Consider the following 57,671-nt stretch of genomic DNA (forward strand, 5'->3'; position numbering starts at 1 on the left):
GGAGCAGGTCCCAAGGGTTTGGCTGTTCGCCAATTAAAGTGGTACGCGAGCTGGGTTCAGAACGTCGTGAGACAGTTCGGTCCTTATCTTCTGTGGTCGTAGGTAATTTGAGGAGAGCTATTCCTAGTACGAGAGGACCGGAATGGACGAACCTCTGGTGTTCCAGTTGTCGCGCCAGCGGCAGTGCTGGGTAGCTATGTTCGGAACGGATAACCGCTGAAAGCATCTAAGCGGGAAGCCAACTCCAAGATTAGATTACCCTGGGCCTTCGGGCCCCTAAAGTCCCCTTATAGACTATGAGGTTGATAGGCCGGGTGTGTACGCGCCGTAAGGCGTTTAGCTAACCGGTACTAATAGGACGTGAGGCTTACCTTTATTTTCTTTTGAAATTCATCTCAAGAGACTGTCGTTTTGGTCATATATCAATTTTCAAAATTTTACGTTTTGACACTTTGCTGGTGTCTATAGCGACGAGGTCACACCTGATCCCTTTCCGAACTCAGAAGTTAAGCTCGTCAGCGGCGATGGTACTGCACGGGAAACCGTGTGTGAGAGTAGCACGATGCCAGCATTTTTTTTAAGCCCGTAAGAAATTACGGGCTTATTTTTTTGGGAAATAAATTTCATGGCAATTCGAATTACACGGTAATAATCTTTAACAATGACGATTCCATTTAATAAAATGTCTGTTGTTGGTAATGAAGAAAAGTATCTGCTTGAAGCACTACATTCTGGCAAATGGTGCGGTCGAGGACCCAAAACAATTGCACTTGAAAATCTGCTTAAAGAAATCTGTAAGGTTAAATATGTTTTTTTTGTCACCAGCTGCACTTCTGCTCTTGAGATTAGTTGTTTAATTTCAAATATTGGCCCTGGTGATGAAGTTATAATGCCGAGTTTTGGCTTTGTATCCGCGGCCAATGCTGTCGTGCTTAGAGGTGCTAAACCTATTTTTGCTGATGTCGAATTAGATTCATGGAATTTATCAGCGCGTACTGTTGCACCCTTATTAACCACAAAAACAAAGGCTATATTAACTGTCCACTATGCTGGTTCAAGTGCGGGTATTGAAGATTTGCGAGAATTGTGTAAGCAAAATAAATTATTTTTAATCGAAGATGCTGCGCAATCTTTGGGGGCAAAAAGATCTGGTAAATTCATCGGCCCGACACCGTGGACAACCTGCTTTAGTTTGCATGAGACAAAAAATATTTCCTCAGGTGAAGGTGGTTTACTCATGACAGATTCTGAAGAAATAGCCTCAAAAGTGGAAATTCAAATCGAAAAAGGTACAAATAGGCAGAAGTTTTTTAGAGGAGAAATCGACAAGTATACTTGGGTAGATCGCGGTTCAAGTTATATTGCATCGGATCTATTAGCTGCAGTAGCTCTTGGTCAAGTTGAAAAGCTTAAGGAAATTACGAGTAAACGAAAATCTTTTTATGAACGTTATAAAAATGGGCTCGCAGAGTTTGAAGGAAAAATCACTTGGCAAAAAACAACTTCAGATGTTGAAACTAACGGCCATGTTGCAGCATTTACAGTTGATCCCCAGGTAAGGGCAAAGCTTATTTCGCAATTAAAAGAAAAAGGTATTGGAGTTACTTTTCACTATGTGCCGCTTCATGACGCGCCGTTTGCCAAAGAGAATGGTTTTAGTCCAACTAAAGATCTTCCTAACACTCGTCTTATTTCTGAAGGGCTCATTCGATTGCCGATTTACTATTCTATGACTGAACATGATGTTGAACATGTACTTCAGACAGTTCGTTCTGTAATAAATAAAATTTAACCAGAGACATTTTTTTTTGAATATTTAGATAAAGATATTTTATTAATATTTAGACAATAGCACGGTTTCAATTTTGGTTGAGTGACTCAGTGGTTGTTTTTGGAATCAGCGGTTTTGGTATTGGGTATCATAGTATTTTTTGTATTCTCCTGTTTGAACATTATTGAGCCATTGGGTGTTTTCTAAATACCAATTAATTGTGCGTTGTAATCCTTCATCAAAAGATGTTTTTGGGCGCCATCCGAGTTCATTTTTAATTTTTGAACTATCAATTGCATAGCGCCTGTCGTGTCCAGGTCTGTCTTTAACATAAGTTATGAGAGAGTCTGGCTTCTTGAGTTGGGTTAGGATTCGTTTCACAATTTGAATATTAGGCCATTCATTATCTGATCCTACATTATATATTTCGCCAGCACGGCCTTTCTCTAATACGGCCAATATGGCTTCGCAGTGATCATCTACATAAATCCAATCGCGAACATTTAAGCCGTCGCCATATACTGGTAATTTTTTGTCCGATTTTGCATTCATGATCATCAATGGAATTAATTTTTCAGGAAATTGAAAGGGGCCATAATTATTACTGCACCTTGTTGTGACAATATCCATTTCGTAGGTGTGATGATAGGCTCGGCAAAGTAAATCGGCCGCTGTCTTGCTTGCGGAATAAGGGCTGTTGGGAGCCAAGGGAGTTTCTTCGGTGAACTGACCTGTATCACCTAGAGTTCCATACACTTCGTCTGTTGAAACCTGGAGAAATCGCTTGGTTTTTAGATTACGAGCCACATCTAGCAAACGTTGAGTGCCATTAATATTTGTTTGAATAAAAGCTTCGGGGCCAGTGATGCTTCTGTCAACATGGCTTTCAGCAGCAAAATTAACAATGGCATCACAGTCTTGGGCTAGATTAGTCACTAAGTTTGTGTCTAAGATATCGCCTTTTACAAATTCATGGCGGGGATTGTTTTTGAGGTCTACAAGATTTTCAAGGTTTCCAGCGTAAGTTAGCAAGTCTAGATTGATGATGTGAATTGATGGTCTGTTTTGAAGTACATAACGCACAAAGTGATTTCCGATAAATCCAGCGCCACCAGTAACTAATATTTTTTTCATTTATCCCCTTTAATATTTGTCAAATCAACAAATTATGGATTTTCATAAATAATAGATTTTCATTTTGTAAAAGCCAATTCATATTCAGGATTTACTGATTTTGAAAGTAAAATCTATAGGGATAAAACTAGGAGCAATTGAGTACGTAATACTCGGGAGCTGTCAGCATTTAAAACTCAAGGATTTTATTACTTGGTAGGTCTGGGGCTGTGGAGCAAAGTTACATTCCGCAATTCTGATAAAGCATCACAATACAGCTTAAACCTAATATAAAAAGAAATAATGTCTGGCGAGCCATACTACCTCACCTTCTTTTCGGTGCAAGGGCACCAAACTAAAGTGAGATCTAGTGGCGAATATGCGACATGTTTGAACTATATTGACTACAAGATGGGCATTTTATTTGGAATTATTTTATATCGAATTAATCGCAGGAGAGCGGGGAGATCTTTTTTAGATCCCTCGCTCGGAGGTGGGATGTTTGAATATTATTTGTTTTTGTGGGTGATCGGTATCGGTGTATTGGAACACCTCAGGTAACCGAAGCCCTATGCATGAGTACTAGAGCAAAGGGAGGGCCAATGATTCCGAACGCCAAATAGAATATAGGCTCAGATGCCGCCAATAAGTAGTGACATTATGGCGGGTTTTTAAAATTTGGAGTCAATCTGCCACCGTTGGAGAGATTATTTAAATCGAGCCTTTTTCGGACTCTTCAAATAACTCATTTAAAATTCTGCGAGAAACCTCTAGGTCTTCCCAGGTTCCATATTTATTTTGAAAGCTTTCATATTCTTTTTTGTGAACAGGATTGCCCTTAACTGTGTCTGTATAAACTTTTTCGATGAGATCATCAGATTGCATCGATTGAGCATGAATGCGTTTCATTGTCTTTAATATCAGGAGTCCATCAAGAACTGGTGGTGTTGCTGTCCAGGTTGGTTTGTCAGCTTGTAAAATTTTAGATTGTGGATCCAGGTGAGTCGTTATCGTTTTTGAAGATTGGAGTGAGGAGCAGTTTGTAATGACAAATTGAAATATAACCATGCTTATGATTTTAGTTTTGGAATTCATTTTCGCCGCCTCAATTTTAATTTTGGTACGATTGTTTCGTAAAACCAGCATTATTCTAATGATACAAATAGTAGAGCAATGCCTGTGCCATGGAATTTGATGTTAGGGTTAACTTACTGGAATTTGTGTCACGTAATTCGATGTGAGGATGACTTGCTTGGGGTTTGTGCCTTTTTTCGTTGTAAGTAGTGACTGATTTTTAGACACAGAATTTAACTCATAATTTTAGATATTTAGCGCATTATGAGGGGTTCTAGTATTTTCAAAATTCACTATATACCAAATGAGTCTTCTTTTATGTGTTTTTGCCTTTCAATAAATCTCTTAAAGAAATAAGGGGTTAGCTAGCTTTTTAGCTCTGGCATTTATTTCGCTCTAAGTGGCAGTAGGAAAGATTGCGGAGAGAAACTTTGAACAAAATCAATTGGATATTACTAGCAAGTCTTATAATCTTTGAGATTCAGTGTGCCAAAGGGCCATCTCCTCAGGCTGGTTGTGGTTTTGTGCTTAATAATGAAGCGCAAAGAGTAAGCTGGAAAAAACAAACTCCAATTAAAATGTATTTTGATGCAAGTGTTCCAACTCAATTTCACGACGGTATTAAAGCTTCTTTTGCAACTTGGGAAAAAGCCATTGGCCAACAGATTTTTGATTTTGCAGGTTCGCTCCCTTCTTCAGTTCCGACTCAAGATCGTAAGAGTGTAATTTATTGGGAACAAACATGGGAAACTCAGAACAACACTCAGCAGGCTAATACCACAATTTTTTGGGTCGATAATCAGATCACAGAAGCGGACATTCGCGTTAACGCGCAGAATTTTGCCTTCTCGACAAATCCTGGTAACAACGATGTCGATATTGAATCACTTTTTCTTCATGAGCTTGGCCATGTATTGGGCCTAGCTCATAGTGGTTCTGAGCAGTCAGTCATGGCCCTCTATCTTTCAAGCGGTACGAAGCGTCGTGATCTTACTCCAGAAGACATATCTAGCGTTAAATGTGAGTACTGACACATATACACACTTCCAAGCCTTCTAAAGCACGAAGACTCTTCTAAAACCACTAACACTCTTGAGCTTCATGTAAAAAATTCTAATATCTGCGGTAAGTCATTTGATTTTCAGTTGTTTTAAGAATTATTTTGTTGTGGGGTGACGATTAAGGTCAGTAAGCTCTCACATAGAATAACTGCAGTGAAGCAGCAGCATTGGTTTTTAAAGTAATTCCGGGAGTTTATGAATTTTATGAATAAGAGTTCGATGGCATCTAAGTTGCTTAATAATGAAGTATCAGTGCGTGAGCAAATACTTGCACGCATCAAGCATCTAGTGGAGGAAGTTGACATGGCTCTTTATGATAGAGGTTCTGGAATAGGCTTTGTGTACGGAAATCTTGGGGATCTCCTGCGTAAAGTTCAATCGGTAGGAGCGACAGCTAAACCTACTTTGTTTCAAAGCGCTATTGAACGAAAAGATTCGGTTATTCGTAAAGATTCAATGGATCAATTAAAAGATAATGTTACTCGTCTTCAAGAAATGCACAGTCGTTTACAGTTCATGCTTACCGAACTCGAAGGTCTCGTAAAAAAATCATAATTATTTATTAAGTTACTTTTGGAATGACAACAGTCAAAACACCATTGTCATATGTTTTGCTGATGTCGTCGATTTTTACCTTTTTGGGAATATCAAATCGCTCTTGAAATGTTTGAACGTTATGGGTGCTAACGGTTTTACCCTCTTCATTAATTTGGTCATTGAAAGTGCGATTTCCACTTAATGTGACTCGATCATTTTTTACTCGTACGTCAATATTGTTTTTTTCATGTTCAGGAACTTTTGCCTTTAAAACATAGGCGCCAGAAGTTTCATAAAAATTAGTTTTGTTATCACGGATTTGATAAAATGGGTCGGCTTCTTTGCCGGCGTACTTATCAGAGGCTTTTAAGAATTGCTTCTTTTGATTGATGAGTTCACGACCCAAGGTGAGACCTTGATTAGTAAATGCGTCCCGCGCAGATTTTTCATTTTTTTCAAACTTATCTGTAAAATTAACGTGTTGGGAGTCTAAATGATTTTTGTGATGGGTTTGAAGATCTGCAAATTCCTTTTGCTGCCTGTTGATTTGATTGGTTCGCTGGGTGTCTTGTCTTAGTTTAAGCTCCTCAGTATCTTTTTTAAATTCAAGTTTTTCAGTTTTTAAGTTTTGTTTATGAGTATTTTTTTGCTCCACAAACTTCATTTTAGAATCAGTCTCAAGTTTTTGAAGTTGTTTTTCGTGTTTTTGCTGTTGAGTTTCTTCTGTTGTTAGGTATCTCTGTCTTGATTTTTGTAATTGAGTGCTGTCAGATTTGATTTGATCATCAATGCGGATTTTTGCTGTTGTTCTTTGGTCATTGATTTGTTTTGTGGTCTTTTGACGAAGCTGTTCTTGTTCTGTAATATTATATTCGCGTGTTTGATTAAGAGTTTTTGAATGATTGTCTTTCTCTTTTACGATTGTTTGTTGGAAATTCTTAGATTCATCTTTAAATTTTTGCGCATGATTTTCTCTGACTTCTTGAAAGCGTTTTGATTCTCGGTTATCAACAGCAGTTAGTCTTTTTTGATAGTTTTCTTTGAGTTCATTGATTTGTTGGTTGCCTTTTTCATGAACACTATCTGACTTGCCTGCGACTTTTTTCTGAGCTTCTTCTAGGCGTTTGTTGCTTGTTTCATTAATTGCTTCTAACTGAGCTGAAGTCCGAATACTGAGGTGTTCTTTTTGTGTTTTTACTTGATCGTTTTGTGCTTTTGCCCAATCTGCATAATGCTGTTTTGTTTGTTCGATATGAGCACTTTGAGATTCTTGCTTTTTATTAAGGTTTTCAAGTTTTTGATTTGTCTGAGTATCAAGAGCTTGTTGACGCTCACTTGCTTCTTGTTCAGCAGCAGCTGTCTTATGTTTTACTTTTGTTTGGATGTGATTAACTACTGCTTGACCGGATTTCTCTTCTTCATGAATCTTTTTGTCATAGCGTTCACGGACATCCGTAAGCTCTTCTTGATATTTATCTTTGAGCTCTTCTTTTTGCTTTTCAAACCGATCGCGCATTTGTGTTAAGTCACGATTGGCGTCTGTTCGCGTAATGTCTGCCATTTATCTCCTCCATGAGATAAATTAGTATGAATTTAGTGTAACATGTTTTGCGAATTACTGTTGAGCGGGAGCTCTCTGCACTGGAGAACTTAGACCTTGGGCCTGTTGTATTTGAGGTCCGGGTTTTTGATTTGGCAAATCTAGTGGTTGAATCACGGGTTTGGCACAATACTTAGCAAAATCATTCGTGCGGCCACGGCACATCCAATGCTCAATGAGGCGTGTTTGTTGAGTTGGTGTGATCTTGTAGTAAGTTTCATATTGAAGGTGATCCAGTGAGGTTATTACTTCATTTTCATTCTTCTGATTAACATCGTATTTAATACCTAGGCGATAGACGCGATACTCTGCATGGCTTGTATGATTACAAGTTAAAATGAACAGAGATATGATTATAAAATGATTTGCCCAAGTATTCATTACTTGGCTTATCGTCGAGTTATTAAAATTTCTTTAGGATTTGTTGTTTTTGTGGATTTGTTGTTTTAGTGTTGTTTTAGTGTTTTAGATTATTTTGCTCAAAGATGCTGTTTTCAACGATATTAAAATACGTTCTAAGTAGAAGATCATATGTTTCTTGATCAAGCATTTCTAAAAAATCTTTTTTAGCGGTGAGTGAGTCTTTAGCTATGAAATCAGAGAGTAGTTTTTGAATGCGATTTACATTTTCAAAGGTGAAAAAATCCATTTCTTCAGTTGGCTTACTCAAAACACGCCTGATACTGGCATTGTCGAACAGGAGGTGGAGTCCTTGAGCGGATTGATTAAATAAATACTCAACTTGTTCCATTTGAGTTTTATCGATGTAAACCATAAAGGGATCTGCCTCCTTGCAGAAAACCTACTATATTCAGTTTAAGGAATGTTTACTCGAAGATGCAAGCACTGCTATGATGTAATCTGAATAATTATCAAGAGGAGCAGGGACGCTCATGAATAAATTTAATAGTCGTTTATCACCCATCTCGGCCTTGGTCTTGGTTTTAGGACTGATAATCAATACAGCAAATGCGCAAGAAACTAATACTCAAACATTTGATGTTGATGACTCTGGAACTTCGAGCCATCACGCTACGAGATTGAGTATGGATATTGTTTCAGCTACGGCTGCACCTCCAGAGAGTATTAGTTTTACAAGTTATGCCTTTGGTATCGAGCAAGATCTCGGTAAGCGCGTTACCCTCATGGGTAAACTCCCACTTATTTCTGGGAATGCAATTGTCAGAAATGAAATTGGTGAGAAAAAATTTAATGAGCTTGGAAACCCCTTTTTAGGAGCTTACCTACAATTACTTCAGCTTCAAGAGTACCACCCTTTATGGCTCTCGGTTCATGGAGGTGTGAGATTTTCTCGCCCAGAAAAAGAAACAATCGCTGCAGCTCGGTATCAAGAATATCACACGGGACTTTCGCTCACGAAATATTTTGACTCAGTCGCAGTTATTACACAGGCAACTTACATTCAAAAAGTTGATGAAGCAGAGGCTGGTTTAAATGTCGGTAACCAGTTAGATGGGTATGGTGGACTTCGAATTAATATCGATGAAGATTGGGTTGTTCAGGGTGGATATGTAGTGAAGCATGCAGATCCGTTACGCTACATGAACGAAGTGATTGTAAAAGATTGCCTTTACACTGCTGCGGATTTGCAAGTTACTTTTCATTTGAGTCCAATAATGGATTTAGTGGGCCGCTTTGCAATTCCACTAGCTTCACAGCAAAGCTATGGTGCTGCCCAAGCAGCATTTGGTGATCTTACAACTCAAGCCAGCCTTGGACGAAGTTGGTCACTGGGTGTCAACGTAGGTCTTTGAAAGTGAGTGGTAATTGGTTCGTCGCTTAATTTTTGAAACGTGTTCAAATTGCGGGAAGAAAATTACTGACGACGAACTAGCCATTCTCGTTGATGAACACAATGACCTTATTTTTTGTTCTGAGAAATGTATTCATGAAAACTTTGAAGAAGAAATTGAAGCGTTAGAAGATCAGTACATTGCGGCGCGTACACCTGATGATATCAAGTTTCCAGAGTTTAGAAAATATGAACACTTTCTGAAGATTTTACTCAATGAGCCAGACGAGGTCTGGGAGGTTGATACCAGTGAAGATGAACCTCCAATGTGTTTTCTCATCGGTGAATTTCTTCATGAAAAAGATCGTGTTTTTTATGTGGCTGCTGTTTACTATGATTTCAATAAGCCGGTTTTTGTCTACATGCATTTTCCAACGCGAGATGAAAAACTAATCGAAAAATATCGTAGAGATAATCTTGTTTTTGATGCAACAGAAAATGATGATTTGGATATTCTAGATGATGTTATCACTGAGGAGAATATTGCTTTTCAACTTTATGAAGAAATGCTTTTGCATCGGTCATCGACTGATATAGACACGGAAGATTTTAGTCAGTTTAATGATTTAAAACTATCTACTGTTGAAAAACCCTCAGAAGTCTGGCGACTTGTTGACGATGAAGGTGTAACGTTTTTGATCTATATGGCGAGTTATCAAAAGGATAATGAAAATGTAACCTATATCGTCGTTGCCATTGAAGATGAATTAACCCAAGCTACGTTTCCGATATTTGGGTTTCCGACGGTTGATCTAAAGCTTGTCGATAGATTTCGTAAAGGCGAAATGTTTGTCTTAAAATCTAGTGGGAGTGAATTTTAATTTTTTCCAGGCAAGAGATGGGGTGTAACCATTGTGCCTTGTTCGGTTGCGTCGGGAACAAGGTTTGTGCTTGTTTGTTTGTCTTGGTAAATTGCAAAATATTTGTCTGTTCCGTGAAATCTCACCTGAAAGCTTGAGCCTGTATTGTTAGCCACAACGGCCCTGAGTCTCATAGATGCAGCAAGATTAATATTAATGGGTGTGAGCTCAGTTTCTGTGATGGCTCCATAAACTGAATATGTACTCACAGGATTCGCCGCGGCGCAGAGTTCCATTGTGTAATCTTCGCTAGTGCTAAGTTTTTTCACTAAAAGTTGAAGTCCTCTGTCTACTACGTTTGCGCCACAAATACTTTTGTTGTAATTGTCGGTTGACGGCGCGCAAGCGGTGTTAAGTGACACAGTTGCGACTGTTAACAATAATATTTGTACCAATATTGTTCGTTTCAAAATTTAAGCTCCTATGCAATAGTTATTGTAATCTATAGGAGAGACAAAAGACATGCCACGAATATTTCTGACCACAAACTACTTAACGATTTATTCATTGTGCTTGATTGGATGTTTGTTTTTCAGCCAGGCTTGTAGTCATAAGCCAATACCTGAGGTGAAAACTCAATCCCCACAAATTCTTAGTGAGTCTTCTGTAGTAAAATTTCGTCCTCTGGAAGATCCTGTGACACTTAAAAATTCTGGTGAGCCAGGGCGTGTGGAGTTAGTAAATAATTGTTCACTAGCCATTACTCGCACTTTTGATAAAGAAGAAATTAGGCATAAAAAAATAGAAGCTGTAGATTTTAAAGTTCAAACAACGACTACAAAAGTATTAAAAAATTCTAATATTATTCAAAATATACAAACCATTTGGAAAGATGGATTTGTTAATCTCCATGATCTGGCGTATCCGGAGTTGGGTGAAATCATGGAGGTGGAAAGTACTCGAAGTGGAGAAATCAAGAAGGCGGGGAATTACCCGAAAACTTCTATCTTTTTTTTGCCACCACTTCCTTTACCTAAAAAACCCGTCAATGTAGGTGAAGAGTGGAAGTCAGAGCATTCATGGAAAAGTGAAGAAAATGGTTTACCATTGAAAGTGAGTATTGTTTCAAAATACTTGGGATCAAAACAATGTGGAGATTTTGCCTGTGCTGAAATAAGTGTTAAGGGTGAGGTCCATATGCCGGCGGCCATTGAAAAGAAAAATGGATTTATGCATAAACTTAGCGGTCGGTTCCTGTTCGAGCCAAAGAGGGGGCTTCTTGTGTGGGCAGAATTTGGTTCTGATGAGGCCATAAGTGCGGGGGGAGCACGAGCTGAAGTGCGCTCGACGCTGAGATCGGAGTTGATCTTACCACTTGGGTACCGCACAACAGATCGTGGAGAGCCAACTTGTCCGATCGAAACCAAGGAAGAATAAAACCAATCATATAAGTCCAACTACTCATGAGATAACCCATTGCGCGCCAATAAGCCTCGGGCATTGTAAGTGACTCTTGAGTTGATGACTTTACAACGCGTAAACCCATCACGCGTTTGCCAAGTGTGTTTCCAAATAATCCTAGACTAAGTGTAAAGTAGCCGAGGAAGAAAAAGCCTCCGCAAAACTGGCTTAAAAAAAGTTCCATATCATGGTCAGCGGGCACACCGTATTTAGCGCAAGTCGTATGATAGACCCACAGCGTGAAGTTGCCGAAAACAGCTTGTAAAACGATAATTACAAAGAGATCTATTCCAAAGGATGTAACTCGTTGATTTTGTGAGGCTGGTTTGTGTTGAATGTGCATACACACTTGTCGGCTGTTTAAAGATTTTCCACATATGACTTAGGTCTAAAGAAAAATTTATTGGGTTCTTTGTGGGTGGAGCGGTTGGTGGTAAAATGGTTTATGGTTAAAAAGATATTCATTTTAATACTTACATTGTCTGCGGTAAGTAATGCTGAAGTTAAACACCGAGGAGATGCCCCTCCACAAGATTTACCTGTGAGTGATCAAGGCTCATCAGCGCGTGACTATGCTAAGATTGCTAAGATTTATACCCAAGGCGAAGACTGTTCAAAAGTAGATAAAAATCGGGGCTATTTTTTAAGTAAGATTTCTGATTTGCCAGTTTGGCAACGAAGTGTGCTTGAAATAACAGCTTCGGATTTTAAGAACCAAGTGGTTCCTTTTGAATGTATTCAAAAAGCTCAGATGTTGCCAACTAAAGGTATTATTGATCTTCGACAATGCGACAAATGGAATAATAGAAAAAAAGTTCCGCAAGCTTGTGTTTCAACTCATTACAGTTCGGTGCTTTATAATACATATAATCGTGTCATGGATTGTTTTGGTATACCTCCGAAGGAATTATTTGCCCTCATTAATCATGAATCGCGTTTTCAAGTAAATGCGGTAAGTGGTAATAGTTGCGCGGGTGTTGGGCAAATCACTGGCGGTGCAGTTGAGACGCTTAATCGTCCAAAAAACTGGCAACAGTTTGGAGCTGAAGTAGTTGCGAAAAATCAAGCTGAACATTGTCAGCCCATAAAATACATTATGGAAAGACCTCAATTACAGATGAATTTTAAAGATAAAAATAATCGTTGTGAAGCGATAAGCATGCCTGAAAGTCCTCTTATGAATCTGGTTTACACGGCAATGAATCATACGATGAATAGAAAAGGTATTTTTGAATTAATCGAAGCACATTCTAAGAGACTTCCGAGAGGTTTTAGCCCTAAAGAAAAAGAACGATTGATCACGCAATTAACTTCACACGCTTATAATGTTGGATTGGGCGAAACCAAGCGCATTTATAGAACCTATATTACAAATAATACTATGACCCGTGATAAACTCGATTTGCTTAATCCTAATAGTGGATTTAACACTTTCTTGCGTAAAAAAACAAGAACAGGGCACGCTCCTGGTACAATTAAAGATAAGAGACGTCGTCATGAAGTTTCTCATTATATGGCAAGTGTAAGTAAGGATTTAAAATTAATTGAAGGTTCAGATATTGAGAAGGGTCAATGTTCAGACGCACAGTTATATTATTAATATTAGTACTTTGTTCCTTGGGAATGTCAGTTACAGCTGGTGCAGCTAGTAATGCTGTGGATACTTATGGTGAATTTATAAATAAGCTTGTGAGTGATACCAAAAAGAACATGTCATCTAAAGTGAGTTTGCCTGATAAGCGAAAAATATTTTCTTCATTTAAGAAAACCCTCATAGGTTTTGATCGGTTAAAACTGACAATTGATGAACAGTTAAATATTAATGGTCTTGAAGAATTTGTAGATATTATTGATGAAAAAAACTTTCAAACTCGTAATTGTATGTCAGATCGCACCGCAATTGTTTTTAATTTCAGCCCGCGTAACGATGAGCCTGAATATTTTCCGCTTTATATTAGAGATACATTAGCCTTTTTAGATTTATTTTGTGGGTCAGAAATTAAGTCTAATTAATCGCTTAATGTAACCCAGGTGACGCCATCACCACCGGTATTTTTGTCTCCTGCATTCCATTTTGCTACATAACGACTTTTTGATAGAAATTGACGAACTGCTTTTTTTAATTGTTCGGTTCCAAAGCCATGGATGATTTTAACAGAGTCTTTTTGTTCACGCATACAGTCATCTAGCCATTTTTCAAGCCGGGTGACAGCTTCGTCGATGCGCTGCCCTCGTAAATCAAGTTCTGAGGCGTTATCGTCAATGGGAATTGATTGAGCTGAAGAGGAGCGTCTGATTACCTGAACTGGTTGTTCTTCTTTTTGACCAAGGCCAATGAGTGTGTGCCAAGGGAGTTGAACGCGCATCATGTCGGCAAGTACTGGCACCTGACCTTTATGATCAGGTTCACCTTGAATAATCACTTGCCTGCTTAAGCGTGTGGAGTAGGCTGGGGTGCCTGGTTTAAAATCGCGCTTAAAGTCTTCAAGTGTTTGTGGTTTATTTTGTGAAGGTTTTGCTTTCACAATTTCTGGAAGTTCAGCTTTGATATCGTGAAGTGTTTTATTGCGAAGTCTATCTTGTCTTGCGTCTTCAATAAGATTTTCGATTTTTTTCTCAGCTTTTTGCAAGGCTTTCTCTAACCAGCGATCTCTTTGTTCTCGAAATTTTTTAACTAATTCTTGATATTGATTTTTCGCTTTCTTTGCTTCTTCACTATCAATAAGGGTTTGATTTTTTAATTCAATAATTTGTTCTTTAAAATCTTCAATTTCTTCTAATTCTTGTGAGCGCTCAAGCCCTACAGGTGAAAGATGGCTTTTTGCTCTTTTTATAATGTCTTGTAGCACCCCAAGTTTTTCTGCAACAGCAAGTGCTAAGCTTCGTCCTGGAAAACCAATGAGTAATTGATAAGTAGGTTTATTAGTCTTGAGATCAAATTCAAGGCTGCCGTGTTCAACGCCAGTTTCTTTTGACCAGTGCTCTTTGAGTGGACCCAAATGGCTTGTAATAACAGCAAATACTTTTTGCTGGCAAAAATGCTCAATAAAACTTCGTGCAAGAGCAGCGCCTTCTTCTGGATCTGTGGCTCCGCAAATTTCATCTACTAAAATAAGATTTCCTTCACCTTTAATACGACTTGCAAGGTTTAGTCTTGCGATGTGTGAGCTAAAGCTTGAGAGATTTTCACCCACACTTTGTAGGTCACCAATAATGGGGTCAATCTGTTTAAAAAATGGAAGTTCACTCCCATCATCGCAAGCCACAGGTAATCCACACCTAGCCATTTGCGCGGCAAGGCCAATTGCTTTAAGTAAAACTGTTTTACCACCAGCATTGGGGCCAGAGAGTAAAAGAATTTTTCTATTTTCTCCCATGGTAACTGTATTTGGAATTACTTTAATACCTTGTAGAACTAATAGTGGATGCCTGAGGTTAATTAAACCGAATCGATCTTGATTTGAAAATAACGGCAAAGTTCCTTTGATATTTTGATTCAGGTAAGCTTTGGCAAAAGTGACATCTGCTTCAATGAGTGAGTGATCGGCATTTATAAAAGAGGTTACAAAGCGTGTGAGATATTGGCTGAGCTCTTTTAAGATGCGGTATATTTCTTCGGCGATATGAATTTGAACTTCGCGTAGTCGATTGTTCATGGGGATAACTTCGTCGGGCTCCATGAAAACTGTTTGTTTGGTTTGGCTGGCGTCATGAATAAGGCCTTTGACGTCATGTTGGCTTCCACTTTTTACGGGAATAACCATGCGACCTTCGCGATTGGTCACGTATTTATCTTGAAGAATATTTTCCATCTGCCGACGAGCTACGATTTGATCAAGGGTTTTTGAAATTTCACGACCCAAACGTCTTCGCTCTTCACAAAGTGATGCAAGGGTTGGTGAAGCGTCTTCGTTGATTTCGCCACTAGGTGAGAGAACATGATTGATTGCAGAAATTTGTGATTTAAAATCAGCTATTCTTGCCGATTCAGAATTTGCCCATTTATTTTTTGGCTGTTTAAGAAGTGTTTTTAAATTTTGAGCAGTGTTTAAGAATTGCCTTAAAACGATGAGTTCTTTCACATCGAGCACTGCGTGCACATTAAGACGTTCAGAAATTGGTGAAATATGATCAATGACTGAGAGATCGGGTAACTCAGATTCTAAGATTATACTTTGTGCTTCTTTGATATTTTCAATAAGAAGTATTGCTTTCGCAGATGTATCTTGAGGGCTGAGATTTCGGCAAAGTTCTTTTGCGCGCTCAGAGTGAGCGTGTGCAGAAAGTTTATCTAATAAACTTGGCCAATCAAGTTCTCTGTGATTTGCCGACATAACGACCAATGAGTGTGATAAGAAAAGGTAAAATTAAGAAAATAAATGGAATAAAATCTAAAATTTTTGAAAAAAAAGTATTTTTAACTTGGCTAAAATATGGCACATCAACTGTTTGCGCCCACTCAGTATCTTGCGGGCCTTTAGCTAGTATGTGACCTCGCGCATCGGCAATGACGCTAAAGCCAGTATTTGTTGAACGAATCATGGGTCTACGAAATTCAATGGTGCGAGCAATAGTCATAATCATATGTTGATAGGGTTCAAAAGATTTTCCAAACCAGCTATCATTTGTGACGTTCACAAAAATCTGAACTCCAAGTTTAGCTGTTTTTCCTACGAATGAAACATCAAGCCCTTCATAGCAAATAAGTGGTGAAAAAGAAGTATTATTTAATTGAAAAACCATAGGCCCCGCACCTCGTCCGAAATCAGATATTTCAGGAATGAGATCTTTTAAAAAAGGAAAATATTGCGCACCTGGAAAATACTCACCAAATGCGAGAAGTATGTTTTTACGATACCCAGGCTTAGCTGTGCCTGTTTGATCAATGGCAAATACGGCATTATAAGATTTATTATTATTATCGCCGGGGTCTTCTGAATAAGCGCCAATGAGCATTGGAATTGCTTGGGCTTTGACAAAATCAAAAATTCTTCGCTGATAAAAACCGTCTTGCAAACCAGGATCAAGACTTGCTGGATAAGCAGTTTCAGGCCAAACAATGATATCGGGTTTTAAGGCTGACTTTGCTAAACCTTCGATTGTGAGATCAAAATATTTTCGAACAACGGGTTCTTGATACCCAGCACCTCGTTCGGCTAAAAATTTATCGTAGTTTCCGATATTGGGTTGAATGAGTAGGGCGTGTAATGTTTTATCTTCAAGGCCAAGATTTTTTTCTACATAAGTGCCTATTGATTCTGCACAAAAAAGTAGAAACACAAAAACAATAACAGATCGGCTCCAACCAGGTTTTGGGTATTTCACAAAAGCTGTTGCAAAAGCTGCATTAGAAAGTAAAACCAAAAAACTTAGGCCATTAAAACCGATAAATTCTGCGAGCTGACTTGATTTAAAATGACTAAATAAAAGCGGGTACCCAAAATTCCATGGAAATATCATTGGGAAAAACCATTCACCAGCAACTAAGAGTGACGCTAGAAGTGTGAAAAACCAACCTGGTGTGAGCGGCCATCGTCTATTAATTTTGTAGGCGATGTAGCCAGCGATAGGAACATGTAGTGAGGCTATACAACAAAAGCCTATCAAAACGAGAATGCTCAATGCCCATGGCAAGTGGCCATATTCTCTAGCTGTATGTGCTATCCAGTTAAAACCAATGAAGACAAAAACAAATTGGCAAACAAAGCCTGTGAGTAAAATCTGTTTAGCTGTTGGAGCTCTGTGCCAGCTGACCATGAGCGGAACAAGTGCAAAAAACAATGCCCATGCCGGAAATGGTGGGTAGCTGGTGGCGATGAGCACTGCTGAAAGAATCGCGCTGAAATATGCATTTTGTGAAAGCACCAAAAAGTTGCTCAGTTTTTTCATGATGTCCTCTGATCTTATTTATTATCATAAGTAAGATCAGAGGCCTAGAGACGTTTCTGTCAAAAATGCGGTGTATATTTGCCACCACCACCACCACCACCATCAGTTGGTGTTGGTGTAGGAGTTGGTGTCGGTGTCGGTGTTGATTCGGGTGTCGGTGTTGGTGTCGGTGTCGGTGTTGATTCGGGTGTCGGTGTTGGTGTTGAAGTACAATCCTTGGTTCCTTCACACGGCATACCGCATGTACCAGTGTATGGATCCCCGCTACATGCTTGTTCGGTGTCACCGCAACTTGGGGTGCAAGTTCTTCGGCAACATGGATTACATTCGCTGGAAACTCCCACTGGTGAGAAATTTGTCGGACATGTGGTATGACTGCAGGCCGCTTCTCCGCCGCCAGCAGCTGTCACCATTTGACCGCAGTTCAGAGGAGTTACCGTCGTTGTAGGAGTTACCGTCGCTGTAGGAGTTACCGTTGGTATGGGTGTAATATTGGGCGTTGCAGTTGGTGTAGGTGTTGCCGCGCTACAGGCTTCCGCGCGACCGCATTGCTCACCGTTGGGTGCCTTTCCATCATTTACAGCACACGAGCCAGTACAGCCTGCTATGCAGTCTTGTATTGCAGGCTGTGGTTGTTTACTAATTTGAATACAATTTAGAGGATTGGCAACACATCTACTGCCCTCAGGGTGAAACCCTGCATTGCAACTTTTTGCAGTAGTGAACACACATTGTCGCCAAGCGGCACCACCACTGTGGCAAGATTCCGTTCCGGTACCAATTCCATTTTCAATGGGTCCTTCACAAGTGCGGGTAGTATTTGGTGAGCAACAAGCCTGGAGAAAATAACAATTATCCCCATTTGGCATAGTCGATAAGAAGTAGAAGCATCTTTCTTTAGATGGTCCAGAAGTAGCGCACCCATCTTTGCACTCGGGTACTCCGTATGAAGTCGGATTTGTTGTTCCGCCAGAGCAATAGCCCCCTTGGGTGGGTGGGCAGAGAGCCGGCTCACGATTCGTGCCCCAGCATCGGCTGCCAGACGTACCAAAATAGCTGCTATTAAAACAATATCTATTTCTATCACCGCAATCATTAGCTTGAGTACAGCTTGCTAATCGATAGCAAGCGCCAGATTCAGCACTCGCTACACCCGCATATTCATAACATCTACCGTCTACAGTACAACCAGCGGTCGCACCATAAGCACTGCCAGTCTCGGGTCCACATCTTGGTGCATTGAACGATGCCCAATTTGATGTTGTGTTAGCAGGGCACGCTGCGCTGAGTACTTCGGGGCCTAAATTCATGGCTATGATTGTGGGATTTACAGGGTTATTTGGATCAGTACCTACATATAAAACAATTCCAAAATCGTTACCAACTGGCAGAACAGGCTTAACATGATCTTGAGGAATCAATGGTGGTTCTTGTAGATCTGATTCACCCTTAACACCATTTGCTATATAGGCAATGCTGTCAGCGAAAATTTGTGGTTGAAATTGAGGTGCTACAATTAATGGTACTCTTAACGCCTTATTTGCACCTACTTTAATTGGTATTGCTGCGGGTTCAGAGATCGGATTTTTCTGAGCATCGGTGTAGTAATAGTACAGATGTGAACCGTCAGCTAAACGTTGATTACTTGAATTTGAAACCAGTACTGGTACTTTGATTTCGCCATTGCGTGGCACAGAAATCGGTTGAGGCAGTACTGATACGATGAATATACCACCACCATTTATATCTCTTACAGTGATGGGAAATCTCACCCCATCATCGGGAAATTGGAGATCGCCTACTTTCATGAATCCAACAAGCTCAATTACTTGTGATACGCTTGGTGTTCTTAGTTTAAAACTTACTGTGTATTTATTCAGCGCTGTGCAAGGAACGGAACTTCCATTACAGGGTGGCACACGTGTGTTGATTGTGCGTGAAGCTCCGTCAATAAAAAAACCAGCCCCACCAGCGTTTGTAGAAAGCTGAAAAGTGATTTTGCTGTTTACATCCCAATCTTTTACACCCGTGTTGGTGAGTTCGTATTGCACAGTGAAATCAGAAAATGAACTTGTGCTAGCACGCACTACGCCATCAGAGGGTGAAGTCACTCGGGTTACTGTAGTCAAACCGTATTGATTATAATTGGCAATAGCATTTGGATTTGAAGTGAGACTCACTTCACCAGTTTGAGGTAAAGTGTTTGAGTATGCTGCGCGAATAACAGCAGCGTCTGCAGCAGTAAACTCAGAACTTCCGATCTCGACATTTTTATAAATTTCAAGTGGATCAAAATTAAACAGCCCATTAGAAATCTCAGTACGTCTGTAATGCATTAAAGATTTAAAAAGAAAATCAGGTCCATTAAAGTTTGATACTATTTTATAATTCACATCATTGTGGAGCGCGCTATTTACTTTTATAAAGTCAACTCTTTTTGCCCACTGTTGCACGTGGGGAATGCCCAGTATGTGTGTTAATTCATGAATGATTGTCCAGACATCCGCCAAGGGAGCAAGACCTATTTCGCTATGAGTGTTTTCATAGCGGCCTAAGTTTGCATATGAAGTATTAAATACAGTGCTTCTAACAAGCACGTAGTTTTTCTCATTTGTATGATTGATGCACGACACGCCAGCTATCGCACCAACGACATAGTCAGGTTGATTATCAAATGCTAGAACGTTACAGGCTTTAATAAAAGTTTCTCTAAGATTTGCAGCTACATCGCTTGAGAATTTGATTGGTAATCTTCCGCCACTCCATAAACCAATGGGGATTATGTTTCCGTTTTGTGCGACAGCGGAACTAAAAAACAGATCTTTAAAATAGTTTTTTGAAATAACAGTTGTGGGTGGAGCATATTGAACTACTGGCCATGCAGCATCGCCATTAAGAGGCGCATAAAGTACAGTTGGGCTCACAGCCCCCGTGGACGGATTCACGAACTGTTCTCGTGGTACACCAAGTCTTGCTGACTCAGAAATCGCCAATGCTAAATTAAATAAGTCAGCACTTCCACCGGGTATGGAAATTGGGTTTTTTCCTAAACCTTTGATTCTTACATCGCCACAATTTTGAAACAGTATTATTTGTACAAAGGCAAATAATGCTAATAGATACCCAATTCTTCTTCTTGGTGTAATAAAATAGTCGAAGACTAATTTGAAAAACTTCATGCCACGCTCCATAGTTACGCCCACTAACTACCTAACCGATCGGCAATATTGTTTAAAACTTAAGTACTATAATGAGCATTGCGCTAAGTTATTGAATGGCATGTAATATTCTTCAAAATTGGGCTTTGCCAAAAGTGTATTAAATAGCTAGGCTTTTTGTGGAGACGATCTTGAACCCTATTCATGTGAATTGCCCAGAGTGTCAAAAGCTTTTTATGGTTGAGACCCAAAGTCTTGCTGATGGACAGGCGCGTTTTCAATGTACTGGGTGTGAGGGTTTTTTTGCATTTAATTGGCCACAACCTCCTGATGTTCAAACCGTAAGATCTCAAAGTTTTGATGGTAAAGATTTTATTCCAATGGGTTTACATCCAAAAGTTAATGCTACGATTAAAACGGTTGTACAAAAAACGCTTCACACTTGTGTTCGCTGTGGAGTGCAATCAGATGTTGATTATAAAGAATGTCCAAAATGTGGAGTGCTTTTTGAAAGAATAATAACAGCAAAGCCGCCACAGCCAGTGGTGCCGCCCAGTGGACCAGAGGTAATGTCTGCTTGGGACGCCGTAAAATCACAGTACATCGATGATAAACGCCATGAGTTTTTTATTTTGATTTGTTTAAATAGAGACAATCTTGCATTTGCAAGTAGCCAGTATCGAGCGATATTAGCGGTGAATCCACATGATGAGATAGCACTTCGTATGCAAACTAGAATTATAGAACTTGCCACAGCTACATATGTAGCGACTCTGCAAAAACCAAATAAAAAACAGCCTTTGCGTGTTACAGGAATCATAACAGGTGTTGCGGGGTTATTGATTTTACTTGGACTATTTTTACCTCAAGCGCGTGGGCTTGTCGCAGTTGGGTGTGCGATTTTAGTTTTTATTTTCGCTTTTAGAAATCTCAACAATTAAAGTGCTTGAGCAGCGTTTCTCTTTCCAGTTATTTGGTTCGGCGTACTGATGGCTTGTAAAAGTGCATTAAGAGTAACTTTTTCGTTTCTCTGGCCTTCAACAGTGACTGTTATGGGTGCTGATGCAACTGCGGTTGCAATACCCGTGGCGGGAATTGCGGGGAGCATCGCAAGAGCTGCATAGCTATTGAGTTTTCCGCTAGTACTTGTTTTATCGCGAAGTTCGGGTAGTTCATCAGCTGTTGCTATGATTTGTTTTTTCACCTGTGCTGCATTAAAATCTCGATTGTGAGCCAAGATCAAGGCTGCGACACCACTCACAAAAGCTGTTGCCTGTGAAGTGCCGGTCATTAAACCGTAATTGCCATTTGGCAGTGTAGAGTAAATTCCCTCACCTGGTGCTGCGAGGTGAACGGATTTGATTCCGTAATTACTGGTTTTAAGAACCTTAGCAAATGAATCAATGGCTGTAACAGAGATGATGTTTGGAAGATTATAATCAGCTGGATAATATGGAGCTAAATCAGAATTAGAGCGTTCGTTACCAGCAGCTGCTACGAAGAGAACCCCTTTGTCATTGGAATATTTTATCGCTTCAAATTCATCGTCGTTGGGTTCTGTTCCACCACCTGAATAATTAATAATGTGTGCACCCATTTTTGCGGCATAGCGAATAGCGCGTACTGTGTTTCTTAAATTATCATTACCTTTTGAAGTGGGATCATAATACTTAAGCGCCATTAAACTGACTTTGGGGCAAACACCACTCATGCCAATGCCATTGCCGCCAACAGCACCAACGATGCCGGCGATGTGGGTTCCGTGGCCATGATTATCAATGACAAATGGTTTGTTATTTACGAAATCCCAGCCATTTATGTCGTCAATGTAACCGTTGTTATCGTCATCGATACTGTTGGTTGATTTACTTTTACCGTTTTTATCTAGCCCTGATTCACCAGGATTTTGCCAGATATTGGCGTGGAGATCAGAATGTTTAACATCAATGCCCGTATCAATGATGGCAACAACAACGTTTCGATCACCTTGAGTGATGCTCCAAGCATTGTTGACTTTAATATCACTTGCGCCGTTAGTACCCATGAGGCCCCAGTTTTTTTGAATACTAGGGTCATTCATAATGATTTTTTGTTCACCTTTGGCTTTATCTAAATTGATAACTTTGGGGCTTCCTAAGCTCATCATACGTGTTGAATCGCTTGGTAAAACTTGTGAATCACCACTCACCCACATAGTTGCCCCGTGTACGGCAAGTACTGCTAGTGCGCCTGTGGCAAAGCTGAGAACCCATAATTTTACTACTTGAGCCATGTTGGTAACCCCTTTTTCGTTCGTCTCTACAGGGATTAAGAGCAAAGGGGGTGCCGCTCAGAACTTAGGCTAAGTATTTGATATTACAGTATATATATTAGCTCTAGCTGACTACAGATTGGACGCTTGGATATCCTCAAGGCACCATTCAGGGAAGTTTATGGTCTCGCCCTGTGAGTAGAGGCGTAAGTAATTGATAAAATTACGCATGATGAGTTTTACGTAGGTTCTCGTTTCTTCATAGGGAATGTCCTCAATAAAGATGAGTGGGTCTCCACGGTAGCGTTTTTTGATCCATTGTTGAATGGCTTCGGGGCTAGCATTGTATGCCGCTGAGGCGAGTACAAATTGGCCGTTAAAGAGATCCCAATAATTACGCAAATGTTGTGCTCCGAAATTCACGCTTAATACAGGGTCTAATAAATCTTGGGGTTCTTTGTAACGAAGGCCTGTTTTTGAGTCATACTGTTTTGCGATGAGTGGCAAAATCTGCATTAATCCAAATGCGTTGGCGGGGCTTACAGAGAGTGTATCAAAGCTTGATTCTTGTCTCATGATTGAAAGTATAAACTCAGGCCACAAACCTGTTTGTGCGCTGGCTGAATCAATAAGTTCTTTGTAGGGCTTTGGAAATAAAAACTCAGGATTTTCAACTAAAATTTTCGTGCGTTCTTCAGATGTGAGTTTTGATATTTTGCCAAAGATTGCGGCATATGAACCGGCTTTTGCATATTGTTGGAATATATTTTGCCAATCTTCAATGCCCACATCAGGCAGGGGTGATTCTTCGTCCAGAAATTGCCTGGCGTGTTTAAGTTCGCGAACAGATATGAGCCAATCAAAAAGCGTCCAAGAAACTTCTGTTGAACTGAAGAATTTTTTAGGAAGTTTTGTGAACCCGCCAGCATGAAGACTTGTTGGTTTTGGAATAGGGAGTTTTAATTCGCGATATGCAAGAAGTGAGTAATAACTTAACGGGTCGACATTTTGAAGTTCTTCAAATTTGGCTTTAGCGAGTTCAGGTTGGTTGGTTGCTTGGTAAGCTTTGCCAAGCCAAAATATCTGTTGTGCACGTCGGCCAAGATCTTGCTCAGTGCTCAGTAGTAAATTAAATATCGAAATCGCTGTGTCGTAGTTTTTGAGTTTGAAATTCAACCAAGCGTTATGCCATTGAAATTGGAGTTTGTTTTTAGGGTCTGTATTTTGAGTGGCGAGTTCCATTTGTAGGAGTGCTGGTTTCATTTTTTCTTGTTCTTGAAAAATAAGACTTCGAACGAAATTAATCTCACCTGTGGGGATTTTATTCTTAATCATTTTTTCAAGAGTTGATAATAATTTAAGAGCTTTTTTGTCTTTATGTTCTGTCCATTCAAATCGGGCGAAGCTTAAGCCACTTGAGAGAAAGTTTTTTGTAGTGTCACCCTTGCCTTTTTGAGATTTAAAAAAAACAGTGTCATACTTCCAAAGCCTACCCGCAGTTGCAAGTGCTTCTGGTTTTTTTTGAATAGCTTTATATGCGAGTTTTAAATTTTCAAAAGTAATGCGTGTTCTATGAATGCTCACTGATTTTTGCTTCAAAGCTTTCTCATAAGCAATGACCGCTGCCTCATGATCGTGACTATAAGTCGCATCGAGCCCGACAGAAAACCAATCTTCAGGCTTAGGGTTAAGTCGGGGAGCTAAACGATAAAGTTCTTTTTGAATTTCATTAAATTTTGCAACGCTGATTTTTTTTGCCTGACTAAGAGCATTTTGCAAATAGAGAGTTTTGTTTTTTCGCGAGCGAGAAAGTTTAGAGGCATTTAAACATTGATTAACATAAGTTTCAGGCCCCAATAAATAAGCCAGCGGTACACTTGCATCAACGAGCGCTGAATGTAACCAACGCTTTGGTTTTTTTACTTCAATGAATTTATTTATTTTTTCAAATAGTGAGCGTGCAGACTCAACTGTTGTGTATTTACAAGTAAGTGCTTCATTGATTAGTGAAAATGCATGCAAAGGAAATTCTTCATTAAGGCTTAGTTTCTTAAAAATCTCGCATGCTTTTAGAATGTCTTCTGATTGCCAATGCTGACCTTGAGTGTAGAGAGCCCACAGTTGGTTATTTTCTTCGGGGTGATCAGTTTTAAATTTTTCAAGAATGAGATCATAAGAACGCGTATCGAAATTTCGCGTCGACACCGGCGGCAGTGCTACGGTGGGTGCTTTGATGTCAGCTTGTGACTGAAATGAAAGTACCAATATAAAAAATGCGATAATTACTTGGTTTGATTTTTTTTTCATTCCTCATCTTTAACTTGCTGCCAGAGCTTTTCTTTTTCTTCAAGTGACAGCAAGTTAAAGTCTAAGTTTTGCGCGGTGGCCCGTTCCAGTAGTTTTTTAAACCTAGTCTCGAATTTTCGATTAGCGGCCCGTGCCACAGATTCGGCTTCAAGTTTTAGATGCCTTGCCATCTGGGCCAGTGCAAAAAATAGATCCCCCAGCTCTTCCTCAGTGTGTTGTTTAGCCCCAGACCTATACGCTTGTTTAAACTCTTCCATTTCTTCGACTACTTTTTCTAAAGCGCCGTCTGGACCTTCCCAATCAAATTTAAGTGACGTGGTTTTTGTTCCTATTTTATGAGCGCGTTGCAGTGCTGGTAATGAAATTGGAATGTTAAATACACCGTCATCAGAAGATTTTTTTTCTTTACTCTTTGCTTCATTCCAGCTTTGTAAAGCTTCTTGAGAATCTTTAGCTTTGATATCTCCAAATACATGGGGGTGGCGGGTTACAAGCTTTGTGCAAATTCCTTCAACGACATCATCAAAATTAAAATGCCCTTGTTTTTCAAACATAGCTGATTGAAAAACCACTTGTAGTAAAACGTCTCCAAGTTCCTCTTTTATATCTTTTAGATTTTCTTTCTCAATAGCCTCAACAAGTTCGTGAGCTTCTTCGAGTATATTTGGTGTGATGCTTTTAGGAGTTTGTTCTTGGTCCCAGGGGCAACCTTGGGGGGACAAAAGGCCATTCATTATATCGCAAAGACTAGACATTTGACGCAATGTGCTTGGGGGTTTTATCATATTTTGAATCCTTTTATGTAACGCTGTGCGTTTTATGTATATAAAGACCTGATGTTTTGGCAAAAAATGCCGAAACTTTATACAGGTGCAACTATGAATCTCAGACCACTACGGCCAGATCAACAACAAAAACCACACACGCGGTGGAGCTATCAGAAAAACTCTGAAGACTTCATCGGGTGGGTGAATAAACTTGGTATCGAGAGAACCTTTGCTGGCCGAATTGCGCACGTTCTTGATACGCGTTTTAAACTCAGAAGTATTGCGCTTTTATTTTTATTTTGTCTGGCCCTTAGCTTTTTTATTTCTTTAGATTACGATGTTTCTTATTCAGGTTTCAAAGAAGGTGACCTCGCCCGCACCGATATCAAAAGCCCTCTAGCTTTTGAAGTAATTGATATTGATCAAACAAATCGTAAACGTAGCGAATCAGAGTTAGGCATACCACCAGTCTACGATTATGACGTAAATCTCTATGACCAACTTGCGACGCGTGTACGAACCGCCATGGGTACCATGCGTAAACTTTTGATCGAAGAGGGGTGGCCAAAAGAAAATTATGGCGCTCAAGTTCGTGAATTTATGACTCGTCAGTCAGATTTTGAAACGACTCTTGGTGGTCTAAAAATTTCTAAAGAAAATTTTCATTGGCTTGCACTACAAAAATTTAAGCCCAGTGTTGAGTCAGCAGTTGTGCAAAGTCTTGAAAGATGGCGTGGTCAAAAAATTGTTGAAGACTCAAGTCTTTTCAGGGGTGATCGGATCATCGTAAATTTATTAGAGCGTGGAAGTAAAGGCGAAGAGTTTATTATCGATACTCAGTCTCTCATGGATGTTTCAGAAGTTCGCAATCGATTGGGTTCAAGAATTTACACAGGGTTTACTCGGCCAGTTGATATTGTGCAAATTACTGATTTTGTCAGATCACTTATTATCCCCAATCTTACTCTAAATAAACTTGAAACAGAAATGCGTAGGCAACGTAATCGTGATGCAATAAGTGATGTCATTGTGCCCCTTAAAAAAGGACAAGTAATCGTCAGAGAAGGTTCTCCTATACAAAAAATTCATGTTACAATTTTAAATGAATTAAGAAAACTTCAAGCTTCAAGACATCAAGATTTTATTTCACTAATAACTGCACTTTTCTTTTTAGTACTTATAGTAAGTTATGGAAGTTTTTTATCCCGTTTTGTCACAAGAATTAATCTGACCACAAAAGATTTTGTTTCTATGGGTGTGATTGTTTTTCTTGTGACAGCCATCGCAAAATTTATGGCCTTTTTTGCCAATGCTGCTTTTATTGAGCAGTTTCCTAATGTTCCTGCGTCATTTTATACTTATCTTATTCCTGCAAGTGCCGGGGTGATGATTGTGGGGCTAACTATCCCAGCAGTGGAAGTTGTGTGGGGATTTTCACTTTTCATGGCTGTGGTTGTGGGTTTGCTACTCGAGAAAAATCTGACTTTCATGGCCTTAACATTTACTTCAAGCATAATTGCAGCTCGTGGAGTTTATGGATGTAAAAAACGAAATGATCTTTATCTCGCCGGATTACGTACGGGGCTTGTAAATGCGCTTTTGATTTTTTGCGCTACACTTATGAGTAATCCTGCTCCTGAAATTTTAAAAACAGAACTTCTCTGGAACACGCCAGCTGGGTTTTTAAGTGGTTTACTGGCAAGTTTTATAGCCCTTACTTTGATTCCGCTTTGGGAATCACTTTTTGTATATACGACAGATGTTAAACTTCTAGAGCTCAGTAACCTTAATCATCCGTTATTAAAAGAGATGATCGTTAAAGCCCCAGGAACTTACCATCATAGTCTTGTGGTGGGGAGTATGTGTGAAACTGCCGCAGAAGCCATTGGCGCTAACCCGTTGTTAGCAAAAGTGTGTGCATATTATCATGATATTGGGAAAACAAATCACGCTCAGTATTTTATTGAAAATCAACGTGCTGGCGAAAATAGACATGATCATTTAAATCCCACGATGAGTAAGACAATTCTCATTGCCCACGTAAAAGATGGCGTTGAGATGGGTTTAAAATACAAACTAGGTAAACCCATCATTGATGTTATTGAGCAACATCACGGTACAACACTGATTAGCTTTTTTTATCATCGTGCAAAAGAACATGAAGATGCAGACATGCACGAAACAAGTGAGGATGAATACCGTTACCCGGGCCCAAAACCACAATTTCGTGAGGCCGCATTGTGCATGCTCGCAGATAGTATTGAAGCTGCCGCACGCACACTTGATGAGCCCACACCTGCACGCCTGCAAGGGATTGTGCACACCATAGTTCAGAAAAAATTCATGGATGGTCAGCTCGATGATTGCAGTATGACGCTTAAAGATCTAACCCTTATTGAAGAGGCATTTGGAAAAATCTTACTTGGTATTTATCATCAGAGAATTGATTATCCGACTGCACCTAGGCCTTCGGGCTCAAAGAAATCTCATTCAACTACTGCGTAAGCATATGAGTGAGATTACGGCTCTTGTAATTCTGGATTTTTTGCAATCACGGTTGCAAAAACTGTCTCAAGTATAATTGAAATATGCACAAAGGTGAAAGAATGAAAGTGCGCTATCAGAGCGATGTCGCTTAAACCACGTAAATGGCTGAGATGTTTTTCTTTGTTCACGATTTCTCTTAATGATTGTGGATTGCGAAAGCTTTTAAGTCGTTTGAGGATATCTTTTTTTGAAAATTCTTTATAGTAATAGTGAGATGGCCAAAGTGAAGCTTCGTGGTTTGTAGCGGCGATAATGACTTTAATCTCGCTTTGAAGTTGAGGTGTGAGGCGATCAACAATGCTCTCAAAAAGTTCAAAAGTTTTATGAATAAATTTTTGTTTATTTTCAGTGTGATTATTTCTTGTCCATTGTAGTGGGTGACCAGTAAGGTCATGAGAAAAATAATTGGCTGCGGAAACATTTATTTGCTCATCATAATTAATGTTTTCACCTTCAAGTATAACTGCTGGAAATATTCCTTGTTCAAACTTTCCCCAAAAATGGAAAAACTCTAAATCTGCAAATGTGGGCCAATACATGAACCCCTGGGCGGTCATAGAATAAATGATCTTTTTAGCAGCTGCAAGACGATGAGCTTGTATGGTGGAGGGTTCTATTGATGCTGCTTGTTTAAATATGAGTGGATATTGTGAAACAGTATTTTCCCAGTTTTGTTTACCTGCTATCAGCTCAAAGAACTCAGGCGCGATTTCGCCTTGTATGTAATTTTCAACTTCTCTTGATAAACGACTAAATGAGTAAGGCAACCGAAATTCTTTTGTCGCTGCCTCAATGGCAAATAAGGAGTCGTTAACAAAACCTAGATACCAAGAGTATGTAACATCGTGATTTTTTAATTTTAATTCAGCTTCATTAAGTAAATAGGTGAGTGCTTCTTCTACATTAGAAACATTTTCAATCTGAGTTTGTCCCTTTTCATCATGCAAGTAAAAATACCTTTTTAATTTTTTATTGTTGTTATTGGTGTCTATGGCATTGCGAAGCCTCGTAATAAGGCTGGGAAGTTGTGCTTCAAAATGTGGAATCTTTATTTTAAGTTTCTGCTCAAAGGTGAGCTTATCAAATTCTTTTTTTACCTCAAGAGCATCGTTCATTGAGGTTTCAGGATTTTTTAAATGTTGATAATGTGATTTTTCAGAAAGTTGATTTAAAACCAGGTCACAATGGGGGCTTAGGTGTACAGCTAGTACCTTTTGGCATGTTAAGCTGAATAAAAGTATGAATAGAAATACAGAATTACGCATTTCTTATTTCTCAAAACCCAAAAGTTCGTAGCTTGTTTCTTTAACGACGTTCCCTTTTTCGTCTACAGCTTTTTCATAGACATAAATCGTATCACCACCGCACGTAACGACGTTGCGAGTGAGAACGTCATTTGTTGTAATTACCGTGTGCGTAAAATCACCTTTGAATTCAGGAATACCTGTGCATTTAATATTTGTGCTCGTAATCGTTTCATTTTTAAAATAGGCCTTTACCACTTTTTTATCAGCAAAGATGAAATTCCCAAAAGTACTTGTTGAAATTAATTTTTCATTTTCGCCACTCGCAACACACTTTTGGATATCAGTTAAAACATCACGAAGACCAAGTGCGATTGAATCATATTTGCATTCAAGAGACTCCATGCCGCTTTTTCTTTTAATTTGACAAGTTTCTTCAAATTTCGCTCCCGGCTTCACAGTCTCAAGGCTTGAGGAGTCTTTATATGTGCTGATAATTTTAAATCCTGATTTATTTTGTGAAGTAATTTTTGAATTAAGTGTTAGTGAAATTTTAGCATCACTTGAGTATTGTTCAAATGCTTCAGTGTAGGTTCGAGGTAATGCTAGATTAACTGTGGCTGATTGTTCAGACTCACCTTGAACTTTACAACCTTTTGAGTAAACTTCAGTGCTGGGATTAGTAGCTCCCCAGCGGTCTGTGGATTTGAACTGACCTTTAATATTACCAACTAATAATCCACCAGTGCTGGTATCTTTTTCAGAAACCAAAATCGACTCTTCAAAAGTTTTTTTGTCTTTTATTTCTTCAGTTTTTTTTGCGCACGAAGCGACAATCGTTAGACATGTGAACAGTAATATAATCCGCATTTTGGCACCCATTGCTTAGGAAATAGGCAGTAAACCCGCCTGGTTTCCAATTGGTTACTTATGGTGAAATAAAAATGTCTCAAGTTGTGGGTAGTTCAAGATGCATACCAAATTATTGCTAAAATGCCCTCCTTCACGCTATGTATTGGGAGATGAAAAAAACTCGAATCGAATGTCATATTTTTTCAAAAAAACCCATACCCACAGTTAAGGCTATGGCTCTTTGTGAAAAGCTTTTTAAACTTTTTTCTCAAAATAAAATCATCAAAAAAGCTAAACCTCACTCCAAAGAACAGCCCTATTTGTCGCTGGTTTTTTTAGATACTCTGGCTGCACGCAAGCTTAATAAAAAATTTCGTCAAAAAGACTACGCTACCGATATTTTAAGCTTTGCCTCTGAAGAAAAAGGCATGGGTTTGGGTGAATTGGTCTTTTGCGAACCTGTTTTAAGACGCCAGGCCAAAGAACATAGACTTTCTTTTAAGCAAGAAATGGATTATCTCTTAATACATGGCTTTTTACATCTTTTGGGTTATGACCATGAGAAGAGCCGCAAAGATGAAGTGAAAATGATGCGACTCCAAGATAAACTTTTTAAACGCTTGAGCAAATAAGAAGGAAATACAATGTCACTGTCAGTACATGCAACCGAAGTTAAAGCAATTCTTGAAAAGTTAAAAACCCGTGCTGAAGACTTGCGGAGCTATCTTTGACATCGATAACAAACGATCTCGACTTAACGAAATAAATCAACTCACAGAGCGTCCCGAAGTTTGGAACAATCAAAAAGAAATGCAAAAGCTCCAAAAAGAGCAAAGCCTTTTATCAAAAGCCATAAGTGAATTTGATTTGCTCAAAAGCATGGTTGAAGATGGACTCGTACTTTTAGAACTCGCTCAAGAAAGTAAAGACGAAGAGAGTTTTAGTGAAGTTCAAGGGTCACTTCCGGGTGCAGAAAAACTAGCCGATAATTTAGAACTTAAAAAAATGTTAGGTGGACCTGCTGATTTGAGCAGTGCCTATTTGACAATTAATTCTGGTGCTGGTGGCACTGAAGCTTGTGATTGGGCGGGAATTCTCATGCGCCTTTATACCCGCTGGGGTGAGCATCATGGTTATAAAGTCGAACTTCAAGATCTCACGCCCGGTGATGGTGCTGGAATTAAATCATGCACCATGAGTTTTGAAGGTGAGTATGCATTTGGATATTTAAAAGCAGAAAGCGGTGTACATAGACTTGTGCGTATTAGTCCGTTTGATTCCAATGCGCGCAGGCACACAAGTTTTGCATCTATATTTGCTTATCCTGAAGTTGAGGACGACGTTGAAATTGAAATCAAAGACGTAGATTTAAAAACAGACACCTTCAGAGCAGGTGGTGCTGGCGGACAACACGTAAATAAAACAGAATCTGCTGTTCGTATCACTCATATGCCCACGGGTATTGTCGTTCAATGTCAAAGTCAGCGCAGTCAGCACGCAAACAAAGACAAAGCAATTAAGATGTTACGTGCACGTTTATATGAAAAACGAATTGAAGAACAAAATAAAGAACGCGATAAAATGAATTCTGTGAAAAAAGCTATCGAATGGGGTTCACAAATCAGAAGTTACGTTATGCAGCCATACCAACTTGTTAAAGATCATCGCACTGATCATGAAACGGGAAATGTTAATGCCGTCATGGATGGTGAGATTGATGATTTCATATACGCTTTCTTAAGGTCACAAACGAATGTTTGAACTCTGGGTCGTCTGGAGATACATGAAAACAAGACGGGGCCAGTTTTTTAACCTGGTTTCAATTTTGTCTATTATCGGGATGGCTTTAGGAATCGGGACACTCGTTGTCGTATTATCTGTTATCAGTGGTTTTGAATCTGCAATAAAAAATGCTGTTGTTGATGTGACCGGACACATCTTACTTCTCAAGCGTGGAGCCCCCCTTGATCCGTTAAGTGAATTAGAACCCAGGCTTCAAAAACTGGTTCCACAAATCACATCCACCACGCCCTTTGTACATGTTGAAGGCATGGTGGCGCATAAGGGAAAATTGGGTGGCGTTGTTGTTGAGGGTTTTGAACCAAACGATGTTGAAAAAACGCTCACACTAAGACCTCGCTTAGTTAAAGGAGATTTTAACTTAGGGACTGGGCTTGAAAAATTTCCTCCTGTGATTATTGGTCAAGCATTGGCTGAAAAATTTGAATTACAAATTGGCGATGAAGTGAGTGTAGTTTTGCCTAAGAATAATTCAACAATGAAAGTTTTAGGCTTTAGCGCTAGGCTTAAAAAATTCAAAGTCGCAGGCATCATGGATATGGGCATGCATCAATACGATACACGCTTTATGCTCACTTCTGCAAAAGCTGCTCAAGATCTTGGTGGTCTTGGCCCCGTCTATACTGGCCTAAGAATTAAACTCACCGATGCCGATTTAGCACGTGATGCAAGTTTTCTCATTTCGACAGAGTTAGGGCTTATGTATTTAACTCGCGATTGGGTTGAATCAAATCACAATCTTTTTGCTGCTATAAAGCTTGAAAGAATTGTGATTTTTATTGTCATGCTTTTTATGACTGTTGCAGCATGTTTTAATATCGCAAGCACACTTTTTATTTCAGTGCTTCGGCGCTACGGCGATATCAGTGTTTTTAAAACCATGGGTGCAACTCAAGCAAGGCTTGTAAGATTTTTTAGTCTTCAAGGCATGGTACTAGGGGCCCTTGGTAGTATTTTAGGAATAGCTCTAGGTTTAAGTGTGTGTTTAGTAATTGCAAAGACCAATTTCATTTATGTGCCAGCTGCAGTTTATCATTTGAACCGTCTGCCGGTTGAGGTTCGTATGATTGATATTATTATGATTTTAGCGAGTTCATTTTTGTTATGCTTTCTTTCGACCCTAGCTCCAGCTATAAAAGGTGCAAAGCTTCATCCTGTTGAGGGATTAAAATATGACTCGTGATAATAACATTCTCATTTCAGCTCGTGGAATAAAGAAGACCTATACTTCTGAACCTGACCCAAGTTTACCCAAGAACGCTATTACAAAAATTGATGTTCTTAGAGGCCTTGATTTAGATATCTACATTGGAGAAGCGGTTTGTATTATGGGTAGTAGTGGTGCTGGAAAATCAACACTTCTTCATTTATTGGGAGCCCTTGATCGTCCGTCGTCAGGTACAGTTCATTTTAGACAGCGAGATATTTTTGCTTTGAATGATGATCAACTCAGCGTATTTCGAAACAAAACCATGGGATTTGTTTTTCAATTTCATCATCTACTCTCTGAATTCACAGCCCTTGAAAATGTCATGATGCCTGCTCTTATTGGGGGAATCAGTTTTCGTGAAGCCCGTGGATCTGCAGAGCAGTTACTTAAAGAATTAGGTCTTCAGGATCGACTTCACCACAGACCCGCCACTATGAGTGGTGGTGAGCAGCAAAGAGTTGCCATAGCCCGTGCCCTTGTTCGACAACCTGCTGTGGTTTTTGCAGATGAACCCACGGGAAATCTAGATCAAAAAAACGGCCAACAAGTACAAAATCTACTATTTGAACTCCAAAAACGTCGTGGCTTAACTCTAGTGACTGTCACTCACGATTTTGAGTTTGCACGAAAATTTCCAAAACTTAAAACAATGCGTGACGGGCAATGGCACTAACGGTTATGACGCGGCACTTCTAAATCGCGAAGGTTTTTGAATTCATTGGTTTTTTAAGTATTCCTCTTTTGACAAACAGAATAAGAGCTGTTAGCATGTGTTGTTTTTGTGTAAATATATGAAATCACTGGGGTTTTAACAAAATTGAAGATTCGTAAAAGAATTTTTTTGCTGAGCATTTTTATGTGGGCAATGCACTTGGCATTACCTGCGACTAATTTACTTGCTGCTCCTCAAAAAAAATCAAAATCTAAAACTGTAGAAGCGCTCCCTAAAAAAACTCTCATGCGAAACCCAAGACCTGTTGAAAGTAGCCCTGGGCGTGCTGTTGTTGTTTCGGGAACTGTTTCAAAAATCAGTGTTACTGGTACTAAAAAAATCGAACCTGATGCTATTCGCGCAAAACTGAAATCAAAAGTTGGCGAACCCATCACTTCCGAGAGTTTACGTGCTGATGTTCAAAGTATTTATGACATGGGTTATTTCTATAACGTTGAAGTTGATAAACAATCTGTTGGCGGTGGAGTTGAACTCACTTATAAAATAACTGAAAAACCATCAGTTGTTGAAATCATTTATAAGGGCAATGATCGTGTCGATAAAGATGATCTTCAAGAAGCGGCGTCATTAAAGCAATATACTATCCTTGATCAAAATAAGATTCGTGAAGCTGTTGATAAGATGAGTAAGCTTTACGAAGACAAAGGTTTTTTTCTAGCGCGCATTCAATCAAAAGTTGAAGATGTAAAGCCTGGAGAAGAAGTAAAACTCACTTTTGACATTAAAGAAAATGATAAAGTAAAAGTAAAAAAAGTAACATTCCTAGGCAACAGAGCCTTGCTTGATTCTAAGCTTAAGGCTTCAATGCAAACACAAGAGGGTGGATTTTTTAGCTGGCTCTCTTCATCAGGTGGTTACAAGCAAGATGCCTTTGATCGAGATGTCAGTGTTTTAAATTATCTGTATTTCAATGAAGGTTATGTACAAGTTAAAATCGATCGACCTCAAGTATACGTGAGCCCTGATAAACGCAGTATATCAATTACTATTCGTATCGAAGAGGGTGAGCAGTTTAGCGTCGGAAAAGTTGATTTCGCAGGGGATCTTCTTTTTTCAAAAGAAGAATTATTTGAATCAACAGAAATTCAAAAATCAGGAATCTTCGTATACGAAACACTCCAAAAAGATCTTAAGACATTGCAGTTTAAATACGGTGATTTGGGTTACGCATTTGCCAATATTATTCCAAAAACTACCATTCGTGAGAAAGAGCGATTGGTTGATATTTCTTTTGAAGTTGAAAAGGGTCAAAAAGTTTACTTCGGCACAATAACAGTTACCGGAAATACCAAAACACGAGACAAAGTTGTGCGTCGTGAATTGAAAATTCGCGAAGGTGAACTGTATAATGAGACACGTAAACGTAAATCAGAAGAGAACGTAAAACGTCTTGGTTATTTCAGCGAAGTTATCTTTAACACTTCAACACCTCCTGATAGTCCAACGATATTGAATATGGATATTCAAGTAAAAGAGAGAAGTACTGGAACAATTCAAGTAGGTGCTGGTTATAGCACAATTGGTGGGTTCTTATTTCAAGGTCAAATCAATCAGACAAACTTATTTGGTAAAGGCCAGGTATTGGGTTTTTCACTTAATGTGAATTCGTTAGGACAAACCTATAATTTAGGTTTTACAGAGCCTTATTTTTACGACACCGAATGGTCACTTGGATTTGATGGTTACAAGGCCCTTAATAAACGCGCAAATTATGATGAAGTAAAAGGCGGCGGTGATATTCGTTTAGGTCACCCTATTGCTGAATATCTCAATGGCTACATCACTTACAAACTCGATGGCACCGAAGTACATATGGATCCCTATGCGGATTTGAATTTATATGATCCAAAAACAGTAAGTGGTATTACAAGTTCAATTACAGGTTCTGTGGTCTATGATCAGCGAAATGATCGTTGGGCTCCAACAAATGGATATTTTGCCAGCATTTCTATGGAGCAAGCCGGTGGCCTATTAGGTGGTACAAAAGAATATACAAAAGGTCTTGGTAACGCTCGGGCATATAAAGAAATTTTTTGGAAACTTGTAGTGCGTAACAATCTTAATTACGGTTTTATTACTGCACCTCAAGGTAAATCAGTTCCATTTAACGAACTATTTCTCTTGGGCGGTGCAAACAGTCTTCGTGGTTACAATTGGTTTAGCATTGGTAAAAAACGCTTGGCCACATGTTGTCAGCCTGGAACAAATAACGCAGCCGTTGCTCTAACATCGCCTCGACTTGTTTCATATGGCGGTACTCAAGAGCTCTTTTATCAAGGTGAGATTGAATTTCCTCTCGTGACTGAGGCCCAGATCAAGGGCGTTTTATTTTATGACGTTGGAACCGCTGATGATGCTATTTTGGTATCAGCATTACGTCAGGATATGGGATTTGGATTTAGATGGTTTTCACCAATCGGGCCGTTGCGCTTTGAATGGGGATTCCCGATTGATCGTCTCCCTGATGAATCGTTTAGTAATTTTGAATTTAGTATTGGATCACCCTTTTAAAAAGGAGAGTATTTCATGTTAAAGATTTTAGTTGGGTTTGTATTTCTTTTAAGCAGTATTGGTATGGCATCTGATGAGACGATAAAGATTGGTTACATCGATATGCAAAAAGCCATTCAGACAACAGATGCTGGGAAAAAAGCTAAGAAAGAATTAGAAACTGAATTTAATTCTAAGAAAAAAGATCTTCAAGATAAAGAAAAAGATCTTAAAAAACTCAGTGAAGACCTTGAAAAGAAAAGCATGGTCTTGAGTGATGAAGTTAAGCAAAAAAAACAACTTGAATTTCAAGAAGAGATGATTAAATACCGCGATCTCGTTGGCAAAAGTCAGCTCGCAATTCAAGAGCGTGAGCGTAACCTCACGCAGCCTATTTTAGAAAAACTTCGCAGCATCATTGGGGATATTGGTGAAAAAGAGAGTTACACCGTTATTCTTGAAAAAGCCGAAAATTCAGTTTTATGGGCAAAAAAGAAAATCGATCTCACTGATCGCGTAATTGCTGAGTTTAATAAGAAAAAGTAAAGGTGCGCGTAAAAGCGAGCAACCTGAGCAAAGAGTGTGATTGAAATTGAAGATGACGGCAGGAGAAGTCAGTCAAAAATTCAAAGCCGAGATCATTGGAGATCCGGGCTTTCTTATTGATGGGGTTGCTGATCCTGCTTTGGCTCACCCCCATTCTGCTTGTCTTATTGCCTCAGAGCAATATCTTGGCTCACTAAAAAAGAGCCAGTCAAAATGCTGGATTACGAATCAAAAACTTTTTAAATCATTAGATGAAAATCTCAAAAGCGATAAAGTTTTTATTTTGGCTGACAACCCGTTCGCACTTTTTGCTCATCTTATTTCGCATTTTTTCCCAACACCCAAAGCACGTGCTGGCATATCGCAAAAAGCAGATATACATCCTGAGGCAACAATTCACCCCACGGCACAAATAGAGGCCTTTGTAAGTATTGGCGCTAAGGCTCAAGTCGGAGCTCATGTTATTTTACATTCAGGTGTTTGGGTTGGTGAGGGTGCGGTCATTGGTGAAGGAAGTGTGTTATACAGTGGCGCAAAAATTTATCATCGCTGTATCGTCGGAAAGCGCAATGTGATTCACGCGGGGGCTGTCATCGGAAGTGATGGTTTTGGTTTTATTAAAAATAAAGGCGTGAATGAAAAAATCCCTCAAGTAGGGCGCGCGATACTTCATGACGATGTTGAAGTGGGGGCTAATTCTGCTATCGATCGAGGAACACTTGACGATACAGTCATTGGCGAAGGCACTAAGATCGACAATCTAGTTCAAGTTGGTCACAATTCAAAAATTGGTAAACAAGGTATCTTCTGTGCGTTTGTAGGTGTGAGTGGTAATACTATAGTTGGTGATAATGTATTAATGGCCGGGCAATCTGCTACCAAAGGGCATTTGCAAATTGGCGATAACGTTTCTGTTGGTGGTAAAACTGGTGTTACAAAAGATTTACCATCAAATGTTGTAGTGAAGGGTAATCCTCCACAACCGTTAAACGAATATTTGCGTACACGCGCACTTTATTTGCGATTACCTGAAATTTACAAAAGACTTTTACGTTTAGAAGAAAAACTGGGTGATAATTCGGGGGAACAGAAGTCATGATGATTGAAGATATATTAAAAAGATTACCGCACCGATATCCCTTTGTTCTAATAGACCGGATCACCCATATAGATCCTGCTCCACAAGGTACATGGATCGGTCGTAAAATTGAGGCCATTAAAAATGTCACGATCAATGAAAATTTTTTTCAAGGACATTTTCCCCATCGACCTATCATGCCGGGAGTTTTAATTATTGAAGCTATGGCACAGGCAGCGGCACTCATAGCCTATAGGCCAAGTAAACCAGGTGAAGTTTTAGATGTAATGATTGCGTCAATTGATAATGCGCGATTTAGAAAACCCGTGGTGCCTGGGGATCAACTTAAAATCAAAGTTGAAATTCTTAAAGATCGAGGAAGCATTTTTTATTTTCATTGTGATGCCTATGTTGATGACCAAATTGTTGCTGAAGCCGATATGCTCGCAAAATGTCAGCCAAAAAAGGATAACTCATGATTCATTCAACAAGTGTAATTTCACCAAAAGCGGAAATTGGGCAAAATGTTACCATAGGGCCTTTTTGCTTTATTCATGACAACGTTACCATTGGTGACGGTTGTATTCTTGATAGTCACGTCGTTGTAGGCTCTGTGGCCGGCGAAGTAATTATCGGTAAAAATAATAAACTTTTTGGATTCGGACTTATCGGCGGCCCACCACAAGATTTGAAATATAAAGGTGAAAAAACCAGAGTGATTATTGGTGATAATAATACCATCAGAGAATGTGTCACCATAAGTATCGGTACCGGTCAGGGAGATACAATCATTGGAAGTGGAAATCTTTTTATGGCTTATTGTCATGTGGGTCATGACGATACAATCGGTAATAATAACGTGCTCGCAAATCAAGTACAACTCGCAGGGCATGTCATTATTGAAGATAAAGTAACAGTTGGCGCATTAAGTGCTGTGAATCAGTTTGTGCGAATTGGTCGAAACTCTTTTTTAGCCGGTGCATCCATGGTGAATAAAGATATTTTGCCCTATGGTATTGCTCAGGGCAATTATGCAACGATCCGTGCAACTAATAAAATCGGCCTAGAGCGTGCAGGTTTTTCTGAAAATGCTGTGACTAATATCAATCGTGCAATTCGAATACTGACAAAAGGTTCTGCCACAATTGATGAAGCTCTTTCTCGAATTGCTGATGAGTGTGAAAAAATACCTGAAATTGAATATCTCGTAGATTTCGTAAAGAAAAGCGAAAGGGGCTTGGGTTTGTGAAGCAACTTAGAGCTGCAGTTATTGGGGTTGGTTATTTAGGCCGTTTTCATGCCCAAAAATATAAGTTGATACCAAATGTTGAGCTTGTAGCTGTCTCTGACAATCGCCACGAAAAGGGTCAAGAAGTTGCAAAAGAGTTAAATACTGAATACGTCGCTGATTATAAAAATCTCGCAGGGCGTATTGATCTTGCAACTGTTGCAGCTAGCACCACAAGTCATTATGAAATTGGCAAATGGCTTTTAGAAAATGGAATTTCTGTTTTCATTGAAAAACCTATAACTGTCAAATCTGAAGAAGCTCGTGAACTTTGTGAAATAGCAAAAAAGAAAAATGTTACTCTTCAAGTTGGCCATGTCGAGCGATTCAACCCCGCCATGGTTTCTGCAAGAAAAGTTTTAAAACGCCCCTTGTTTATCGAGGTGCATAGACTCGCACCTTTCACACCACGGGGTGCTGACGTAGATGTCGTACTTGATTTGATGATTCACGATCTAGATGTTATTTTATCGTTAGTACAATCACCTGTGAAATATGTTTCAGCTGTTGGTGTTCCTGTTTTGACAAAGCTTGTTGATATTGCAAATGCGCGTATTGAATTTGAATCAGGCACGATCGTCAACGTTACGGCTTCTCGTGTTTCACAACAAGCCACAAGAAAATTTAGAGTTTTTGAACAGGACAAATATTTATCAATCGATTTCGGTAAAGGAAGTGTGGATCTCTTGGTTAAGACGGGTGAGTGGACTGGCGGTGTTCCGCCATTAAATCACGAATCTTGGAGTCTTGAAAAGGGTGATGCTCTTTTACAAGAGACACAGTCATTTGTAGATTGTGTTCGCGAAAACAAACGTCCTGTTGTCAGCGGCGAAGATGGACTCGCTGCCTTATCTTTAGCTGAGAGAATCCTCGAGAATATTCGTGAGCGAAGTCTCCAAATCTGAAATTCTAATTGTAGCGGCAGAAGCCTCTAGCGAACTTTACGCTTCTCGAATTATCGAAGAGGCAAAGCGTCGCGGCCTTAAGGCAAAATTTTTTGGCATTGGTAGTCAGAAAATGGAAAGTCTTGGCTGTGAAATCATTGAGCAGTCTGAAAAAATGGCTGTTGTGGGTTTATGGGAAGTTCTTGCTCATTGGGGTGTAATTAGCCGAGCATTTAGAAATCTTGTTTCTCAAGCTGAAATCAGAAAACCAAAAGTTGCACTGTTACTTGATTATCCTGATTTTAATTTGCGTCTTGCTGCAAAGCTTCATGGGTTATCTATACCCGTGATTTATTATATTAGTCCTCAAGTATGGGCGTGGCGTAAGGGGCGTGTGCATACAATAAAAAAAATCATCTCCAAACTTTTAGTTGTTTTTCCTTTTGAAGTAGATTTTTACAAAAAATTTGAAGTGCCTGTTACTTTTGTGGGGCATCCTCTATTAGACGAAATTTCTCAAAACACTTTAACTCATGAGCAAAAAAAAATAGGCCGACAGCAATTAGGTGTCAGCGATGGCGAATTTCTCATTGGGCTCTTGCCTGGGAGCCGTGATTCTGAATTAAAATATTGTTTTCAGACTCAATTAGAAACAGCGCAAAAAATCAGCGAACAAAAGAAAAATGCACGATTTTTGATTTTGGTAGCTCCCTCATTGGAGTTAGCGAAGGTGCAAGCGCTAATTCCTGAAAACATTAAAATCGCGGTACGACTTGTCAAAGATGAACCATTAAAAATTCTTCAGCTTTGTGACAGTTGTATTGTTGCTAGTGGTACAGCTACACTTGTAGCTGGGCTTGCTGAAACACCCATGGTCATTATGTATAAGATGAATCAATTGACTAGCTTCTTAGCGAAGCGATTAGTTAAAGGGCCAGAATTTTTTGGTATGGCGAATCTCATTTTAGGTGAAAGAGCTGTTCCTGAATTTTTTCAAGAAGAGGCAAACCCTGATCAATTAGCGCGTGAGACGATACGCTTTATGAATGATGAAAACTATAGGTTATTAATTAAGAGTAAATTAGCATTGATTAAAACAAAGCTTGGCAATGGCGGAGCAAATAATAGAGTTGTAGATGAATTGGAGGCGTTGATTAAATGAGAGCACTCATGACTCTATTTCTATGGCCACTAGTACAATTATATCGATTTTTTTCTTATTTCCATCGACTCACATTTCGATCAGGACTCAGACATATCGTTAAACTTTCAAAACCTGTCATCAGTGTTGGTAATATCACGGTCGGTGGAACAGGCAAGACAGCTGTTGTAGATTATCTTTTGACCCAACTTGAAGCTAAGGGCCTTAAGTGTTGTGTTTTAACCCGCGGTTACGGGCGAAAATCAAACGCAACGATTATAATTTCTGAAACTTCAAGAGCAGAAGAGGTTGGTGATGAACCACTTTGGCTCTATCAAAAACATCCTCAAGCTAAGATTTTAGTAAGTAATGAACGTGCAAAAGCAGCAACTACTATTAATGATGTTGATGTTTTTATTATGGATGACGGACTTCAGCATTACGAATTGGCAAGAGATTATGAAATTATTTTAATTGATTCGACAAGGCCCGATTGGCATTACGATCTTTTGCCATTAGGTTTTGCTCGTGAATCTTGGAGCGCATTGTTACGTGCTGATCTTGTATTAATCACCCGAGCGAATCAAGTTTCAGATGATCGTATTGATCAATTAGCTGACCGTATTTTTAAAACCACCATGATTGATCTCTCTCAGAGTGTAATAAATTTTAAACAATGTCTTGATATTCGTACTTCACAGTCAATTGAAGTTAAGGGAGTAAAAGCATTTCTTATTTCTGGAATTGCAAATCCTGCAAGTTTCGAGAGATTGGCAAAAGATACTGGGATCATTGTTTTGGGTCATAAGACACGTGATGATCATGCGGTTTACACACTAGAAAATGTGAATGAATATTTAAAACTAGCACAAAATTCTGGTGCTCAAATAGCATTGATCACCGAAAAAGACGCAGTAAAATGGCGAGAGATATTTAAAGCAAAATCTTCGCAAGTGACTTTATTCCCAGTGGGAATCATCGAAACATCACTTCAATTTGAACCATCAATTGAGAATATATATGACGCAGCTTCTCACCATTTTAATTAAGTTTCTTTGTTATCTGTTTGCAAGCTTACCTCGTCGTGTTCATCTGCTTATGGGTGATACACTGGGATTAATATGGTTTTACATTGTTCCTATTAGGCGGCGTGTTGCTTTAGAAAATATCGAAAGGGCGTTTCCTGATTGGCCCAAAGAAAAATGTTTTTCTATGGCACGAAGAAATTTTCAACATTACGCAACTGGTTTTATAGAAGTGTTACTTTTGCCTTATTTCGACAAAAAACTTTTTGATAAACTTGTTGTTGTGGAGAATCGAGAGATCTACACAAACGCAATGAATAAGGGTAAGGGTTTATTTTTTGTAAGTCTTCATATTGGAAGTTGGGAGCTCATGAGTGCATGCAATGCACATATGAATATTCCACTTAGCGTTATTTCCAAAAAATTCAAAGCACGGGGTTTAAATCAAATTTGGGTAGATCTCCGGCTTGCTCGAGGAATAAAAATTATCAGTGCAGAAAAGTCGACTTTTGATATTTTAAGAGCAATTCGTAAAAAAGAGGCTATTGGTTTTATTTTAGACCAATTCATGGGGCCACCCGTAGGTGTGAAAACGACTTTTTTTGGACACGAGACGGGTACTCAGGCTGGTCTTGCATTATTTGCAGATCGAACTAGGGCCCCGGTAATACCCGTTTACAATGTGAGACTTCCAGACGGGCGCCTTAAGATTATATTTGAAGAGGAAGTTTCATTTATGGAACAGGGCAGCACAGATAGAAATATTTCTTTCATGACTCAGCAGTATACAAGTAAGATTGAGGAGATAATTAAAAAATACCCAGAGCAGTGGCTTTGGATTCACCGACGGTGGAAGCCTTTTCGAGGGGGCGCACGCTAAATGAAACGATACTTACTTTTAGTAATTGTATTTTTAAGCGCATGTGCCAGTTCATCTCTCAAGGATAACAACACTACTGTTGGGCCAATTCAAGAATATGATGATAAAGTAGTAATCAAACCTTTGCCTGCTCCGACTCAAGATGAAAAAAATTCGGCTTCAGCACCTGCTTCAACAGCAACTCCAAAGCTTGGTTTAGAACCACTTACAAAAGTTGAGATGAAGGGAAAAAAGAAAAAGAAAAGTCCCGAATCACCTGAAGTACCTGAAGCTGTTGTCACAGGAGTTCGTCAGCCAGAAGTTGAAGATACTGAGGGTTTTAATGGTCGGCGTCCCATAGTGGATCCTTTTCATGTTGGTGAAAAAGTGACGATGATGGTCACGTATTTTGGAGTTTCAGCTGGTGATATAACGTTAGAGGTTAAACCGTATGTTGAGGTGAACGGCAGAAAAGCCTATCACTTTTATTCTAAGCTGGATAGTTCATCGGTATTTAGCATGTTTTATAAAATTGATGATTTTGCGAATAGCTACATGGATTACGAACAATTGGTTCCTATTAATTTTTCTATTTCAGTAAAAGAGTCAAAACAACTTCGCGAAGTGCGACAAATCTTTGATTGGAAAACTTTAAAGGCAAGCTTTTGGGAACGTAAAGTTACGCAAGAGTCAGGTGTTGAAGAAAAAAAGAAAAATTGGGATCTCAGACCTTTTTCCCAAGATATTTACACAGCACTTTATTATATTCGTATGTTTGCTCTCAAAGAAGGCAAGACTTATATTTACCCGGTAAGTGATGACAATAAAAACTGGGAAGTTAAAGCAAAAGTTATTCGTCGCGAAATTTTAAAAACTGACTTGGGCAATTTTAAAACTGTAGTTATTCAACCTCAAGTTGCGGCCGAGGGTGTTTTTAAACCCATGGGTGAGGTTTTCTTTTGGTACACCGATGATGAGCGACATTTTCCTGTAAAATTCGAAGCCAAAATCAAGATTGGCAAACTCGTCGGTTACCTTAAAGCCCTTGAGAAGGGCGCACCCTGACTATCTTAGTGATGCAAACTGCATTTTTGGGTGATGTGTTGTTATGCATACCACTTCTTAAAGCGTTGCGTTTTTATCATCCTGAATCAAAAATTGCTTTGTTATGTCGTAAAAATCTTGGTGAGTTTTTTTTATTAACGGGTTTAGTTGATACAGTTATTGAAGTTGATAAAAGTAGTAAATCAAATCTAAAGCTAGCATTTCAAAAAATGAAAGCATTCCAACCAGAAGTCATTATCAGTCCACATCGTAGTTTTCGAACAGCACTTTGGGCGTTTAGACTAAAACCCAAATTAAGTGTGGGGTTTTTAGACCTGTGGAGTTTTTTTGCATATAATAGGTATGTGTTACGCCCTGAAGCCAAACACGATGTATTACGCCAACTCAGTCTTCTTAAAGGGTTAAGGTTATCTCACACAAAACTTCCAGCAGAAACACTTACTCTGAATGTTCAAGTTAAAGAAAATACAAAATTTGAAAAATACCGAAATGCTGTAGTTATTGCTCCAGGAAGTCAATGGAACACAAAACAATGGACTAAAGAAGGTTATATTGAAGTGGCAAAGATGCTTGTTGATGAGGGGCATAAGATTGTTTTAGTGGGAGCTCCTAATGAAAAAAAACTTTGTGAAGAGATCTCAATAGAAATTCAAGAATCTGTAAATCTGTGTGGCACAACTTCGATTTATGAGCTTGCCCAAGTATTAAAAGTATCAAGCCTACTTATTTGTAATGATAGTGGTGCCATGCATGTGGCAACGACTGTGGGGACACCTGTTGTAAGTATTTTTGGACCCACAGTACAAAAGCAAGGTTTTACACCTTGGAGTAAAAAATCAAAAGTAATTGAAGCAAAACTAGGTTGTCGTCCGTGTGGAGCTCATGGTCACAACCAATGCCCCATCGGTACACATGATTGTATGAAAAAAATCAGACCGATTCGTGTACATGAAGCGGCGGTTGAGTTTCTTGCATGAAAATAGCTTTTGATACTACTACTGCAGCATTTGCACAAAAAACCGGAACCGGTGTTTATTGTGAAGAGCTTGTAAAGGCGTATCAATCTCGATTTTGTGACGATCAAATCACACATTCTTATCGAATCACACGCTGGTTTAAGGGTGGCAAATATCTACTGCCCTTAAGTGAAAATGCACAGCGCTCAGTATTACTTGACCCCGTAACTTATTTTAATGGTTATAGTTTTGAAATTTTTCACGGCCTTAACACCCGTTTGCCTTTGATGGGAGGGTGTAAAAAAATCGCAACCGTTCATGACTTGTTTTCAATTTTTGGACAGTTCTCTGATTCAAGGTTTATTGAAGATCAATCTAAAAAATTAAAACTCATGATTAATCGAGCAGATCATATTATTGTACCTGCGACGTTTACGAAAAATCAGTTAGTTGAAAAAATGGGTTTAAGTGCTGAGAGAATCAGTGTTGTGGGTGAAGGTGTGCGTCAAGTTTATCTTCAGAGTAAGTTAGATAACACTTTTCAAAATGAACTCAGAGAAAAAAGTTTAAATATTATAAATAAGAAATTTAAAATTTTAAAACCGTACATACTTTTTGTTGGAACCTTAGAGAAGAGAAAAAATATCTTGGGTCTCATTAAAGTATTTGAAAAATTAAACGCTAAGCTTTCAAATAATTGCCCTGATCTAGTTTTAGTAGGGAGTGAAGGTTTTGGTTTTGAAGAAATAAAAAAAACAATCGAATCGTCAGCTGTTAAATCAAAAATCAAACGCTTGGGTTTTGTGAATGAAGCGGAACTTTCGGGACTTTACCGAGGATGCAGCACATTTGTGTTTCTTTCTCATGAAGAAGGTTATGGCATACCCGTAATCGAGGCAATGGCCTGTGGAGCTTCAGTATTGACAAGTAACACAACAAGTCTTCCTGAGGTGGGTGGTGGGTATACTTGGCTTGTGGATCCATTAGATGTAGATCATATAGTAATTAAGTTGGTAGAAATTCTGAGTCAAAGTGAAGCTGTTATACAACAAGTGAAACGTGGTCAGGCCTATGCATCGGGTCTTACTTGGACAAAAGTAGCTGAAGATACACGCCGAGTTTATGAAAAAATTTTACAAAAATCAATCTAGCAATACTTGCGATTATTTTTCACTCATTCTCATAATCACGTGGAGTTATTCCGTACTTCTTAATCTTTCGAAGCAACGTGTTTTTAGGAATATTTGCACGAGCGACTGTTTGATTGATTTTACCGCGATTGGCTTTTAACGCATTAATAATAAATTGTTTTTCAAATTGTTCTTTAAGATTGTCGTAGTTCATGGGTTCAGTAGTGTTTTCAGCTCCGCTACCGCTAACCGAGATATTAATCGGTGTAGTTGTTTTTAAAAATACTTTTTCATTTTTTTTTCGTGTTTTGCTCGAATTTTTCACGCTGTCAGGTAGACTATCAAATGTAATCACATTTGAATTCTCGATAATAAAACAATGTTCAATAACATTTTCAAGTTCTCTGATATTCCCGGGCCACGCAAATTCGGTGATAGATCTCATGGCAATAGGGTCAATGCTCGTAATATCTCTGTGGTGGCGTTTGGTGAATTTCTTAATGAAATAATCAGCTAGTGCTGGAATATCATCAGCGCGCTCTCTTAGAGGCGGTAAAAAAATGGGCATGACATTAAGTCGGTAAAATAAGTCTTCGCGAAATCTAAGTTCTTCAATCATTTTTTCAAGATTTCGATTTGTTGCAGCTATGATACGCGCATTTGTTTTAATTTCTCGATTGCTACCTACGGGTGTAAATTTACGCTCTTGAAGTACTCTCAAGAGTTTCACCTGCATGGGTGGGCTTAATTCTCCGATTTCGTCTAAAAATAATGTCCCATTAGATGCTGATTGAAATCTGCCAATTTTACGTTCATGTGCTCCGGTGAAGGATCCTTTTTCGTGACCAAAAAGTTCGCTCTCCATTAAATTTTCTGGAATAGCGCCGCAGTTGATAGCCACAAAAGGGCCATTTTTCTGTGTACTATTAAAGTGAATTGCTCTTGCTACAAGTTCTTTGCCAGTTCCATTTTCACCGCGTATTAAAACAGTGGTGTCGACTTTTGCTAGACGATAAATCAAATCAAAAATCTTTTTCATCTGTTGGCTTGAGCCTACAAATTCAGAATCTGTATCGTCATCAAAAATTGGATTACTCAGTGCAAGTGATGAAACCATTTCTCGTGCTTCGAGTGCTTTATTGACAATCTTCACCATGGTTTCAGGGCGCACAGGTTTTTCGACATAGTCGTAGGCGCCATCTTTGATGGCTTCTACAGCATCGCGTAAATTGGCTTGTGCCGTCATCAGAACAACAAAAGTGCGTGGATCATTTTGTTTTATAAGTTTTAAGGCTTCCAGACCATCAAGTTCAGGCATGCGAACATCCATGAGAACAAGATCGTACTCTTGTTCTTTGAGTCGAGCTAAAGCTTCAAGGCCTGTACTTGATTCAGCAAAAGTCCATTGTATTTCAGAGGCGGAAGATTCTAAAATACTTTTTACAGTTTTTCTTAATTCTAATTCATCATCAACGATGAGTACGCGTAAACTCTGCATAATTATCCTCAGGTTCTTCTAACGGAAGTGTAAAACCTATTTTGGTTCCGATATCTAATTGGCTAGTAATAAACACTTTTCCTCCATGAAGCTCAATAAAATATTTAACAAGATAAAGCCCAAGCCCAGTGCCCGTAACTTGTATGTTTTTATCTCCAGACACTCTATAAAATTTTTCAAACACTTTAGGTATTTCTTCTTCGGGAATGCCTCGCCCGTTATCACTTACTTCAACGCGAATGTCAGGGCCCATCTCCAGTGTTGTTAGTGTAATTTCACTGCCCGCGTCAGAGTATTTTATCGCATTCTCAATCAGGTTAATGAGAACTTCGCTAATGAGAGTTCTGTCTAATTCCATACTAAACAATGGTTCAAGATTTATTTTAATTTGAATATTTTTTTGATCAGCTAGTGGTTTTATACGATCGACAACATCTTGGATCATACTGTTAATGTCACATACTTCTTTTGTGAGTTTTATATTTCGCGCTTCAACGCGTGTGAGTTGTAAAATACTGGTGATATATTGTCTGAGTTCTTCGCTGATTTGCCTGATACTTGTTAAATCTTGCTTCACATCTTTGGGGATTTCGACCTCTCTACTTCCTAAAAGTCGATCAGTGATGCCTTGGATTTTTGCGAGCGGGTTTTTTAAATCATGTGATATCAAAGATAAGAAATTATTTTTTAGAGATTCGACCTGGCTGAGGTAATGAAGTTCTCGCTCTGATTCCCAAGTGAGTTTTTCTGATTCACTTAATCTATAACCTGAAATAACAACATACGTAACAAGTATTGTGACTAAATGGGCTTGGATCGGCATCCAAATTGCGTAGAGATCAAAAAGTGCAATGCTTAAAGAAATAATACTCACTGCTAAGAAACCTAAGAAAACAAATGCAACTGACTGTGGGTATTGAAAAATAATCCAAAGACTAATGAGCATGACAAGCAGAAGGCCTGTGGCATTAAACCAAATGGGAAGTTTAGTAATCCATTTATTACTTATAAAGTTATGAATAATATTTGCGAGTAACGTACCAGTTGTTAATTCACCCACTGCAGTTTGAAATTGATGTGATGGAATTCCTTTGGCTGTAAAAATGATGATTTTATCTTTAAGTGCAGAGTTTGGGATGTCATGTTTAAGGAGTGCAGAAAACGGATATGATTTAAAGATTCCTTCATGACCTTGAAAATTAATGGGGTCACCTGTACGTTGATAAGGGGCGAATTTATTTTTTCCAAAAACAAAATTTGCAACTCTCACACCTATATGAGGGGTAGAATAACTAGCGCTTAAAAGATGACGAATTTTCCCGTCAGGGTCAGTTCTTAAATCTACAGTTCCGGTATTACGTCCGTCGGTAGTTGCAAGTCCAGGAAGAAGCGCATGACCACTACTATCTGATTTTGCAGCCCAAAAAATTCCGGGTCGATGAAACAAGTGATTTTGATGTGGAGTAAGTGTGCCCCGTACTATTTCTTCACTGAAAAATAAAGTTACAACCGCCGTTTTAGCACCAGCATTAAATACTGAGCTTAAAGCTCGCTCCCAAACAGCTGCATGCCAGAAAAAAGAATCAGTGGTTTCAACAATTTCTTTTAAAGACCAAAGTGAATTTTTGCCTGCGTAATCATTAATTCCATCAAGCCACACAACATCTTCGCGACTCAGATTAATGAGAACGATATCGTTTTTGACTTGTTGTGGGCCTCGTAAGGCAAAGCGCATGTCGTAATTTGATTGGTTTGTGAGTAGTAAAATAAAGCCAACTGCAAAGCAAAAAAGCAGACGAAGGCTTAGCCCCAAACCGCTTATAAGGCGCTGGGAGGATAATTTAAAAAAAGCTCTGAGACGACGTGGGATAAATGCGATCATAGGCTCTTATGCGGTGTATCAATAAACTTGGAAAATTTCAATTTATTTAGTACTTTAACACACATTATGAAGGTGTTTTTCGGACTAAATGGCGATTTACCAACTCAATTGCCCGTGATTATGACTATAGGCAATTTTGACGGAATGCATAAGGGGCATCAAGACTTGGTGGACTTGGTGCAAGCCCATGCGAAAAAGATCCATGGTGTAAGCCTCGTGATGACTTTTGATCCTCACCCCATGAAAGTTTTGTTTCCACAAAGGGGCCTTAAAAATATTTTTACCCTTGATGATCGTATTGAAATATTGAAAAGCAAAAACGTTGATTTTTTACTCATAGAGCCTTTTAGCCGCGAACTTAGTCAACTCACACCAGATGATTTTTTTACAAATCTTTTGCAAGCTCGAATGAATCTTAAAGCATTGTATGTGGGGCATGATTTTAGTTTTGGAAAAAATCGCCAGGGTTCTCTTACCGTGTTAGAAAAACTTTGTGTTAAACACTCAGTAGAATTGCATGTCATGCCCCCTGTAAAAATTAACGATGATGTCGTATCATCGACAAAAATTAGAGACGCAATTTTAGATGGTGATGTTAAAAAAGCTCATATATTTTTAAATAGACCTTTTTATCTTGAGGGAATTATTGAGAAGGGTGCCGGCCGCGGAAAAAAACTTAATATTCCAACCGCAAATTTATTTACTCGAGCTGAACTTTTTCCAAAAAATGGCGTTTACATAACCAATGCGCGTGTCGATGGCCATGATTGGATAAGTGTCACAAATATCGGTTTTAACCCTACTTTTACCGGTGATTCTGGACAAAGGCCCTTGCAAATCGAAACTCATATTTTAGATTTTGACAAAGACATATACGGCCAGCCTTTACGAGTTACTTTTTATGATTACATAAGACCCGAATTGCGATTCAATTCAGTACAAGAGCTTGTGGCTCAGATCACGGATGACATAACGAGAACAAGGTTGTACCCATGGGAAAAATTTTAAAGTTAATTGAGATTACTGACAAACCCTGGGAGCAACGTTGGAAAGCGTTTAGTGAAACCTGCTCGGCTGAGTGTGGTGTATCTATAATTGCAGAAATCAAAACAGCAACTAAAGAAAATTTTTCTGAAATCCTGGGTGAAGTTCTTGTCAGTGATGCTGATATATTTTGTGTTAGTGATCTTTTTTCTGTTGAAGTACTCGCTAAAGTTAAGCAAACCACGCACCAGGCTACAATGGCGGGCGCATGCGATTTTTTTATAAAAGAAAAAGGCGGTTGGTGGCCACGAGTTATTTTGATGGAGGCTTTCTCACGTACTGTTTCGCTCAATATTGGGCTGTTAGATCTTGATGCCAGTGCACTAATCGTCGGTGGAACTGGTACAGCAAAACTTATTGTAGGTGCATTGACGAAAATCGGTTTTAGAAAAATCAATATTGCGCTCGAGTCTGAAGCTGAAGGTAATGCGCTCATTGCTGAAATGAGAAAACAATATTATCAAATCAAATTTGAATTTATTCCTTTTCAAACAATAACGACATTGCCTGGTGTTCATTCACTTGTGGTGAATACAACGCCTCTTACCATTGAGAATGCATTACTGGATGAGCTTTACTTTTTTAATTTTCTAAAAGCTGGTGGAGTCGTTGTGGATGTTAATTTAATTCCTACGGTAACTCCTTTGATTGAAGAATCAAAAATTTGGGGAGCTCGACATTTGTCTGGTGATTACATCAGTGCACAGTCAGATGCATATCTCTTGAGTCAGATACTAGACAAAAAGATAGATATTGAGAAGTACCGCACGCAACTTAGAGCAAATGCTGACGCGGTGCCGTTTGATATCAATCCGTTCCTTAAAAGATTTCGCGATAGAGGAACTTGATGCGTGTTTAACAAACACCCTCGCCGTGCTAAACTATGAGAAGCTAAGAAGAACCTGAAAAGTTAGTTGGTAAGGCAAGGAGGCCTTTTTATGGCAGGTAAGGGACTTGGAGAACTGCTCGTACGCGAGCAACTCATCACCATTGACCAGCTTGAAACAGCAAAGAGGACGCAAAAGCAACAAGGCGGCAGTAGTCGTCTTAGCTCAGCCCTTGTAAAACTTGGTTACGTCAATGAATCACAACTCACTGAATTTTTATCCAAGCAGCATCAAGTTTCCGCGATTGATCTCGCTACTTTTGAAATAGATCTTGAAGCCGTTAAAACTGTATCAAAAGAAGTTTGTGAAAAATACGGTCTGATTCCGATTAGCAAATCTGGTAACTCAATTGTTGTAGCCATGAGTGACCCAGCAAATATTTTTGCTCGTGATGATCTTCAGTTTCTTACTCGCTGTAAAATTGAAGTGGTCGTTGCCTCAGAAGCTGGCATTCAACATGCTATTGAGCGAAATTATATGTCAAAGGTGACTTACGAAACCATCATGACCGAGATGGAGCGAGATTCTGAGCCTACTCGCACTAACGTTGATATTGCGATTGTGGATGTAGAGAAAAGCCAAGCTGATGCACCAGTTGTAAAATTTGTTAATCTTATTTTAACTGAAGCTATCAAACTCAGAGCTAGTGATATTCACGTAGAGCCCTATGAGAAACGTTTTCGCATTCGATTTAGAATTGACGGAACACTTTTTGAAAAAATTCAGCCACCCGCAGAAATTTCTAGTGCTATATCGAGTCGCCTTAAAATTATGAGCAAACTTGATATCTCAGAGCGACGTCGGCCTCAAGATGGTCGTCTAAAAATTCGCACAAAAGATAATCGTGAAATTGATTTTCGTGTAAGTGTATTGCCAACACTTTTTGGCGAAAAAATTGTCATGCGTCTTTTAGATAAAGCTAATCTTCAATTAGATCTTGCAAAATTAGGCATGGAACCCCATGAACTTGAAAAATTAAAAGCTGGAATATACGCTCCATTTGGAATGGTGCTAGTTACGGGGCCTACGGGTTCAGGTAAATCAACTACAATTTATTCTGCACTCTCTGATCTCAATAAGCCTGACGTAAATATCAGTACAGCTGAAGATCCGGTGGAGTACAATATCGAGGGAATCAATCAAGTTCAAATGAATGCTGATGTAGATTTGAACTTTTCATCATCACTAAGAAGTTTTCTCAGGCAAGATCCAGATATCATTATGGTCGGTGAGATTCGTGATTACGAAACCGCTGAAATTGCATTTAAAGCAGCGCTCACGGGTCACTTGGTAGTGAGTACACTTCACACCAACGATGCGCCCAGCACAATTAATCGATTAATAAATATGGGAGTTGAACCATTTTTAGTTACAGCGGGTGTGAATCTTATTATCGCTCAGCGCCTTGTTCGAAAAATTTGTGATCGCTGTAAAAGTCAAGTGGCTGTTGCTCCACAAGTACTACTCGATTTGGGAGTGAAAAAAGAAAACATAGATGGGTTTACAGTTTTTAAAGGGCATGGTTGTCAAGCTTGCGGCGATATTGGTTATAAAGGGCGAGTAGCAATTTATGAATTAATGCCGTTCACCGAAGCCATGAAAACTTTGGTTTACCAAAGTGCTACTCCCAATGAACTTAAGCGTAAAGCGATGGAAGAAGGCATGACCACACTTCGCATGAGTGCACTTAATAAATTAAAAGATGGAATCACTTCAGTCCAAGAAGTCATGGACAGTTCACCAAAGGATGTTGTGTGATCACACTCCACCAGCTCCTTAAAACTATGTTAGATCAAAATGCAAGTGATCTTCATATCACTACAGCTTCACCACCAGTATTAAGAGTGAATGGAAAAATCGTTCGTGTGAAATCAAATGAACTCACCAGTGCTGAGACAAAACTACTTTGTTACAGCATTTTGACGGATGTTCAAAAAAGTAGGTTTGAAGAGCATAAAGAATTAGATTTAAGTTTTGGAATCAAAGGACTCGCTCGTTTTAGAGGAAATATTTTTTACCAACGTGGAGCCGTCACGGGAACATTTCGCAGAATCCCCTATGAGATTCCTGATTATAGAGAATTGGGACTTCCACCCATTGTGGGTGAGCTGACGAATAAAAATAATGGTTTGGTTTTGGTTACAGGGCCTACGGGTTCAGGTAAATCTACAACAATAGCTTCGCTTATTGATAAACTTAATCAAGAGCAATTTGGGCATATCATGACGGTGGAAGACCCCATTGAGTACCTGCACCAACATAAAAATTGTGTAGTCAATCAAAGAGAAGTTGGCCCTGATACTTGGAGTTACAAAAATTCTCTAAAATATGCTCTCAGGCAAGATCCAGATTACCTCCTTATCGGCGAAATGCGTGATCTTGAAACAATAGAAGCCGCACTGAGTATCGCAGAGACGGGGCATTTGGTATTTGCGACATTGCATACCAATTCAGCCATTCAAACAATAAGCCGTATTGTTAACGTATTTTCTGGTGATCAACAAAATCGAATTCGAATACTTTTAAGTTTTGTTCTTCAAGGTATTATCTCTCAAGAATTGGTGCCAGGTGTAGATGGTAAGTATGTTTTAAGTTGTGAGGTATTGATTCCGAATCCTGCAATGCGAAATTTAATTCGTGAAGATAAACTTCACCAAGTATATAGCCAAATGCAGATCGGACAATCCCATTCAGGCATGATGACGATGAATCAAAGTCTCATGAGTCTTTTAGTTCGTAGACAAATCTCAATGAAAGTCGCATTTGAAACATCTCCTGACCCTGAAGAGCTAGATTCTATGCTCAAGAAGTTGGGGCTCTAAACAATGAGAGCTTTTCTTTACCAAGGAAAAACATCAGGCGGTAAATTTATCAAGGGAGTCCTTGAGGCTAATAGTGAAATTGAAGCTCGAATTAAATTACGTGCACAAAGAATAATTCCACTAAAAGTTGTAGAGAAGGGTGTTGCTGCTGCTAAATCTGGCGGCGGTGGAAGTGCTTCAAATATTTTGGGTTATTTTGGGCTTGAGCCTTCAGTTAAAGCAAAAGATCTACAAGTTTTTACAAGGCAATTTGCCACCATGATCGCATCAGGAATACCGATTGTGCAATCAATTGAACTTTTGGCAAATCAAAGTGCGAGCCCGGTGCTCAAAGCAAGTTTGACTTCAGTTAAAGAAGGTCTTGAGAGTGGCAAACGCTTGGGTGATGCCTTAGAAGGCTGGCCGCGAGTTTTTAACAGACTTTATGTGAGTCTTGTGCGAGCCGGAGAAGAGGGTGGTGTTTTAGATACCATCTTAAACAGACTAGCGCTTTATATTGAAAAGAGCGTAAAAATAAAAGCAAAGATTACCGGAGCCATGTGGTACCCAGCAGGAATTTTACTTGTTTCTGGTGTTGTCATCATGGCGCTTTTAACTTTTGTTATTCCTAAGTTTGAAGAACTTTTTAAAAGTTCCGGGCAAGAACTTCCGCAGCTTACTCAAATGGTCATCATAGCCAGTCATTTTGCGCAGTCTAATTTTATCTATATTATTTTTGCTGCTGTAGCATTCGTGATCTTTTTAAAACAGTATTATAATTCGCCAAAAGGCCGAGCTGTTATCGATATTATTCTAATTAAAGTTCCTATTATTGGGCCACTATTACAAAAAGGGGCCATTGCTAGATTCACCAGAACATTATCTACAATGTTAGGTTGTGGTGTGGGCATTATTGACGCGTTAGAAATATGTGCAAACGTTGTTGATAACACAGTAGTTGAACGTGCCTTGCAAAAAGCAAAAATCGCAATTTCTGAGGGTAAAAGTATCACTCAACCCCTTGGCCAAGAGCCATACATTCCACAAATGGTTGTGCAAATGATTGGTGTTGGAGAAGCAACTGGTAGCCTTGATACCATGCTTGGTAAAATTGCAGATTTTTATGAAGATGAAATTGATTATGCCGTAGGTGCATTAACGTCAATTATGGAACCCATAATGATGATCTTTCTTGGTAGTATCATCGCCGTATTAGTTGTGGCCATGTATCTCCCAATCTTTAACTTGGCGAACATGGTCAAATGATAGGGCGCTGGAAAGAGATGAAGATTCCTGATCTTGAACAACACCGAGGCAGAACTTTGCTCATCATTGGTGTTAGGATCGCTTTTTTTCTATCTATCTTGGCGATCACCATTTTATATCAAATTAAATTAGCAACTTTTTTTAATACAGAAAGTCTATTCCCTTTTTATACTTTATTGATCACTGCATTTTTACTTAATTCTGTTTACCTCTATTTCTTTGAAAAAACTCAGCGCCTCTGGTTGCCGACAGCATTTTTGTTTGTCTACGATACCATTTTCATTACAACGCTGATTTTAATCACAGGAATGCAGCAGTCGATTTTTTTATTCTTATACTTAGTTAATATTATTCTCTGTAGTTTTGTTTTTCAGCGCAAAGGCGCATTTTTAATCGCACTTTTCACGAGTTTATCTTTTAGTGTTATTTTGGTGTTTGGGCCCGAGCTTCACGGGCAAACTTTGTATTACGCTGTGGGGTTAAATAATCTAGCTTTTTTCTCAGTGGCGGCATTGAGTGGTTATCTCAGTGAGCAGCTGAATTTTATGGGTAATCAGCTCAATCTTAGAACTAAAGATATTAAAGCTCTTAAAGATATTAATAAAATCATCGTAGAGAACATCAACTCAGGTCTGATCACTTGTACTAAAAATTATGAAATATTATTAAGTAATAAATCTGCATTAAAAATATTGGGCCTTTCAAATATCACGGGGCTTACCATAGATGAAGTATTCTCTGGGATGAAGCTTCACATACAACAAATGATGGAGAAAAAATCAAAAGACCATAATCTTGATAGTCGACTTGAAAGGCGTCACGTTTTGCCCGGTGGCGAACGTTTACTTTTAGGTTTGAGTATTTCTTCATTGATGTCTGAAGACGATCAAGTAGATGGTTATATCATCATATTTCAAGATCTTACCGAAATTTTACGCTTAGAAAATACTGTGCGTAGACAGGAAAAACTTGCAGCCGTAGGTAAACTTGCAGCTGGTATTGCTCACGAGATTCGTAACCCGCTGGCAAGTATCAGTGGAAGTATTGAATTATTAAAAGACAGTGTTCAGCTTACTACCCCTGATCAGGTAAAGCTCATGGACATTGCACTTAAAGAAATTTCAAGACTCAATATGTTTATCACCGAGTTTTTAGCATTTGTACGCCCCGAAGATCGAATACTTGATGTCTGTAATGTTGATAATATTTTAAATGAAGTTTTAGACATGATTAAACTTAATAAAACTTTGCCCCAAAATATTTTACAAGTAAGAGATTTAAAATCTGGCATTTTTATCTCTGGTGATAAAAATAAATTAAAACAAGTATTCCTAAATTTAGTGATCAACGCTTATCAAGCAATGAATAATCGTGACCCAGCAAAACTTACGGTTCAGACATATGTAGAAGAAGATGTTTTAATAGTTAAGTTTCGAGACGTTGGTCATGGAATGTCAGATCAGACAATGAAGCGTTTATTTGAACCGTTTTTTACCACAAAGCCAAAAGGTACGGGCTTAGGTCTTGCGACAGTACATAAAATTCTTGAAATTCATGATGCTAAAATTTTTGTTGAAAGTCATGAGGGTCAAGGAACCGAATTTACGGTACAATTTCATCAGGTGATCAAGCAAAGTTCACACAGCTCAGGAGACCATAATGAAGGCCAGAATACTGGTAGTTGACGACGAAGAAAGCATTCGCGAATTTTTAGATATCATGTTGAAAAAAGAGGGCTACGAAGTAACTCTTGCCGAAGATGGTAAGCGTGCTCAAGAGCTCATGAAGAAAAAAAGTTTTAATATGGTCATCTCAGATCTGCAGATGCCCAATGTCACTGGAA

49 protein-coding genes and 2 rRNA genes (1 of these 51 running past the window's edge) are annotated in these 57,671 nt (G+C 39.0%); 35 read left to right on the plus strand and 16 right to left on the minus strand.

The window, feature by feature from the left end:
- From SGI74_10060 to rffA, 3 genes are all read left to right on the plus strand, one after another.
- A 23S ribosomal RNA gene (locus SGI74_10060) occupies positions 1–375 on the plus strand; the annotation flags it as partial.
- Between the two features lie 79 nt (positions 376–454).
- A 5S ribosomal RNA gene (rrf, locus tag SGI74_10065) occupies positions 455–571 on the plus strand.
- Positions 572–661: 90 nt separating this feature from the next.
- On the plus strand, positions 662–1,792 hold the full coding sequence (rffA, locus tag SGI74_10070) for a dTDP-4-amino-4,6-dideoxygalactose transaminase (protein ID MDZ4677839.1): 1,131 nt from the start codon (positions 662–664) through the stop codon (positions 1,790–1,792).
- Positions 1,793–1,897: 105 nt separating this feature from the next.
- Here rffA and rfbB read toward each other — a convergent pair whose 3' ends face one another.
- Both rfbB and SGI74_10080 read right to left on the minus strand, forming a co-directional pair.
- The gene (rfbB, locus tag SGI74_10075) at positions 1,898–2,905 is read right to left on the minus strand and encodes a dTDP-glucose 4,6-dehydratase (GenBank protein MDZ4677840.1); all 1,008 of its coding nucleotides are present in this window, start codon (positions 2,903–2,905) and stop codon (positions 1,898–1,900) included.
- A 690-nt stretch (positions 2,906–3,595) separates the two neighbouring features.
- Positions 3,596–3,979 carry a hypothetical protein gene (locus tag SGI74_10080; protein MDZ4677841.1) on the minus strand — a complete coding sequence of 128 codons (384 nt, stop codon included), beginning with the start codon at positions 3,977–3,979 and terminating at the stop codon, positions 3,596–3,598.
- Between the two features lie 410 nt (positions 3,980–4,389).
- Between SGI74_10080 and SGI74_10085 the strand changes: the two genes are divergently transcribed.
- Positions 4,390–4,989 carry a matrixin family metalloprotease gene (locus SGI74_10085; GenBank protein MDZ4677842.1) on the plus strand — a complete coding sequence of 200 codons (600 nt, stop codon included), beginning with the start codon at positions 4,390–4,392 and terminating at the stop codon, positions 4,987–4,989.
- A 249-nt stretch (positions 4,990–5,238) separates the two neighbouring features.
- Positions 5,239–5,574, plus strand: coding sequence for a hypothetical protein (locus SGI74_10090; GenBank protein ID MDZ4677843.1), 336 nt, complete (start codon positions 5,239–5,241; stop codon positions 5,572–5,574).
- A 7-nt stretch (positions 5,575–5,581) separates the two neighbouring features.
- On the opposite strand, the gene SGI74_10095 is transcribed toward SGI74_10090, so the two are convergent.
- The 3 genes from SGI74_10095 to SGI74_10105 all read right to left on the minus strand — a co-directional run bounded on the left by SGI74_10095 (position 5,582) and on the right by SGI74_10105 (position 7,931).
- Positions 5,582–7,117, minus strand: a complete 1,536-nt coding sequence (locus SGI74_10095; protein MDZ4677844.1) for an Hsp20 family protein — start codon at positions 7,115–7,117, stop codon at positions 5,582–5,584.
- A 54-nt stretch (positions 7,118–7,171) separates the two neighbouring features.
- On the minus strand, positions 7,172–7,537 hold the full coding sequence (locus SGI74_10100) for a hypothetical protein (protein MDZ4677845.1): 366 nt from the start codon (positions 7,535–7,537) through the stop codon (positions 7,172–7,174).
- Positions 7,538–7,613: 76 nt separating this feature from the next.
- Complete coding sequence (locus SGI74_10105; GenBank protein MDZ4677846.1) at positions 7,614–7,931, minus strand: hypothetical protein; 318 nt, start codon at positions 7,929–7,931, stop codon at positions 7,614–7,616.
- A gap of 118 nt (positions 7,932–8,049) precedes the next feature.
- On the opposite strand from SGI74_10105, the gene SGI74_10110 reads away from it, so the two are divergent.
- Together SGI74_10110 and SGI74_10115 are read left to right on the plus strand one after the other, a co-directional pair.
- Positions 8,050–8,931: a hypothetical protein gene (locus tag SGI74_10110; protein MDZ4677847.1), complete on the plus strand. Its 882-nt coding sequence runs from the start codon at positions 8,050–8,052 to the stop codon at positions 8,929–8,931.
- Between the two features lie 13 nt (positions 8,932–8,944).
- On the plus strand, positions 8,945–9,790 hold the full coding sequence (locus SGI74_10115; GenBank protein ID MDZ4677848.1) for a hypothetical protein: 846 nt from the start codon (positions 8,945–8,947) through the stop codon (positions 9,788–9,790).
- On the opposite strand, the gene SGI74_10120 is transcribed toward SGI74_10115, so the two are convergent.
- Entirely contained in the window at positions 9,787–10,239 is a 453-nt protein-coding gene (locus tag SGI74_10120) for a hypothetical protein (GenBank protein MDZ4677849.1), read from the minus strand. The genes SGI74_10115 and SGI74_10120 overlap by 4 nt on opposite strands.
- A 52-nt stretch (positions 10,240–10,291) precedes the next feature.
- Between SGI74_10120 and SGI74_10125 the strand changes: the two genes are divergently transcribed.
- The 3 genes from SGI74_10125 to SGI74_10135 all read left to right on the plus strand — a co-directional run bounded on the left by SGI74_10125 (position 10,292) and on the right by SGI74_10135 (position 13,243).
- Entirely contained in the window at positions 10,292–11,206 is a 915-nt protein-coding gene (locus SGI74_10125; protein MDZ4677850.1) for a hypothetical protein, read from the plus strand.
- A 469-nt stretch (positions 11,207–11,675) separates the two neighbouring features.
- The gene (locus SGI74_10130; GenBank protein MDZ4677851.1) at positions 11,676–12,830 is read left to right on the plus strand and encodes a hypothetical protein; all 1,155 of its coding nucleotides are present in this window, start codon (positions 11,676–11,678) and stop codon (positions 12,828–12,830) included.
- The gene (locus SGI74_10135) at positions 12,803–13,243 is read left to right on the plus strand and encodes a hypothetical protein (protein ID MDZ4677852.1); all 441 of its coding nucleotides are present in this window, start codon (positions 12,803–12,805) and stop codon (positions 13,241–13,243) included. Before SGI74_10130 ends, SGI74_10135 begins: the two co-directional genes overlap by 28 nt.
- Here the strand turns inward: SGI74_10135 and SGI74_10140 are convergent.
- The 3 genes from SGI74_10140 to SGI74_10150 are packed head-to-tail and all read right to left on the minus strand — an operon-like array spanning position 13,240 to position 20,298.
- Entirely contained in the window at positions 13,240–15,564 is a 2,325-nt protein-coding gene (locus tag SGI74_10140; protein MDZ4677853.1) for a Smr/MutS family protein, read from the minus strand. The genes SGI74_10135 and SGI74_10140 overlap by 4 nt on opposite strands.
- Positions 15,539–17,119 carry an apolipoprotein N-acyltransferase gene (gene lnt / locus SGI74_10145; protein ID MDZ4677854.1) on the minus strand — a complete coding sequence of 527 codons (1,581 nt, stop codon included), beginning with the start codon at positions 17,117–17,119 and terminating at the stop codon, positions 15,539–15,541. Before lnt ends, SGI74_10140 begins: the two co-directional genes overlap by 26 nt.
- A gap of 59 nt (positions 17,120–17,178) precedes the next feature.
- A complete protein-coding gene (locus SGI74_10150; protein MDZ4677855.1) occupies positions 17,179–20,298 on the minus strand; it encodes a M12 family metallopeptidase in 3,120 nt (1,039 codons plus the stop codon).
- Between the two features lie 170 nt (positions 20,299–20,468).
- Between SGI74_10150 and SGI74_10155 the strand changes: the two genes are divergently transcribed.
- A complete protein-coding gene (locus SGI74_10155) occupies positions 20,469–21,218 on the plus strand; it encodes a hypothetical protein (GenBank protein MDZ4677856.1) in 750 nt (249 codons plus the stop codon).
- Here the strand turns inward: SGI74_10155 and SGI74_10160 are convergent.
- The 3 genes from SGI74_10160 to mazG all read right to left on the minus strand — a co-directional run bounded on the left by SGI74_10160 (position 21,215) and on the right by mazG (position 25,683).
- Positions 21,215–22,549 (minus strand): S8 family peptidase, encoded by a 1,335-nt coding sequence (locus tag SGI74_10160; GenBank protein MDZ4677857.1) that lies wholly within the window; start codon positions 22,547–22,549, stop codon positions 21,215–21,217. The two genes, SGI74_10155 and SGI74_10160, sit on opposite strands and share 4 nt — an antisense overlap.
- A gap of 111 nt (positions 22,550–22,660) precedes the next feature.
- Positions 22,661–24,835: a lytic transglycosylase domain-containing protein gene (locus tag SGI74_10165; protein MDZ4677858.1), complete on the minus strand. Its 2,175-nt coding sequence runs from the start codon at positions 24,833–24,835 to the stop codon at positions 22,661–22,663.
- Complete coding sequence (mazG, locus tag SGI74_10170) at positions 24,832–25,683, minus strand: nucleoside triphosphate pyrophosphohydrolase (protein ID MDZ4677859.1); 852 nt, start codon at positions 25,681–25,683, stop codon at positions 24,832–24,834. The genes SGI74_10165 and mazG overlap by 4 nt, the downstream gene beginning before the upstream one ends.
- 3 nt (positions 25,684–25,686) lie before the next feature.
- Between mazG and SGI74_10175 the strand changes: the two genes are divergently transcribed.
- Positions 25,687–28,107, plus strand: coding sequence for an HDIG domain-containing protein (locus tag SGI74_10175; protein ID MDZ4677860.1), 2,421 nt, complete (start codon positions 25,687–25,689; stop codon positions 28,105–28,107).
- Positions 28,108–28,121: 14 nt separating this feature from the next.
- Here the strand turns inward: SGI74_10175 and SGI74_10180 are convergent, their stop codons facing one another.
- Entirely contained in the window at positions 28,122–29,414 is a 1,293-nt protein-coding gene (locus tag SGI74_10180; protein MDZ4677861.1) for a hypothetical protein, read from the minus strand.
- 3 nt (positions 29,415–29,417) lie between these two features.
- A complete protein-coding gene (locus SGI74_10185; protein ID MDZ4677862.1) occupies positions 29,418–30,263 on the minus strand; it encodes a hypothetical protein in 846 nt (281 codons plus the stop codon).
- Positions 30,264–30,415: 152 nt separating this feature from the next.
- On the opposite strand from SGI74_10185, the gene ybeY reads away from it, so the two are divergent.
- From ybeY to SGI74_10265, 16 genes are all read left to right on the plus strand, one after another.
- Positions 30,416–30,877, plus strand: coding sequence for an rRNA maturation RNase YbeY (gene ybeY, locus SGI74_10190; protein MDZ4677863.1), 462 nt, complete (start codon positions 30,416–30,418; stop codon positions 30,875–30,877).
- A gap of 12 nt (positions 30,878–30,889) precedes the next feature.
- Positions 30,890–32,006 (plus strand): peptide chain release factor 2 gene (gene prfB / locus SGI74_10195; protein MDZ4677864.1). Its coding sequence is split into 2 segments (ribosomal slippage): positions 30,890–30,973 and positions 30,975–32,006, totalling 1,116 coding nucleotides; the frame shifts between segments, so codons are not numbered across the junction.
- A gap of 22 nt (positions 32,007–32,028) precedes the next feature.
- Positions 32,029–33,228, plus strand: coding sequence for an FtsX-like permease family protein (locus tag SGI74_10200; protein ID MDZ4677865.1), 1,200 nt, complete (start codon positions 32,029–32,031; stop codon positions 33,226–33,228).
- Positions 33,218–33,928: an ABC transporter ATP-binding protein gene (locus SGI74_10205; GenBank protein MDZ4677866.1), complete on the plus strand. Its 711-nt coding sequence runs from the start codon at positions 33,218–33,220 to the stop codon at positions 33,926–33,928. Before SGI74_10200 ends, SGI74_10205 begins: the two co-directional genes overlap by 11 nt.
- 144 nt (positions 33,929–34,072) lie before the next feature.
- Positions 34,073–36,499 (plus strand): outer membrane protein assembly factor BamA, encoded by a 2,427-nt coding sequence (bamA, locus tag SGI74_10210; protein MDZ4677867.1) that lies wholly within the window; start codon positions 34,073–34,075, stop codon positions 36,497–36,499.
- Positions 36,500–36,514: 15 nt separating this feature from the next.
- Positions 36,515–37,024, plus strand: coding sequence for an OmpH family outer membrane protein (locus SGI74_10215; GenBank protein MDZ4677868.1), 510 nt, complete (start codon positions 36,515–36,517; stop codon positions 37,022–37,024).
- Positions 37,025–37,076: 52 nt separating this feature from the next.
- Positions 37,077–38,123 carry a UDP-3-O-(3-hydroxymyristoyl)glucosamine N-acyltransferase gene (lpxD, locus tag SGI74_10220; GenBank protein MDZ4677869.1) on the plus strand — a complete coding sequence of 349 codons (1,047 nt, stop codon included), beginning with the start codon at positions 37,077–37,079 and terminating at the stop codon, positions 38,121–38,123.
- On the plus strand, positions 38,120–38,581 hold the full coding sequence (gene fabZ / locus SGI74_10225) for a 3-hydroxyacyl-ACP dehydratase FabZ (protein MDZ4677870.1): 462 nt from the start codon (positions 38,120–38,122) through the stop codon (positions 38,579–38,581). Before lpxD ends, fabZ begins: the two co-directional genes overlap by 4 nt.
- Positions 38,578–39,351, plus strand: coding sequence for an acyl-ACP--UDP-N-acetylglucosamine O-acyltransferase (gene lpxA / locus SGI74_10230; GenBank protein MDZ4677871.1), 774 nt, complete (start codon positions 38,578–38,580; stop codon positions 39,349–39,351). Before fabZ ends, lpxA begins: the two co-directional genes overlap by 4 nt.
- The gene (locus SGI74_10235) at positions 39,348–40,295 is read left to right on the plus strand and encodes a Gfo/Idh/MocA family oxidoreductase (protein MDZ4677872.1); all 948 of its coding nucleotides are present in this window, start codon (positions 39,348–39,350) and stop codon (positions 40,293–40,295) included. Before lpxA ends, SGI74_10235 begins: the two co-directional genes overlap by 4 nt.
- The gene (lpxB, locus tag SGI74_10240; protein ID MDZ4677873.1) at positions 40,273–41,436 is read left to right on the plus strand and encodes a lipid-A-disaccharide synthase; all 1,164 of its coding nucleotides are present in this window, start codon (positions 40,273–40,275) and stop codon (positions 41,434–41,436) included. Before SGI74_10235 ends, lpxB begins: the two co-directional genes overlap by 23 nt.
- Positions 41,433–42,464: a tetraacyldisaccharide 4'-kinase gene (gene lpxK, locus SGI74_10245; GenBank protein MDZ4677874.1), complete on the plus strand. Its 1,032-nt coding sequence runs from the start codon at positions 41,433–41,435 to the stop codon at positions 42,462–42,464. The genes lpxB and lpxK overlap by 4 nt, the downstream gene beginning before the upstream one ends.
- On the plus strand, positions 42,436–43,320 hold the full coding sequence (locus tag SGI74_10250) for a hypothetical protein (protein ID MDZ4677875.1): 885 nt from the start codon (positions 42,436–42,438) through the stop codon (positions 43,318–43,320). The genes lpxK and SGI74_10250 overlap by 29 nt, the downstream gene beginning before the upstream one ends.
- On the plus strand, positions 43,321–44,364 hold the full coding sequence (locus SGI74_10255; protein ID MDZ4677876.1) for a DUF3108 domain-containing protein: 1,044 nt from the start codon (positions 43,321–43,323) through the stop codon (positions 44,362–44,364).
- 11 nt (positions 44,365–44,375) lie between these two features.
- The gene (locus SGI74_10260) at positions 44,376–45,341 is read left to right on the plus strand and encodes a glycosyltransferase family 9 protein (GenBank protein MDZ4677877.1); all 966 of its coding nucleotides are present in this window, start codon (positions 44,376–44,378) and stop codon (positions 45,339–45,341) included.
- Positions 45,338–46,471, plus strand: a complete 1,134-nt coding sequence (locus SGI74_10265) for a glycosyltransferase family 1 protein (GenBank protein ID MDZ4677878.1) — start codon at positions 45,338–45,340, stop codon at positions 46,469–46,471. Before SGI74_10260 ends, SGI74_10265 begins: the two co-directional genes overlap by 4 nt.
- A 19-nt stretch (positions 46,472–46,490) precedes the next feature.
- On the opposite strand, the gene SGI74_10270 is transcribed toward SGI74_10265, so the two are convergent.
- Positions 46,491–47,948, minus strand: a complete 1,458-nt coding sequence (locus tag SGI74_10270; protein MDZ4677879.1) for a sigma-54 dependent transcriptional regulator — start codon at positions 47,946–47,948, stop codon at positions 46,491–46,493.
- Positions 47,920–49,830 (minus strand): ATP-binding protein, encoded by a 1,911-nt coding sequence (locus SGI74_10275; protein MDZ4677880.1) that lies wholly within the window; start codon positions 49,828–49,830, stop codon positions 47,920–47,922. Before SGI74_10275 ends, SGI74_10270 begins: the two co-directional genes overlap by 29 nt.
- Positions 49,831–49,896: 66 nt before the next feature.
- Between SGI74_10275 and SGI74_10280 the strand changes: the two genes are divergently transcribed.
- From SGI74_10280 to SGI74_10310, 7 genes are all read left to right on the plus strand, one after another.
- Positions 49,897–50,838: a bifunctional riboflavin kinase/FAD synthetase gene (locus tag SGI74_10280; protein MDZ4677881.1), complete on the plus strand. Its 942-nt coding sequence runs from the start codon at positions 49,897–49,899 to the stop codon at positions 50,836–50,838.
- Complete coding sequence (locus tag SGI74_10285; GenBank protein MDZ4677882.1) at positions 50,823–51,722, plus strand: hypothetical protein; 900 nt, start codon at positions 50,823–50,825, stop codon at positions 51,720–51,722. Before SGI74_10280 ends, SGI74_10285 begins: the two co-directional genes overlap by 16 nt.
- Positions 51,723–51,812: 90 nt before the next feature.
- Positions 51,813–53,519 (plus strand): type IV-A pilus assembly ATPase PilB, encoded by a 1,707-nt coding sequence (gene pilB / locus SGI74_10290; GenBank protein ID MDZ4677883.1) that lies wholly within the window; start codon positions 51,813–51,815, stop codon positions 53,517–53,519.
- Positions 53,516–54,583, plus strand: coding sequence for a type IV pilus twitching motility protein PilT (locus tag SGI74_10295; GenBank protein MDZ4677884.1), 1,068 nt, complete (start codon positions 53,516–53,518; stop codon positions 54,581–54,583). Before pilB ends, SGI74_10295 begins: the two co-directional genes overlap by 4 nt.
- Before the next feature lie 3 nt (positions 54,584–54,586).
- Complete coding sequence (locus SGI74_10300) at positions 54,587–55,828, plus strand: type II secretion system F family protein (GenBank protein MDZ4677885.1); 1,242 nt, start codon at positions 54,587–54,589, stop codon at positions 55,826–55,828.
- Complete coding sequence (locus tag SGI74_10305) at positions 55,825–57,513, plus strand: ATP-binding protein (protein MDZ4677886.1); 1,689 nt, start codon at positions 55,825–55,827, stop codon at positions 57,511–57,513. The genes SGI74_10300 and SGI74_10305 overlap by 4 nt, the downstream gene beginning before the upstream one ends.
- Positions 57,488–57,671: the 5' portion of a sigma-54 dependent transcriptional regulator gene (locus SGI74_10310; protein ID MDZ4677887.1), read on the plus strand. 1,226 nt of this gene lie beyond the right edge of the window; only the first 184 of its 1,410 coding nucleotides appear in the window; its start codon is at positions 57,488–57,490; its stop codon lies off the right edge, out of view. The genes SGI74_10305 and SGI74_10310 overlap by 26 nt, the downstream gene beginning before the upstream one ends.

This window comes from Oligoflexia bacterium (assembly GCA_034439615.1).
In the GTDB taxonomy this organism is placed as follows: Bacteria; Bdellovibrionota; Bdellovibrionia; order JABDDW01; family JABDDW01; genus JAWXAT01.

Bases quoted from the DNA above. Each gene is read 5' to 3' on its own strand.
- rffA (MDZ4677839.1), top strand. From the start codon at position 662: ATGACGATTCCATTTAATAAAATGTCTGTTGTTGGTAATGAAGAAAAG.
- rfbB (MDZ4677840.1), bottom strand. From the start codon at position 2,905: ATGAAAAAAATATTAGTTACTGGTGGCGCTGGATTTATCGGAAATCAC.
- SGI74_10080 (MDZ4677841.1), bottom strand. From the start codon at position 3,979: ATGAATTCCAAAACTAAAATCATAAGCATGGTTATATTTCAATTTGTC.
- SGI74_10090 (MDZ4677843.1), top strand. From the start codon at position 5,239: ATGGCATCTAAGTTGCTTAATAATGAAGTATCAGTGCGTGAGCAAATA.
- SGI74_10095 (MDZ4677844.1), bottom strand. From the start codon at position 7,117: ATGGCAGACATTACGCGAACAGACGCCAATCGTGACTTAACACAAATG.
- SGI74_10100 (MDZ4677845.1), bottom strand. From the start codon at position 7,537: ATGAATACTTGGGCAAATCATTTTATAATCATATCTCTGTTCATTTTA.
- SGI74_10105 (MDZ4677846.1), bottom strand. From the start codon at position 7,931: ATGGTTTACATCGATAAAACTCAAATGGAACAAGTTGAGTATTTATTT.
- SGI74_10110 (MDZ4677847.1), top strand. From the start codon at position 8,050: ATGAATAAATTTAATAGTCGTTTATCACCCATCTCGGCCTTGGTCTTG.
- SGI74_10125 (MDZ4677850.1), top strand. From the start codon at position 10,292: ATGCCACGAATATTTCTGACCACAAACTACTTAACGATTTATTCATTG.
- SGI74_10130 (MDZ4677851.1), top strand. From the start codon at position 11,676: ATGGTTAAAAAGATATTCATTTTAATACTTACATTGTCTGCGGTAAGT.
- SGI74_10135 (MDZ4677852.1), top strand. From the start codon at position 12,803: ATGTTCAGACGCACAGTTATATTATTAATATTAGTACTTTGTTCCTTG.
- SGI74_10140 (MDZ4677853.1), bottom strand. From the start codon at position 15,564: ATGTCGGCAAATCACAGAGAACTTGATTGGCCAAGTTTATTAGATAAA.
- lnt (MDZ4677854.1), bottom strand. From the start codon at position 17,119: ATGAAAAAACTGAGCAACTTTTTGGTGCTTTCACAAAATGCATATTTC.
- SGI74_10150 (MDZ4677855.1), bottom strand. From the start codon at position 20,298: ATGAAGTTTTTCAAATTAGTCTTCGACTATTTTATTACACCAAGAAGA.
- SGI74_10160 (MDZ4677857.1), bottom strand. From the start codon at position 22,549: ATGGCTCAAGTAGTAAAATTATGGGTTCTCAGCTTTGCCACAGGCGCA.
- SGI74_10165 (MDZ4677858.1), bottom strand. From the start codon at position 24,835: ATGAAAAAAAAATCAAACCAAGTAATTATCGCATTTTTTATATTGGTA.
- SGI74_10175 (MDZ4677860.1), top strand. From the start codon at position 25,687: ATGCCGAAACTTTATACAGGTGCAACTATGAATCTCAGACCACTACGG.
- SGI74_10180 (MDZ4677861.1), bottom strand. From the start codon at position 29,414: ATGCGTAATTCTGTATTTCTATTCATACTTTTATTCAGCTTAACATGC.
- SGI74_10185 (MDZ4677862.1), bottom strand. From the start codon at position 30,263: ATGCGGATTATATTACTGTTCACATGTCTAACGATTGTCGCTTCGTGC.
- ybeY (MDZ4677863.1), top strand. From the start codon at position 30,416: ATGAAAAAAACTCGAATCGAATGTCATATTTTTTCAAAAAAACCCATA.
- SGI74_10200 (MDZ4677865.1), top strand. From the start codon at position 32,029: ATGAAAACAAGACGGGGCCAGTTTTTTAACCTGGTTTCAATTTTGTCT.
- SGI74_10205 (MDZ4677866.1), top strand. From the start codon at position 33,218: ATGACTCGTGATAATAACATTCTCATTTCAGCTCGTGGAATAAAGAAG.
- SGI74_10215 (MDZ4677868.1), top strand. From the start codon at position 36,515: ATGTTAAAGATTTTAGTTGGGTTTGTATTTCTTTTAAGCAGTATTGGT.
- lpxD (MDZ4677869.1), top strand. From the start codon at position 37,077: ATGACGGCAGGAGAAGTCAGTCAAAAATTCAAAGCCGAGATCATTGGA.
- fabZ (MDZ4677870.1), top strand. From the start codon at position 38,120: ATGATGATTGAAGATATATTAAAAAGATTACCGCACCGATATCCCTTT.
- lpxA (MDZ4677871.1), top strand. From the start codon at position 38,578: ATGATTCATTCAACAAGTGTAATTTCACCAAAAGCGGAAATTGGGCAA.
- lpxK (MDZ4677874.1), top strand. From the start codon at position 41,433: ATGAGAGCACTCATGACTCTATTTCTATGGCCACTAGTACAATTATAT.
- SGI74_10250 (MDZ4677875.1), top strand. From the start codon at position 42,436: ATGACGCAGCTTCTCACCATTTTAATTAAGTTTCTTTGTTATCTGTTT.
- SGI74_10255 (MDZ4677876.1), top strand. From the start codon at position 43,321: ATGAAACGATACTTACTTTTAGTAATTGTATTTTTAAGCGCATGTGCC.
- SGI74_10260 (MDZ4677877.1), top strand. From the start codon at position 44,376: ATGCAAACTGCATTTTTGGGTGATGTGTTGTTATGCATACCACTTCTT.
- SGI74_10265 (MDZ4677878.1), top strand. From the start codon at position 45,338: ATGAAAATAGCTTTTGATACTACTACTGCAGCATTTGCACAAAAAACC.
- SGI74_10270 (MDZ4677879.1), bottom strand. From the start codon at position 47,948: ATGCAGAGTTTACGCGTACTCATCGTTGATGATGAATTAGAATTAAGA.
- SGI74_10275 (MDZ4677880.1), bottom strand. From the start codon at position 49,830: ATGATCGCATTTATCCCACGTCGTCTCAGAGCTTTTTTTAAATTATCC.
- SGI74_10280 (MDZ4677881.1), top strand. From the start codon at position 49,897: ATGAAGGTGTTTTTCGGACTAAATGGCGATTTACCAACTCAATTGCCC.
- SGI74_10285 (MDZ4677882.1), top strand. From the start codon at position 50,823: ATGGGAAAAATTTTAAAGTTAATTGAGATTACTGACAAACCCTGGGAG.
- pilB (MDZ4677883.1), top strand. From the start codon at position 51,813: ATGGCAGGTAAGGGACTTGGAGAACTGCTCGTACGCGAGCAACTCATC.
- SGI74_10300 (MDZ4677885.1), top strand. From the start codon at position 54,587: ATGAGAGCTTTTCTTTACCAAGGAAAAACATCAGGCGGTAAATTTATC.
- SGI74_10305 (MDZ4677886.1), top strand. From the start codon at position 55,825: ATGATAGGGCGCTGGAAAGAGATGAAGATTCCTGATCTTGAACAACAC.